Here is a 57,671-nt window from a genome sequence, read left to right as displayed (position 1 = left end):
TCCAAGCAAAACTGAAAACGGTTGGTGAATTAATCGGACTGGCCTTTCAAGTCAGAGATGATGTGCTGGATGTGACCGCTAGTTTTGAGGAAATCGGCAAGACTCCACAAAAGGACTTGCAGGCTGGAAAATCAACCTATCCAGCCTTGTTGGGCTTGGAAGAGGCGACTGCCTTTTGTAACCAAACTCTGGATCAAGCTAATGAAAAATTGGAAGAAATTTCCCAGCAAGTCAGCTTTGAAACAGCGCCGATTGTGAAAGTAGTAGAAAGTTTGAGAATCAATGGCTAAGGAAAGAGTGGATGTACTAGCTTATAAACAGGGTTTGTTTGAAACGCGTGAACAGGCCAAGCGCGGTGTCATGGCTGGTCTAGTCGTAGCAGTCCATAATGGAGAACGATTTGATAAACCAGGAGAGAAGATCCCAGATGACACTGAGCTAAAACTCAAAGGTGAAAAACTCAAGTATGTCAGTCGTGGTGGTCTAAAACTAGAGAAGGCCTTGCAGGTCTTTGATTTGTCAGTGGAGGGAGCAACCACGATTGATATTGGGGCTTCCACTGGAGGATTTACTGACGTCATGTTGCAAAATGGTGCTGAGTTGGTCTTTGCAGTCGATGTTGGCACCAATCAGTTGGCTTGGAAATTACGTCAAGACCCACGGGTTGTCAGCATGGAGCAGTTTAATTTTCGTTATGCTGAAAAGACTGATTTTGAGCAGGAACCGAGCTTTGCCAGTATTGATGTGAGTTTCATTTCCCTCAGTCTGATTTTTCCTGCCTTGCACCGTGTCTTGGCTGATCAAGGTCAGGTGGTAGCTCTGGTTAAGCCCCAGTTTGAAGCAGGTCGTGAGCAGATTGGGAAGAATGGAATCATTCGCGATGCCAAGGTTCATCAAACTGTCCTTGAATCTGTCACTGCTATGGCAGTTGAACAAGGTTTTTCAGTGCTTGGTTTGGACTTTTCTCCCATCCAAGGTGGACATGGAAACATCGAATTTTTAGCATATTTGAAAAAGGAAGAGGGAGCAAGTAACCAAGTTGCCCCTGAAATAGAAAAAGTTGTAGAGAGAGCGCATAGAGAATTTAAAGATGAATAAAAAAGAGAGACTTGAAAAAATTAGAAGATTTGTTACGGATTATCAAATCGGGACTCAGGAAGAAATCGTTGAGCATTTGAAGGAAGCAGGTATTTCTGCTACGCAAGCCACTGTCTCAAGGGACATCAAGGAACTTGGGATTGTTAAAATTCCTTTGAAGAACAACACCTATATCTATGAGTTGCCAAAATCAGTCGTCAAAAGTTTGCAGTTGGCTGAGGACAATATTGTGAGTTCTGAGTTAATGGGAAATATGATCAATCTTGCTGTCATTCCTGGAAATACTATTTTTGTGAAGAGTCAGTTGGTTGAGGCATTCTCTGAACAGATTTTTAGCTGTCTAGCTGATGATGATTCTATCTTAATTGTAGCTAGAACAGCAGAGGCAGCTGAAGAAATTGTTGAACAAGTCAAAAAATGGTAGGTCAGTATGTTACTTGAAATTTCGATAAAAAACTTTGCCATTATTGAGGCGATTTCCCTCAATTTTGAAAAGGGTATGACTGTTTTAACCGGGGAAACGGGTGCTGGAAAGTCTATCATTATCGACGCTATGAATCTCATGTTGGGGGCTCGTGCAACGACAGACGTTATTCGTCACGGTGCGCCAAAGGCAGAGATTGAGGGGCTTTTCTCAGTTGAAAATAGTCGCCTTTTACAGGAACTTTTTGATGAGCAAGGTTTGGAAATGGGTGATGAAATTATCATCCGGCGTGAAATTCTGCAAAATGGTCGTAGTGTTAGTCGCGTGAATGGCCAGATGGTCAATCTTTCTGTCTTGCGTGCTATTGGGCAACACCTTGTGGATATCCATGGTCAGCATGACCAAGAAGAGTTAATGCGTCCTCAACTGCATATCCAGATGTTGGATGAGTTTGGTGATGCTGCTTTCTTGGACTTGAAGGAGACCTATCAGACGAGCTTTGATGCCTATCGCAAAATGCGTAAGCAGGTTTTGGAAGTCAAGAAAAACCAACAGGAACACAAGGCTCGTATTGAGATGTTGGAATTTCAAATGGCAGAGATTGAGGCTGCAAACTTGCAGGCTGGTGAAGACTTAGCTCTCAACCAAGAACGTGATAAACTTCTCAACCATAAAAATATTGCAGATACCCTAACCAATGCCTATAGTATGTTGGACAATGAGGAATTCTCCAGTCTTGCTAATGTCCGTTCAGCCATGAATGACATGGAAAGTGTCGAAGAATATGACCCTGAATACCGTGAAATTTCAAGTTCTCTATCCGAAACATACTATGTTTTAGAAGATATTACCAAGCGTTTAGAAGATATTATTGAGGACTTGGATTTTGATGGCAATCGCCTCATGCAGGTTGAAAATCGCTTAGACCTTATAAATACTATTACTCGCAAGTACGGTGGGACTGTAGACGATGTTTTGCTTTATTTTGCTAAGATTACGGATGAGTACAATCTCTTGACTGGAAATAACCTTTCTTCTGAAGACATGGAAGCAGAGCTCAAGAAATTGGAAGTTAATCTTGTCGATTTGGCAGGGCAACTTGCATCAGCTCGTCATGATTTGGCCCAGCAGCTTGAGGCTGAGATTAAACAAGAACTTCAGGATCTCTATATGGAGAAGGCACAGTTCCAGGTTCGCTTTAGCAAGGGCAAATTTAGTCGTGAGGGGAATGAAACAGTCGAGTTTTATATTTCCACCAACCCAGGTGAGGACTTTAAGCCTTTGGTCAAAGTTGCGTCCGGTGGGGAATTATCCCGTCTCATGTTGGCTATCAAGTCTGCCTTTTCTCGTAAGGAAGGCAAGACCAGTATTGTCTTTGATGAGGTGGATACGGGAGTTTCAGGTCGTGTAGCCCAGGCCATTGCTCAAAAAATTCATAAGATTGGCCAGCATGGTCAGGTTCTTGCTATCTCTCACCTTCCACAAGTGATTGCCATCGCGGATTATCAATTCTTTATTGAGAAGATTAGCGATGAGCACTCAACGGTGTCGACGGTTCGCCTTTTGACTTTAGAAGAGCGAGTAGAGGAAGTAGCTAAGATGTTGGCTGGGGAAAATGTAACTGAAGCTGCCCTTACCCAAGCCAGAGAATTATTGCAAACGAGGATGAAATAAATGACAGACTATTATGTAATTGGAGATGTCCATGGAAAAGCAGTTATGCTGGAAGATCTTCTCAAAACATGGGATGGTCAAACTCAGTTGCTCTTTCTAGGGGATTTGATTGACCGTGGTGAAGACAGTCGCCGTGTTCTAGAGATGGTCAAAGACTTGGTCGACAATCAAGGAGCTATTTGTTTATCAGGTAATCATGAGTATATGTTTCTGACTTGGCTCGATGACCCAGAAGAAAGCTATGACCATTATCGTCGCAATGGTGGTGATACAACCATTAACTCAATTTTAGGTCGTCCCTTGGATGCACCAGTTGATGGCGTAGAAGATGCCAAACGGGTTGCGACAGAAGCAGCAGACTTGGTCGAATTTATTCGTCAAATGCCATTTGTAGTAGAGACAGACAAGTATATCTTTGTTCATGCGGGTATTGATTTAACTTTGGATGATTGGCATGAAACCACAGATTACAAGAAAGTCTGGCTCAGAAAACCATTCCACGAAGCCGAAAATCATACTGGGAAAACCATTGTCTTTGGGCATACACCAGTTTATGGCTTACTGAAGCAAGACCGAGGTACAGCTGAGCTTTGGATAACAGAGGATGGCAAGATTGGCATGGATGGAGGAGCTGTCTATGGTGGTGTCCTTCATGGAATCGTCTTTACAGACCAAGGAATGACAGAACACCACTTTATCGAAAATGATGGTTTTGTTGCCGAAGATTAGTACTCCTAGCAGGGTATGGTCTTGTCAAAATGTTAAAAACAATTTATAATTAATAGATACCCTGAAAGGAAGAGCATCATGAACTTAGAAGAATTGAAGAAACGACAGGAGAAGATTCGGAACTTCTCTATTATCGCCCATATTGACCATGGGAAATCAACCCTAGCAGACCGCATTTTGGAAAAGACGGAGACGGTTTCTAGTCGTGAAATGCAAGCCCAACTTCTGGATAGTATGGATCTTGAGCGTGAACGTGGGATTACCATTAAACTCAATGCCATTGAGCTTAATTACACTGCGAAAGATGGTGAGACCTATATTTTCCACTTGATTGACACGCCAGGGCACGTGGACTTTACCTATGAAGTGTCGCGTTCGCTAGCTGCCTGTGAAGGAGCAATTTTGGTGGTTGATGCGGCCCAAGGGATTGAGGCGCAAACTCTTGCTAACGTTTATTTAGCCTTGGATAATGATTTGGAAATTCTGCCAGTCATTAACAAGATTGACCTTCCAGCAGCCGATCCAGAGCGTGTGCGTACAGAGATTGAGGATGTCATCGGACTGGATGCCAGCGAAGCGGTCTTGGCTTCAGCCAAAGCTGGTATTGGTATTGAAGAAATTCTTGAGCAGATTGTTGAAAAAGTGCCAGCTCCAACTGGTGATGTTTCAGCTCCATTAAAAGCCTTAATTTTTGACTCAGTTTATGATGCTTATCGCGGGGTCATCCTCCAAGTGCGTGTTATGGACGGAGTGGTCAAACCTGGCGATAAGATTCAGCTCATGAGCAATGGCAAGACCTTTGATGTGACGGAAGTTGGTATTTTCACGCCGAAAGCAGTAGGACGCGATTTTCTTGCAACTGGTGACGTTGGTTATATTGCGGCTTCTATCAAGACGGTTCAAGATACGCGCGTGGGTGATACAGTTACTCTAGCAAGCAATCCAGCAGCAGAACCGCTAGATGGATACAAGCAGATGAATCCTATGGTCTTTGCGGGTCTTTATCCAATCGAATCAAACAAGTACAATGACCTTCGTGAAGCCCTAGAAAAATTGCAACTTAACGATGCCAGCCTGCAGTTTGAACCAGAAACATCTCAGGCCCTTGGATTTGGTTTCCGTTGTGGATTCCTTGGACTTCTCCATATGGATGTTATCCAAGAGCGTTTAGAGCGCGAGTTCAACATTGACCTCATCATGACAGCTCCGTCTGTTATTTACAAGGTTAACCAAACTGACGGTGAATCTATGGATGTGTCTAACCCCTCTGAATTTCCAGATCCAACCAAGATTGCGACTATTGAAGAGCCGTATGTCAAGGCGCAAATCATGGTACCGCAGGAGTTCGTCGGAGCAGTTATGGAACTAGCTCAGCGCAAGCGTGGGGACTTTGTAACCATGGACTATATTGATGACAATCGTGTCAATGTCATCTATCAGATTCCACTTGCTGAAATCGTCTTTGACTTCTTTGATAAACTTAAATCTTCGACGCGTGGTTATGCAAGCTTTGACTACGAATTGTCAGAGTACCGCCCATCTAAGCTAGTCAAAATGGATATCCTTCTCAATGGTGATAAGGTGGATGCCCTCAGCTTTATCGTTCACAAGGATTTTGCCTACGAACGTGGGAAACTCATTGTGGATAAGCTCAAGAAAATCATCCCTCGTCAACAATTTGAGGTGCCAATTCAAGCAGCTATTGGGCACAAGATCGTGGCCCGTACTGATATCAAGGCCCTTCGTAAGAACGTACTTGCCAAATGTTATGGTGGTGACGTTTCTCGTAAACGTAAACTCCTTGAAAAACAAAAAGCTGGTAAGAAACGCATGAAAGCTATCGGATCAGTAGAAGTCCCACAAGAAGCCTTCCTTAGCGTCTTGAGCATGGATGAAGAATAGAAATAAAAAAACTCTTGAAGATTTTTCAAGAGTTTTTGCTTTAAATGAGAGTGATAAAATCGGAAGCTAACAGAATCGATTAGGTTAGAATTTGACAGAAGTCCTTATTTTTCTTATAATGCAGATGGAAAGGTGGTAGGATGAAAAAATTATTAATTTTAGGTACTGTAGTTACTGTTAGTGCTTTTTTAGCTTCATGCTCCAATAAATCGCAAACAGCAACCGAAGAAAGTTCGACTGCGGTTGTTAGTTCTTCAAGAAGTCAGGAAACGAATAGCACTAGTTCTGCTGTTTCTGAAGCGAAAAAGGAAGAGACGCAAATCATCGGTTCGAATGAATATGGATTTGTCAAGGTACCCAAATCATGGGTTCGATTCCATGAAGTAGAAGGTGGAAATGATATACAGTATTGTGATGGAACAGATATCAACATTGTTACGCTGAATACCTTTAAGGCTGAGCAGTTCAATATCAGCGAAGAAGAATATGCTAAACTGGATGTTGTGACTGTCTCATCTAGTATTTTAACTTCCAAAGAACAAAGCTCTGATTTCAGTAAGGTTTGGGGCTCCAAATCGACCATTGGAGGCTATGAAGCCTATGTTGTCAATGCAATTGCTAAGTCAGGGAAATACCTCGTTACCTGGGTTTTCCGATCAAATGATGGTAAAATCCGCTATGTTTCACTTGAAGGGGATGGGGAAACTTTAAAAACAATCTTACCGATGATTGAAAGTAGCTGGTCAACTACTAAATCTGAATAAATGAAAAAAGAAGATCCTTGGTCTTCTTTTTATTTTTTTTACGAATAGATAGATGAGTAGAAAAAGAAATGGAGTTGTATATGAAGATCACAAACTATGAAATTTACAAATTGAGAAAAGCTGGGCTGAGCAATCAACAAATTTTAACAGTTCTTGAATACGATGAGACTGTAGATCAGGAGCTCTTGCTAGGTGATATTGCAGAAATATCTGGGTGTCGTAATCCTGCTGTCTTTATGGAACGCTATTTCCAGATAGATGATGCACAGTTGGAGAAGGAGTTTCAGAAATTTCCATCCTTTTCTATTCTTGATGACTGTTATCCTTGGGATCTGAGTGAGATTTATGATGCTCCAGTGCTCTTGTTTTATAAAGGAAATCTAGACCTGTTGAAATTTCCAAAGGTTGCTGTTGTAGGGAGTCGTTCATGTTCTAGTCAGGGAGCAAAATCGGTTCAGAAAGTCATTCAAGGTTTGGAAAACGAGTTAATCGTTGTCAGTGGTTTAGCCAAAGGGATTGATACAGCTGCCCATATGGCTGCACTCCAGAATGGAGGAAGAACGATTGCCGTCATTGGAACAGGATTGGATGTTTTTTATCCCCGAGCCAATAAACGTTTGCAGGAACACATTGGCAATCACCATTTGGTACTTAGCGAGTACGGACCTGGTGAAGAACCCTTGAAATTTCACTTTCCAGCTCGTAATCGCATCATTGCTGGCCTTTGCCGTGGCGTTATTGTAGCAGAGGCAAGGATGCGTTCTGGTAGTCTTATCACCTGTGAGCGAGCTATGGAGGAAGGGCGTGATGTTTTTGCCATTCCAGGAAACATTTTAGATGGCCATTCAGATGGCTGTCACCACCTGATCCAAGAGGGAGCAAAGCTGATTAGCAGTGGACAAGATGTGTTGGCTGAGTTTGAATTTTAAGGAGAAATTTCTTCACTCAGATAAACTTTTCTTCTATATATAGGACTTAGGTCTTGACAGCTATAGAAAAATGGTTTACACTTTATAAAGTTTATTACTTTGAAAAGGTGTGATAGTGTGGCTACGGCAACAAAGAAGAAAAAATCAACAGTTAAAAAAAATCTAGTCATCGTGGAGTCGCCTGCTAAGGCGAAAACGATTGAGAAATATCTAGGCAGAAATTACAAGGTTTTAGCCAGTGTCGGGCATATCCGTGATTTGAAGAAATCCAGTATGTCAGTCGACATTGAAAATAACTATGAACCGCAGTATATCAATATCCGAGGCAAGGGTCCCCTCATCAATGATTTGAAAAAGGAAGCTAAAAAGGCCAATAAAGTCTTTCTTGCGAGTGACCCGGACCGCGAAGGAGAAGCAATTTCCTGGCATTTGGCCCACATTCTCAACTTGGATGAGAATGATGCCAACCGTGTGGTCTTTAATGAAATCACCAAAGACGCAGTAAAAAATGCCTTTAAAGAACCTCGCAAGATTGATATGGACTTGGTCGACGCCCAACAAGCTCGTCGTGTCTTGGACCGCTTGGTAGGGTATTCGATTTCGCCTATTTTGTGGAAAAAGGTCAAGAAGGGCTTATCAGCAGGGCGGGTGCAGTCTGTTGCCCTTAAGCTCATCATTGACCGTGAAAATGAAATCAATGCCTTCCAACCAGAAGAATACTGGACAATTGATGGTGTCTTTAAGAAGGGAACCAAACAATTTCAAGCTTCTTTCTATGGTATGAATGGCAAAAAGATGAAATTGACCACCAACGAAGAAGTCAAAGAAGTCTTGTCCCATTTGACTAGCAAAGATTTCACAGTAGACCAGGTAGATAAGAAAGAGCGCAAACGCAATGCGCCCCTACCCTATACGACTTCAACCATGCAGATGGATGCGGCTAACAAAATCAATTTCCGTACTCGAAAGACCATGATGGTGGCCCAGCAGCTTTATGAAGGAATCAATATCGGATCAGGCGTGCAAGGTTTGATTACCTATATGCGTACAGACTCGACTCGTATCAGCCCTGTGGCTCAGAACGAAGCGGCAAGCTACATTAACAACCGTTTTGGTAGCAAGTATTCCAAGCATGGTAGCAAGGTCAAGAATGCCTCAGGTGCTCAGGATGCCCACGAAGCCATTCGTCCATCTAGTGTCTTTAATACACCAGAAAGCATCGCTAAGTACTTGGACAAAGACCAGCTCAAGCTCTATACCCTTATCTGGAACCGTTTTGTAGCTAGCCAGATGACGGGAGCTATTTTTGATACCATGGCTGTTAAGCTCTCTCAAAATGGGGTTCAGTTTGCGGCAAATGGTAGTCAAGTTAAGTTTGATGGTTATCTTGCTATCTACAATGACTCTGACAAGAACAAGATGTTGCCAGATATGGCTGTTGGAGATGTGGTCAAGCAGGTCAATAGCAAGCCAGAACAACATTTCACTCAACCGCCAGCTCGCTATTCGGAAGCGACTCTTATCAAGACCTTGGAGGAAAATGGGGTTGGACGTCCGTCAACCTACGCTCCGACAATTGAAACCATCCAAAAACGCTACTACGTTCGTCTGGCAGCAAAACGTTTTGAACCGACAGAACTGGGAGAAATTGTCAATAAACTCATCGTTGAATACTTCCCAGATATCGTAAACGTGACCTTCACAGCTGAGATGGAAGGAAAACTGGATGATGTCGAAGTTGGTAAAGAGCAGTGGCAACGTGTCATTGATGAATTTTATAAACCATTCTCTAAAGAGGTAGCCAAGGCTGAATCCGAAATGGAAAAAATCCAGATCAAGGATGAGCCAGCTGGATTTGACTGTGAAGTTTGTGGCAGTCCGATGGTGATTAAGCTCGGTCGTTTTGGTAAATTCTATGCTTGTAGTAATTTCCCAGACTGCCGTCATACTCAGGCAATTGTCAAAGAGATTGGAGTCGAGTGTCCAAGCTGTCATCAAGGACAAATCATTGAACGCAAAACCAAGCGTAATCGTATCTTCTATGGTTGCAATCGTTACCCAGAATGTGAATTTACTTCCTGGGACAAACCAATTGGCCGTGATTGTCCAAAATGCGGACACTTCCTTGTGGAGAAAAAAGTCCGTGGTGGTGGTAAGCAGGTTGTATGTAGTAATGGCGACTACGAAGAAGAGAAAATTAAATAAAATGCAGAGTCCTGAAAATGAATTTCAGGCTCTTTTTACTTGAAACTTGACAAATTTCCCCCTTGTGTGCGAAACTAGAGGAAGAGTAATTTATCTAGGAGAAATCATGCGTATCATTTACCTCAGTATTGGTTTTATTTCTTTAGCCTTGGCTCTTGTTGGAGTTGTCTTACCACTTTTACCAACAACCCCCTTTCTTTTGTTAGCTATTGCTTGTTTTTCTAAATCTTCTAAGCGTTTTGAAGACTGGCTTTATCATACAAAGCTTTATCAGACTTATGTAGCGGACTTTCGGGAAACCAAGTCAATAGCGCGAGAACGAAAGAAAAAAATCATCGTATCTATCTATATCTTGATGGGAATTTCTATTTATTTTGCTCCTCTTTTGCCAGTCAAAATCGGTCTGGGAGCCTTGACTATCTTTATCACCTATTATCTCTTTAAAGTCATTCCTGACAAAGAATAGATAAAAATAGTAGTTATTTGCCTTGATAAAAATGAAAGCATATTTAAAATAATATGATATAATAAATTTAAAGAAAACATCAAGGAGAATCAAATGATTTACGAATTTTGTGCTGAAAATGTGACCTTGCTAGAAAAAGCCATGCAGGCTGGAGCTCGTCGAATCGAACTTTGTGACAATCTAGCAGTGGGAGGAACAACACCTAGCTATGGAGTGACCAAGGCAGCGGTTGAACTGGCAGCTAACTACGACACCACCATCATGACTATGATTCGTCCCCGTGGTGGCGACTTTGTCTATACTGATCTTGAAATAGCGATCATGCTAGAAGACATTCGTTTGACTACTCAGGCTGGAAGTCAAGGGGTTGTATTTGGGGCATTAACTGCTGATAAGAAGTTGGATAAGCCTAATCTTGAGAAGCTGATTACCGCATCTAAAGGAATGGAAATTGTCTTTCACATGGCCTTTGATGAATTGAGTGATGAAGACCAGTTGGAAGCCATTGACTGGCTCAGCCAAGCTGGTGTTACCCGTATCCTAACTCGTGCTGGTGTATCTGGAGACTCGCTAGAGAAACGTTTCGCTCATTATCACAGAATTTTAGAACATGCTAAAGGTAAAATTGAAATTCTACCAGGTGGGGGGATTGACTTGGACAACCGTCAAACCTTTATCGACCAGCTGGGTGTGACACAATTGCATGGAACCAAGGTTGTCTTTTAAAAAATAGAAAGGAACTGCTAGCTTTGGGTAGCAGTTTTCACTTATGTTTGAAATTTTTAAATCCTATCAGTTTAATCAAGAAAAGGCTCGTGCCTATGGTTTTTTAGAAAGTAGTGGAGTTTGGACTTATAGTTGCCAGATTTTACAGGGTGACTTTTCCATGACAGTCTCTATCACTCCTGATAATGTGAGCTTTCAGGTTTTTGATCAGGAAACGGGTGACCTCTATCCTCAAGTACATATGGAAAGTATGCGGGGAAGTTTTGTCGGAAGTGTCCGTGAGGCTTGTTTGGAGATTCTTTACCAGATTCGGAAGGCTTGCTTTGATGTACAGGATTTTATCTGCCCTCAGACTAAGCGTATCATGGATAAGGTTCAGGAAAAGTATGGTAATCAGTTGGAGTATCTGTGGGAAAAGTCTCCTGATACAGCTGTATTGCGCCATGAAGGTAATCAAAAGTGGTATGCTGTTTTAATGAGAATTCCTTGGGATAAGCTGGAAAAGGGCAGAGAAGGGCTAGTCGAAGCAGTCAACCTCAAACACGACCAAGTAGCTGATTTGCTTTCAAAAAAAGGTATTTATCCAGCCTTTCATATGAACAAACGCTACTGGCTTAGTCTGGCTCTTGATGATAGTTTGCAAGATGAAGAAGCGTTAGAACTTATCGAAAGAAGTTGGAACTTGACCGTGAAAAAATAAGGAAAGTTACTTGAGTTTTCAAATACTTTCAATTAGCAAAATATTCTTTACTGAAGAAATTTTCAGAAAATAATGGATTTTTTCTTGACAAGTGTTTTTAGCTATGCTAAAATACTAAACAAGATATCAAACGAAGGAGAAAGTCAAACATGAAAACAACTAAGTTTAATCAATTTGCTTTGTTGTTGAGGTACTCGGGCTAGTGCAAAAGCATTAGTCCTGTTTGGCTTACCAAGCGGGAGTAAATCAACATCTCGCTTGGGCTTCTGAGCGAGATGTTTTTTTAAAACCACATTTGGAAAAGGGGAAATCTTATGCGTAAAGTTGAATTTTTTGATACAAGCCTTCGTGATGGGGAACAAACACCTGGTGTTAACTTCTCAATAAAGGAAAAAGTTTCCATTGCAAGACAGCTGGAGAAATGGGGAATTTCTGTAATTGAAGCTGGTTTTCCGGCTGCTAGTCCAGATTCATTTATAGCCGTTCAAGAAATTGCTAAAGCCATGAAAAAAACAGCAGTGACAGGATTAGCTCGTTCTGTAAAATCTGATATTGATGCTTGTTATGAGGCTCTTAAGGATGCCAAGTATCCACAAATTCATGTCTTTATCGCTACCAGTCCGATTCACCGCAAGTATAAGCTCAATAAGAGCAAGGAAGAGATTTTAGAAGCTATCAAGGAACATGTTTCTTATGCTCGTTCTAAGTTTGAAATCGTCGAATTCTCTCCTGAAGATGCGACTAGAACAGAGTTGGATTTCCTCTTACAAGTCGTTCAAACAGCGGTCGATGCAGGTGCATCTTATATCAATATCCCTGACACAGTTGGCTTTACGACTCCAGAAGAGTTTGCACGTATCTTTGATCACTTGACTGAAAATATTAAATCAGATCATAAAGTTGTCTTTGGTGTCCACTGTCACGATGATCTCGGTATGGCAACTGCAAATACTTTGACAGCAATTAAACACGGTGCTGGACGTGTCCAGGGAACTATTAATGGTATCGGTGAACGCGCAGGTAATGTTGCTCTTGAAGAAGTAGCTGTTGCTTTGAAGATTCGTGAGGATTTCTTCCAAGCAACTAGTGATATTGTTTTGGATGAAACAATGAATACGTCTGAAATGGTTTCTCGCTTTTCTGGTATTCCAGTTCCTAAAAACAAGGCTGTGGTTGGTGGTAATGCCTTCTCTCATGAATCGGGCATTCACCAAGATGGAGTCCTTAAAAATCCTCTCACTTATGAGATCATCACACCTGAATTGGTCGGTGTTAAGAGTAATAGTCTTCCGCTTGGAAAATTGTCTGGTCGCCATGCCTTTGTTGAAAAACTAAGAGAATTAGCCCTAGATTTTACAGAAGAGGATATCAAACCACTCTTCGCTAAGTTCAAGGCTCTAGCAGACAAGAAACAAGAAATCACAGATGCAGATATTCGAGCTCTGGTAGCTGGAACCATGGTTGAAAATCCAGAAGGGTTCCATTTTGATGATTTACAACTTCAAACTCATGCAGACAATGACATTGAAGCCCTCGTTAGCCTAGCCAATATGGATGGTGAGAAAGTCGAATTTAATGCAACAGGGCAAGGTTCCGTTGAAGCAATCTTTAACGCTATCGATAAGTTCTTTAACCAATCTGTCCGCTTGGTGTCCTATACCATTGATGCTGTGACAGATGGAATTGATGCTCAAGCTCGTGTCTTGGTTACTGTTGAAAACAGAGAGACAGAAACCATCTTTAACGCAGCAGGTCTCGATTTCGATGTATTGAAGGCTTCGGCTATTGCTTATATCAATGCTAATACCTTTGTTCAAAAAGAGAATGCAGGTGAGATGGGGCATAGCGTTTCCTACCGAGACATGCCTAGTGTGTAAAGGAGAAGGCTATGACAAAGAAAATAGTAGCTTTAGCAGGGGATGGAATCGGTCCAGAAATTATGGAAGCTGGTTTAGCGGTTCTGGAAGCTCTAGCTTCAAAAACAGGTTTTGACTATGAAATAGACAGATGCCCCTTTGGAGGTGCAGGTATTGATGCTGCGGGGCATCCCTTACCTGATGAAACCCTCAAGGCATGTAGAGAAGCAGATGCTATTCTCCTTGCGGCTATCGGTAGTCCCCAGTATGATGGTGCAGCTATTCGGCCTGAACAAGGCTTGCTGGCTCTTCGGAAGAAACTCAATCTCTATGCCAATATTCGACCTGTTAAGATTTTTGACAGTCTCAAGCATTTATCACCTCTCAAACCGGAACGAATTGCTGGTGTAGACTTTGTCGTGGTACGTGAGTTGACAGGTGGGATTTACTTTGGAGATCATATCCTTGAAGAGCGACAAGCGCGTGATATCAACGACTACAGCTACGAAGAAGTAGAGCGGATTATTCGCAAGGCATTTGAAATTGCAAGAAATCGGAGAAAACTCGTTACTAGTATCGATAAGCAAAATGTTCTAGCAACATCAAAACTCTGGCGCAGAGTAGCTGAGGAAGTCGCGCAGGATTTCCCAGATGTGACCTTGGAACACCAGTTGGTGGACTCGGCTGCCATGCTTATGATTACCAATCCTGCCAAGTTTGATGTCATCGTGACGGAAAATCTTTTTGGAGATATTCTATCTGATGAATCAAGCGTTCTATCAGGCACTCTTGGTGTTATGCCATCAGCCAGTCATTCTGAAAAGGGGCCAAGTCTTTATGAGCCTATTCATGGTTCGGCACCTGATATTGCAGGTCAAGGAATTGCCAATCCTATCTCTATGATTTTGTCAGTTGCCATGATGCTGAGAGACAGCTTTGGACGTTGTGAGGATGCGAAGCGTATCGAGCGTGCTGTTGAAGCTAGTTTAGCGGCTGGCATTTTAACAAGAGATATTGGAGGACAGGCTTTGACCAAGGAAATGACAGAAGCCATCATTGAAAGATTATGAAGATAAATGAAGGAATCACGCTTGCCCTTTTGATTTGGAATTTGCTGGTTTTCTTGATTTATGGCATTGACAAATCCAAGGCAAGAAGAGGTGCTTGGCGCGTCCCAGAGAAAATCTTACTCATTTTAGCCCTTACTTGTGGTGGTTTCGGTGCCTGGTTGGCAGGAATCACCTTTCACCACAAGACTAGAAAATGGTATTTTAAAACAGTTTGGTTTCTCGGGATGGTAATCACACTAGTAGCCTTATATTTTATTTGGAGGTAATGGATGGCAGGAAAATCGATTTTTGATAAATTATGGGACCGTCATGTCATCACAGGAGAAGAAGGGCAGCCCCAACTCATGTATGTGGACCAGCACTATATTCATGAAGTGACTAGTCCCCAAGCTTTTCAAGGATTACGAGATGCAGGCCGCAGATTGAGACGACCAGACTTGACATTTGGGACCTTTGACCACAATGTACCAACTGTCAATATCTACGATATTCGAGATGTCATTTCTAAAGCACAAATTGATAAGCTTGCTGAAAATGTTGAGGAGTTTGGAATTGAACATGCTGCCCACGGTTCTGAAAAGCAGGGAATCGTTCACATGGTAGGTCCAGAAACAGGACGGACGCAACCAGGAAAATTCATCGTCTGTGGAGATAGCCACACAGCTACTCACGGAGCTTTCGGAGCTATCGCTTTTGGGATTGGAACCAGTGAGGTCGAGCATGTCTTTGCTACCCAGACCCTCTGGCAGGTCAAACCCAAGAAAATGCTGGTAGAATTCACTGGTGTTCCTCAAAAAGGAGTTTATTCTAAGGATTACATTCTCGCCTTAATTGCCAAGTACGGCGTTGCCTGTGGTGTTGGCTATGTGGTGGAATATCGTGGACAAGCAATTGATGCACTGACCATGGAAGAGAGAATGACCATCTGCAATATGTCCATCGAGTTTGGTTCTAAGATGGGAATTATGAATCCAGATCAGACTACCTATGACTATCTCAAGGGACGGGAATGCGTTCCTGAAGCTTTTGAGGAGGCGGTTGCTGACTGGAAGACGCTTGTCAGCGATGATGATGCTGTTTATGATAAGGTTATCCGGATGGATGTCTCAGACTTGGCTCCTATGGTGACTTGGGGAACCAATCCTGCTATGGGCGTCGACTTTGACAGTAGTTTTCCAGAAATTAAGGATATGAATGATGAGCGAGCTTATCATTACATGGACTTGGAGCCTGGTCAAAAGCCAGCGGACATTGAACTAGGCTATATCTTTATCGGGTCTTGTACCAATGCTCGTCTCAGCGATTTACAACTGGCCGCGCGATTTGTCAAAGGGAAGAAAATAGCTCCTAACTTAACTGCTATCGTGGTTCCAGGCTCTCGTCCTGTCAAACGAGCTGCGGAGAAATTGGGCTTGGATAAAGTATTCTTAGACGCTGGCTTTGAGTGGCGAGACCCTGGTTGCTCAATGTGCCTAGGGATGAATCCTGACAAGGTCCCTGATGGGGTCCACTGTGCCTCAACCAGTAACCGCAACTTTGAAGATAGACAGGGATTTGGCGCTAAGACTCATCTCTGCAGTCCAGCCATGGCAGCAGCAGCAGCTATCGCAGGGCGTTTCGTAGATGTTCGACAGATGCCAGAAGCCCAGTAAGGAGAGGATATGGAGAAATTTACAGTTTATACGGGAACGACCGTTCCTCTCATGAATGATAACATCGACACCGACCAAATCCTACCCAAGCAGTTTCTCAAGTTGATTGATAAGAAAGGCTTTGGCAAGTACCTCATGTATGCTTGGCGTTATCTGGACGATAACTACACTGAGGATCCAGACTTTGTTTTTAACCGACCAGAATACCGCAAATCCACTATCCTCATCTCAGGGGATAACTTTGGGGCAGGGTCTTCGAGGGAACACGCAGCTTGGGCTCTAGCTGACTATGGTTTCAAAGTCGTGATTGCAGGATCTTTTGGGGACATTCATTACAATAATGAACTCAATAATGGCATGTTGCCTATTGTTCAGCCTAGGGAGGTTAGAGAAAAGCTAGCTCAACTCAAACCGACCGACCAGGTAACTGTAGACTTGGAACAACAAAAAATCATCTCACCAGTTGGAGAATTCACTTTCGAAATTGATAGTGAATGGAAACACAAGCTTTTAAATGGTTTGGATGATATCGGCATTACTTTGCAGTATGAAGACTTGATTGCTGCCTATGAAAAACAACGACCAGCCTACTGGCAGGATTAGAAAAATAGAAAAGGAAATAGAATTATGACAAAACACATTCAATGGAACGGAACACTTTCACAAGAAGGCTATGAAATCTTAAAAGGTGAGGGCGGATGTATCGTTTGCCCCACAAAAGTTGGTTACATTATCATGACGAGCGATAAGGCAGGTCTTGAACGCAAATTTGAAGCTAAAGAGCGTAACCGTAACAAACCAGGTGTTGTACTTTGTGGTAGCATGGACGAGCTACGCGCTTTAGCACAACTCAACTCAGAAATTGAAGCCTTCTACCAAAAACATTGGGACGAAGACATTCTTCTAGGTTGTATCCTTCCTTGGAAACCAGAAGCCTTTGAGAAACTCAAAGCATACGGTGATGGCCGTGAAGAACTTATGACTGACGTGCGTGGTACTAGCTGTTTTGTCATCAAGTTTGGTAAAGCTGGTGAACAACTGGCTGCCAAACTTTGGGAAGAAGGTAAAATGGTCTACGCCTCATCAGCTAACCCATCTGGAAAAGGAAACCGCGGTAAGGTGGAAGGTATCGGAGAACGTATAGAAGGAGCAGTGGACCTTGTCATCGAGGCAGACGACTATGTGGCATCCATCCAACCGGACAAAACAATCGAAACTCGCTACGAGCAAGGTGTGATGGTGTCTATGGTCGATAAGGACGGAAAACTCATCCCAGAACAAGGTGGAGCACGTTCAACCTCACCAGCACCAGTCGTTATCCGCAAAGGGCTTGACATTGATAAAATCATGATGCACCTGTCAGACACCTTTAACTCATGGGACTACCGTCAGGGAGAGTATTACTAAGATAAAAAAAGAAGTCTAGTGTTAAGAGTCATTGAAGCTCCTAACGCTGGGCTTTTTTTAGAAGTTCTTTTCTTTTTTATATAGATATGATATTCTATATATGAAATAGGGTTTTGAAATATTAAATACTAACTAGCCTATAATATGAAAATGGAGCTACAAAATGGAAGAAAAATTAAATTATTGGATGATAGTTGCAGGAGGAGGTGGAAAAGTTTGGTCTTTATTTAAAGAAGAGAGTATAGCTTGTATAGATTTTGATTCTAATTTATCTAATATTTTAGATTACAATAATCCTGAAGAATTGAAGCAAGGAAAGCAGAGAAATTTATTTATTTGGAAGTTTGCGCATGACATAAAAATAAATGATTATATAATAGCTACCTCAGGATTTAACAAAATTTTAGGTATTGGACAATGTGTGAAAACATATTACTTTGATGAAACAAAAACAGAGTTTAAACATTGTATTGGTGTTAATTGGTTGAAAGTAGATGGTGGATGGGAATACCAAGGTAAAAAAGGTACAAGACAAACCATCAACTGGGATAGAAATTCAGAACGTATCAATTTATATAAATCCATTCTAAATGGTACATACAGAAAAAATATAGAGAAAGTTGTTATGAATAAAAATATTAACGATTATTTAGATAAATTAAGAAAATCCAAAAACCTCATCCTCCGTGGTGCACCTGGTACAGGAAAAACTTATCTTGCTAAAGAAATTGCCAAAGAATTAACGGGTGGCAACGAAGACCAAATCGAATTTGTACAGTTTCACCCTTCCTATGATTATACGGATTTTGTAGAGGGGTTGAGACCAATCCTGGTAAATGATGGACAGATTAACTTTGGCTTGCAGGACGGCATTTTTAAGAAGTTTTGTCAGAAGGCTAAAGAAGCTCAAAAAACTGGAGGCCAAGATAATTTTGAGGAAGCGTGGGATCTTTATCTTGAATATGTAAATAGCAGAGATGAAAAAGAATATTTGACAGAATTTTCCTATCTCACAGTAAATAGTAGAAATAATTTTAATATCAATTATGAAACTAAAGCCCAAGGAACTTGCTTAACAAAATCTTATGTTTATGAACTCTATAAAGATGAAAAATATCTGAAACAGCCCTATTATCGTAATCAAGGAAAAAAAGTCCTAGAAACTTTAAAGAAAAGATTTGGTCTGAAAGATTATATTTCTCCAACAGAAATTGACACAGACAAGAAATTCGTTTTCATCATCGATGAAATCAATCGTGGAGAGATTTCAAAGATTTTTGGTGAACTCTTTTTCTCTATTGACCCTGGTTATCGTGGTGAAAAGGGAAGTGTTTCTACCCAATATGCTAATTTACATGAGACTGATGAGAAATTTTATATCCCTGAAAATGTCTATATCATCGGAACTATGAATGATATTGACCGATCAGTGGATACCTTTGATTTTGCTATGCGTCGTCGTTTCCGTTTTGTTGAAGTTACTGCCGAGAGTCAAGTTGGTATGCTTGATGAGGTGCTTGGTGATAAAGCCGAAGAAGCAAAACTTCGTCTAAGAAACTTGAATGCTGCTATCGAAAACGTTCAAGAGCTAAATAGTCATTATCATATCGGACCAAGTTATTTCCTTAAGTTGAAGGATGTGGATTTTGACTATGAGTTACTCTGGTCTGATTACCTCAAACCTCTATTGGAAGATTACTTACGTGGTTCTTATGAGGAGGCCGAAACTCTGGATACGTTGAAAAAAGCATTTGACCTGACAAATAACGAGCAAACAGTTCAGCAAGATACTGGTGATGATAATGCGGATAACTGATAATCATTATAAAATTGCTAGAGAAGATTTTGTCGCAGAATTTCCCAAACTAAGTCAAGCCCTTCTTGATAGAACACTGGATAACCTTTCTATAGAGGACAGTATCTTTATTTTCCCAAATGATTTAAAGAATTCTTCTGACTTAGAAAGGGATCAAAAAATCTTTGAAACGTTCAATCAGGAAATTAAGACTGGGAATGTGATTGGTTTTCTTGGATATGGTCAGGAAAGATTAACGATTGCCTCTCGTTTTTCTGATGAAAGTAATGACCATTTTTTGCATTATCTTTTACAAAAGGTTCTCAATATCAATCTGACTAGTTTGGATGTCGGTTTATCTCCTGAAGATAAACTCTATCAACTCTTGGTTTACCTCTTTCCCAAGTATTTACAAGCTGCTCTCAGAAAAGGTCTTTATAAGGAATACCAGAGATTTTCTTATAACGACAGTCATGTACAGGGAGTGATAGATGTAGGAAATCATCTTAAGAGAAATGTTCCTTTTATGGGAAATGTTGCCTATACAACAAGAGAGTTTACCTATGATAATCCACTCATGCAATTGATTCGGCATACGATTGAGTACATAAAGACTCAAAAAAGTTTTGGAGCACTACTCGATAGTAATCGTGAAAATATAGCTGAAATTATCCGTGCAACTCCAGCTTATAAACTAGCTGATCGTGCCAAGATTATCAGAATGAATAAAACGAAACCCATCCGACACGCCTACTTCAGAGAGTACAGAAAGTTACAGGAACTCTGCTTGATGATTCTGAGTAGAGAAAAGCATGGTCTTGGCCCTCAATCTCAAAGGGTACATGGTATTCTCTTTGATGTTGCCTGGCTTTGGGAAGAGTATGTTCACAGCTTGTTGCCAAAAGGTTTCATTCATCCACGAAATAAAGATAAGACGGATGGAATTTCAGTATTTTCTGTTGGGAAACGAAAGGTATATCCAGATTTTTATGACAGAGAACGAAAGACTGTTTTAGATGCTAAATATAAGAAACTGGAGTTTACTGAAAAAGGAATCAATCGTGAGGACTTGTTCCAGTTGATTTCCTATTCTTATATTATAAAAGCTGAGAAAGCTGGACTTGTTTTTCCGAGCAAGCACAAGGTTGTTGATAATGAGATAGGAAAGCTAGCAGGTTATGGAGCTTTGTTGAAGAAATTGTCTATCCATATTCCTCAGAATGCTTCATCTTATAATGAATTTTGTGAAATGATGGAAAGCTCCGAAGCAATTTTTAAAAGAAATATTGATAAGGAAGTGGGGAGAAACTAATCTCCTCACTTTTTATATTTGAATTATAAAAACCGAACATTATTGTTTTATAATTGAAAATATTTGACAAAAACTGTACTTTGGTTTATAATTAATTAAGGAAACGTCGGAAAAAGACGTAGAGATGCGCAAGCATAGGTAGGTCATTACAAAAGAAACGAGACATCGATATGTTAAATGAATTTCCAATTTTTGATTACGAAGATATTCAGTTGATCCCAAATAAATGTGTCATTAAAAGTCGTGCAGAAGCGGATACAAGTGTCACACTTGGAAATCACACTTTCAAACTACCTGTTGTACCAGCAAATATGCAGACGATTTTGGATGAGAACGTAGCAGAGCAACTGGCTAAAGGCGGTTACTTTTACATTATGCACCGTTTTGATGAAGAGGGGCGCATTCCTTTTATCAAGTGTATGCACGATCAAGGGCTCATTGCTTCCATTTCTGTTGGTGTCAAGGATTACGAGTATGACTTTGTTAGCCAACTCAAGGCTGATGCTCCTGAGTATATCACGATTGATATTGCTCATGGTCATGCGGATAGCGTGATTTCTATGATTCAACACATTAAGAAAGAATTACCAAATACTTTTGTCATTGCTGGCAATGTGGGGACACCAGAAGCTGTTCGTGAATTGGAAAATGCCGGTGCGGATGCTACTAAGGTTGGCATCGGTCCTGGTAAGGTTTGTATCACCAAGGTCAAGACTGGTTTTGGTACAGGTGGCTGGCAATTGGCTGCCCTTCGCTGGTGTGCTAAGGCTGCTCGCAAACCGATCATCGCTGATGGTGGCATTCGTACTCATGGTGATATTGCCAAGTCTATCCGTTTCGGTGCCAGCATGGTCATGATTGGTTCCCTATTTGCAGGACATATCGAAAGCCCAGGAAAGACGATTGAAGTCGATGGCGAACAGTTCAAAGAATACTATGGTTCAGCTTCTCAATATCAAAAAGGAGCCTATAAAAATGTGGAAGGTAAGCGCATCTTACTGCCTGCCAAAGGACACTTGCAAGATACCCTTACTGAGATGGAGCAGGACTTGCAAAGTGCCATTTCCTACGCAGGTGGACGAAAAGTTGCCGATCTCAAACACGTTGATTATGTTATCGTGAAAAACTCTATCTGGAACGGGGATGCATCCCACTAATGGATGGATAGTCTACCCATAAAAAACTTGTTATTAGAGCAAATTTCTGTTATAATAAGACAAGTTTCCACCCTTAGTGTAATGGATATCACGTAAGATTCCGGTTCTTGAGATGGGGGTTCGATTCCCTCAGGGTGGATGTAAATAGCCTATGAAAGCCTTAAATAAGGCTTTTTTCTTTATCTCGCCCCAAGTTTGCTCCTAAAATTGAAAAGTTTGTTCTAAAAAATGCTTAACCCCCCTCTACCTCTAGTCCCGTTTTAAAGTGACTCAGGGGGCTTTTTTTGATATAATAAAAGAGACTGTTATCAGTTAGAAAGAGGTTGGTATGAAAGAATTACAAACTGTACTAAAGAAGCGTTTTGCAATCGAATTTGCAGACAAAAACTTACTGGAAACGGCCTTTACTCATACGAGTTATGCCAATGAGCACCGCCTCTTAAAAATTTCACACAATGAGCGCTTGGAATTTTTAGGAGACGCTGTTCTGCAATTATTGATTTCAGAATATCTGTATAAAAAATATCCTAAGAAACCAGAGGGAGATTTGTCCAAACTCCGTGCTATGATTGTCCGTGAGGAGAGTTTGGCTGGTTTTGCGCGTGATTGCCAGTTTGATCAGTTTATCAAGCTAGGAAAAGGAGAAGAAAAGTCTGGTGGGCGCAATCGTGACACCATTCTTGGAGATGCCTTTGAAGCCTTTTTGGGAGCATTGCTTTTGGACAAGGATGTTGCTAGAGTAAAAGAGTTCATCTATCAGATCATGATTCCCAAGGTTGAAGCAGGTGACTTTGAAATGATTAAGGATTACAAGACACACCTGCAAGAGTTGCTCCAGGTTAATGGCGATGTGGATATTCGCTACCAGGTGACCTCTGAGACGGGGCCTGCCCATGATAAAGTTTTTGATGTAGAAGTTATGGTTGAGGGCAAGAGTATCGGAAAAGGTCAAGGCCGTTCTAAAAAATTGGCAGAACAAGAGGCCGCAAAAAATGCAGTTGAGAAAGGGCTGGATTCATGTATTTAAAGGAAATTGAGATTCAGGGATTCAAGTCCTTTGCTGACAAGACCAAGGTCGTCTTTGACCAAGGTGTGACAGCTGTCGTTGGGCCCAATGGTTCTGGGAAGTCGAATATCACAGAAAGTCTGCGATGGGCCTTGGGTGAGTCTAGTGTCAAGAGTCTTCGTGGTGGTAAGATGCCCGACGTTATCTTTGCTGGGACCGAAAGTCGTAAGCCACTCAATTATGCCTCTGTTATCGTGACCTTGGACAATGAAGATGGTTTTATCAAGGATGCGGGGCAAGTCATTAAGGTAGAGCGTCATATTTACCGTAGTGGAGATAGCGAGTATCGAATTGATGGCAAGAAAGTGCGCTTGCGTGATATTCATGACCTCTTCTTGGATACCGGTTTGGGACGGGATTCCTTCTCCATCATTTCCCAAGGGAAGGTTGAGGAAATTTTTAACTCCAAGCCCGAAGAACGCCGAGCTATTTTTGAAGAAGCTGCTGGAGTTCTAAAATACAAGACTCGTCGAAAAGAAACAGAAAGCAAACTGCAACAAACTCAAGACAATCTCGACCGCTTAGAAGACATTATCTACGAGTTGGACAATCAAATCAAGCCCCTTGCAAAACAAGCCGAGAATGCTCGCAAGTTTCTCGACTTGGATAGTCAACGCAAGGCAATTTACTTGGATGTACTGGTTGCCCAAATCAAGGAAAATAAGGCTGAACTAGAGCTAACAGAAGAAGAGCTAACGCAAGTTCAGGAACTCTTGACTAGCTATTACCAAAAGCGTGAAGAGTTAGAAGAGGAAAATCAAAGTCTTAAAAAGAAACGCCAGGATTTCCAAGCTCAAATGACCAAGGATCAAGGAAGCTTGATGGATTTGACCAGTTTGATCAGTGACTTAGAGCGAAAACTAGCCCTATCCAAACTGGAATCCGAGCAAGTTGCCCTTAATCAACAAGAAGCGCAAGCCCGTTTGACTGCTTTGGAAGATAAGAGAAAGGCTCTAAGTAAGGAAAAGGCTGAAAAAGAAGCGAACTTGGAACAGTTAGAGGAAAGTCTAGCTGAAAATAATAAGGAACTCAATCGCCTAGAAGCGGAGTTGTTGGCTTTTTCAGATGATCCTGACCAGATGATTGAGCTCCTGCGTGAACGTTTTGTGGCCCTTTTACAAGAAGAAGCGGATGTCTCAAACCAGTTGACCCGCATCGAGAATGAGTTGGAGAACAGCCGTCAACTATCTCAAAAACAAGCTGATCAACTTGAGAAATTGAAAGAACAACTGGCTACAGCTAAAGAGAAGGCTAGTCAGCAAAAAGACGAGCTTGAAACTGCCAAGGAGCAGGTTCAGAAATTATTGGCAGACTACCAAGCTAGTGCCAAGGAACAAGAGGAGCAGAAAGTTTCTTACCAAGCCCAGCAGAGCCAACTCTTTGACCGTCTGGACAGTCTCAAAAACAAGCAGGCTAGAGCCCAGAGTTTGGAAAACATCCTAAGAAATCATAGTAATTTTTATGCGGGCGTTAAGAGTGTTCTCCAAGAAAAAGACCGCCTTGGTGGGATCGTTGGTGCAGTCAGTGAACATTTGACCTTTGATGTTCATTATCAAACTGCATTGGAGATTGCACTTGGAGCTAGTAGTCAACATATCATTGTGGAAGATGAACATGCGGCAACCAAGGCAATTGATTTCCTAAAACGTAACAGAGCTGGTCGTGCAACATTTCTTCCACTGACGACTATCAAGGCTCGTACGATTTCTAGTCAGAATCAAGATGCTATCTCTGCAAGTCCAGGATTTCTGGGCATGGCTGATGACTTGGTGTCGTTTGACAAGAGATTAGAAGCCATTTTCAAGAACTTGCTAGCTACGACAGCAATTTTTGATACTGTAGAACATGCGCGTACGGCAGCTCGTCAAGTTCGCTATCAGGTTCGTATGGTGACGCTTGATGGTACCGAATTGCGCACAGGTGGTTCCTACGCGGGGGGGGCCAATCGTCAAAATAACAGTATCTTCATCAAGCCAGAGCTGGAGCAATTACAAAAAGAAATTGCTGAGGAAGAAGCTGACTTGCGGTCAGAAGAAGCGAGTTTGAAGATCTTGCAAGATGAGATGGCTAGATTGACAGAAAGATTAGAAGCTATCAAGTCTCAGGGTGAGCAAGCTCGTATTCAGGAGCAAGGCTTGTACCTTGCTTATCAACAAACCAATCAGCAGGTCGAAGAACTGGAAACTCTTTGGAAACTTCAAGAAGAGGAATTAAATCGCCTTACTGAAGGAGATTGGCAAGCGGATAAGGAAAAATGCCAAGAGCGCCTTGCTACTATCTCCAGTGAAAAGCAAAATCTGGAAGCTGAGATTGAAGAAATTAAGTCTAACAAAAACGCTATTCAAGAACGCTATCAAAACTTGCAGGAACAAGTAGCGCAAGCACGCTTGCTTAAGTCAGAACTGCAAGGACAAAAGCGGTACGAAGTTACTGATATTGAACGCTTAGGCAAGGAACTGGATAATCTGGATATCGAGCAAGAGGAAATTCAGCGCCTTCTCCAGGAAAAGGTTGATAATCTTGAGAAGGTTGATACGGATCTGCTAAGTCAGCAGGCGGAAGAGGCCAAAACTCAGAAAACAAACCTCCAACAAGGTTTGATTCGCAAGCAGTTTGAGTTGGATGATATCGAAGGCCAGCTGGATGATATTGCCAGCCATTTGGATCAAGCTCGTCAGCAGAATGAAGAGTGGATTCGCAAACAAACACGTGCTGAAGCTAAGAAAGAAAAGGTCAGCGAACGCTTGCGCTATCTACAAGCTCAATTAACAGACCAGTACCAGATCAGCTATAATGAGGCTCTAGAAAAAGCGCATGAACTGGAAAATCTCACTCTGGCAGAGCAAGAGGTTAAGGATTTAGAGAAGGCTATTCGCTCACTGGGTCCTGTCAACTTAGATGCTATTGACCAGTACGAAGAAGTTCACAACCGTCTGGACTTCCTCAATAGTCAACGAGATGATATTTTGTCTGCGAAAAACCTGCTCCTTGAGACCATCACAGAGATGAATGATGAGGTTAAGGAGCGCTTCAAATCAACCTTTGAGGCTATTCGTGAGTCCTTTAAAGTAACCTTTAGACAGATGTTTGGCGGTGGTCAGGCAGACTTGATATTGACTGAGGGCGATCTTTTAACAGCTGGTGTGGAGATTTCTGTTCAACCACCAGGTAAGAAAATCCAATCTCTCAACCTCATGAGTGGTGGTGAAAAAGCCCTATCTGCTCTGGCTCTGCTCTTCTCAATCATCCGAGTTAAGACTATTCCTTTCGTCATCTTGGACGAGGTAGAGGCGGCGCTGGACGAAGCCAATGTCAAACGTTTTGGGGATTACCTCAACCGCTTTGACAAGGATAGCCAGTTTATCGTCGTAACCCACCGTAAGGGGACGATGGCGGCAGCGGACTCTATCTATGGAGTTACCATGCAAGAATCAGGTGTATCTAAAATTGTTTCGGTTAAGTTAAAAGATTTAGAAGAAATAGTAGACTAGTTACCAAACGATAGCATCTCTTAGGAGGTGCTATTTTTTTAAACTAAAGTGCTAAATTTTCTCTTACGGTCAGTTCAGGTGCAAAAAACAACATTTGGGATTTCCTCTTAGCGAAAAGACTTTCTCTATGATATAATAGTTTCATGATTACAACAGTACCTATTAAGAACGAAAAAGATATTGCAGTACCAGGGAAAACAGTCCTTGTACTAGGTTATTTTGATGGCATCCACAAGGGACATCAGAAACTTTTTGAAGTGGCCAGTAAGGCTTCTATGAAGGATTATCTGCCAGTTGTCGTGATGACCTTTACAGAATCGCCAAAACTTGCCTTACAACCTTACCAACCTGAACTCATGCTCCATATCGTCAATCACGAAGAACGGGAGCACAAGATGAAATGGCATGGAGTAGAGGCTCTATTCTTACTCGACTTTAGTAGCAAATTTGCCAATCTAACAGGGCAGGAATTCTTTGATACCTATGTTCGAGCTTTAAAACCAGCGATTATCGTAGCGGGATTTGATTACACGTTTGGTTCAGATAAGAAAACCGCGGATGACCTGAAGGATTATTTTGATGGAGAGATCATCATTGTTCCTCCGGTCGAAGACGAAAAGGGCAAGATTAGTTCTACACGGATTCGTCAGGCAATTCTTGATGGAGATGTAAAGGAAGTCAATCATCTGCTCGGCACACCGCTCCCATCTCGTGGGATGGTCGTTCATGGAAATGCTCGTGGGCGTACTATTGGTTATCCAACAGCCAATCTGGTCCTAAGAGACCGAACTTACATGCCAGCAGACGGTGTTTACGTAGTCGATATCGAAGTGCAACGTCAGAGATATCGTGGAATGGCAAGTGTTGGGAAAAATGTTACCTTTGATGGTGAAGAACCACGCTTTGAAGTCAATATTTTCGACTTTTCAGACGATATTTACGGTGAGACAGTCATGGTCTACTGGCTGGACCGTGTTCGCGATATGGTCAAATTTGACTCCGTAGAGGAACTGGTAGACCAACTCCAGAAAGACGAAGGGATTGCTCGAAACTGGAAGGATGGAGAGTAAGAGTTTGCTATCAATTCGAAAGAGACGGTAGAATGAAATTTATATAATGAACAAAAAAGTAGCCTGAAAAGGCTACTTTTTATTAAAACACACGATAGACATAAGGATTTTCTGGTTTGTCTACTTTTGTGAAACTCTCAACCTCTAGTGTTGGGAGTTTTTGTTTGAGTTCTTTATGGTAGTGGAGGGTCAGGGTTCCTCTAGCGGTAATCCAGGTATTGTCAGGATACTGGCGTGAGTTTCCCTTGGTCAAGAGTCCATATACTCCAGAGTCGGCTATACAGTGGATGATTCCAAAGCGAAAGAGGAACTGGCTATCTGGATGGCTAGGATCGTTATAGACAAAGCCTGTAAACTCTATTTTCTTTCCTTCAAACTCTTGTGGATAGTCATAGAGAACTTCCATGACCTCCATATAGTTATCGTCTGTAATTTGAATGGTTGGCTGGGAGAGGTATTTGTCAGCTGTAGTCCTCATTTCCTTTTCATAAGCAGATTTGGAAAAATAGGTACTGGTATCGGGTTTGAGGTATTGACTGGATGTTCCTTCGCTTGCCTGAATAGCAGTATCGATTCCCTCAGCAAGTGGGAAATGATAACCTTTGGCAGATACAGTTCTCGAGTCCAAACTTACTGTCGGAAAGGCAACCCCAATCAACAGAGGTAGTGACAGTAAAAGGATACTGATTCGTCTAGATCGACGACTTTCCAAATGGCTGTGGGAGTTGATTTTCTTGATCCAGATGTAGAATTGGACCAGAGCCAACAGAAGAGAAAGGACCATGGAGATATAGACTAGATAGGAATAGTGGAGATTGATGTAGTGGCTAAGCTTGCCAGATAGCTGCAGATAAAGGGTCAGAGCAAAATAACCTAGTAGAATGATAAATCGGATCATAGCATCACCCCCAACATGTAAGAATAAAGCAAGACAAGCACTGTCACGATGCCCATGAATTGCCAGATGAAGCGTGCTTTTAGATAGTGTTTCATCATGAGGAGATTTTTGATATCAAGCATGGGGCCAATGACCAGAAAAGCAAGGACTGGGGCTAGGCCGAAGCTCGAGAGGAGAGAAGCACCGATAAAGGCGTCCGCCTCGCTACAAAGAGAGAGGAGAAAGGCTAGAAACATGAGCAAGAGAATCGCAAGGACTGGACTTGCGCTGATAGAGGTCAGAATCCGTGTCGGGACATAGACCTGCACGATGGCTGCAAAGAGACAGCCAAAGACAAGGTAACGCCCCATATCGAAAAACTCATCAATAGCTTGTATAAAGACCTGAAACACTTTTCTAGAGGGACTCAAGTGTGAAAAGTCATGTTCATGGCAAGCGATAGGATTCTCTTTTTGAATGGATTCCTTCCAGAAAAATCCTAGGAAAATCCCAAGCACCAAAGCAATCACAATAGCTCCTAGCGCTCGCAAGAAGGCAAATTTTAATGAATTGCCAAAAGCAGAATAAGTAGCGAAAAGAACGATGGGATTGATGATAGGAGCGGTCACCAGAAAGGGAACGGCCGTGTAGCTGGGCACTTTCTTTTCCAGAAAACGATTGATAATCGGAACGATACCACACTCGCAGGATGGAAAGAGAAAGCCAATGAAGGTACCAAAAAAGATCCTCCCCCAACGATTGCGAGGGAGAAACTCATAAACTTTATCAGGTGTGATATAGACCTCAATCAATCCCGAAATGAGACTCCCAATCAAGACAAAAGGAAGGGCTTCAATCATGATGGAGAGAAAAATAGCTCCCGCTTGTAATACACTAGGAGGAAGAGATTGGAAAATCGTCATCTATTTTTTCTTCTCAACTTTTTCTTTTTTGTCTTTGTCATCTGGGAAACTGACTTGTGTTAAGTCAGGAAGTTTGGCGAATTCTTCAAACATCTTATCCAAGTCGTCGGTTTTTGTAAATTTAACAGCCATGGGCCTACCTCTTTTCTACATTCTACCTCTATTATACTATTATTTTGTGGAAAAGGGATTATTTTTATTTTGATAATCAAAGATGTAAAAAGGGTAGGACGAAACAAGGGCAGTTCCTTATGGTATAATAGGTTTATGGATAAAAAATATGAAAAAATTTCCCAAGATTTGGGTGTAACCTTAAAGCAAATCGATACCGTTCTAAGTTTGACGGCTGAGGGGGCGACGATTCCCTTTATCGCGCGTTATCGAAAGGACATGACTGGTAGTTTGGATGAGGTGGCGATTAAGGCCATTATCGACTTGGATAAAAGTCTGACAAATCTCAACGACCGTAAGGAAGCTGTCTTGGCTAAGATTCAAGAACAAGGCAAGCTGACCAAGGAATTGGAAGAAGCTATTTTGGCAGCTGAAAAATTAGCAGACGTAGAAGAACTCTATCTTCCTTACAAGGAGAAACGTCGGACCAAGGCAACCATTGCTCGTGAAGCTGGACTCTTTCCTCTTGCACGCTTGATTTTGCAAAACGTAGATGGATTAGAGAAAGAAGCTGAGAAGTTTGTCTGTGAAGGATTTGCGACGGGCCAAGAAGCCTTGGCAGGTGCGGTTGATATCTTGGTAGAAGCCCTATCCGAAGATGTGACCTTGCGTTCACTGACCTATCAGGAAGTGTTGAGACACTCTAAAATCACTTCGCAAGTCAAGGATGAAAGTCTTGATGAAAAACAAGTTTTCCAGATTTACTATGATTTTTCAGAGACAGTTGGCAACATGCAGGGCTATCGTACCTTGGCCCTCAATCGTGGGGAAAAACTAGGCGTCTTAAAAGTCGGTTTTGAGCACGCGACGGATCGTATTCTAGCTTTCTTTGCTGCCCGTTTCAAGGTGAAAAATGCCTATATAGATGAAGTTGTTCAACAGTCAGTTAAGAAAAAGGTCTTGCCTGCTATCGAACGACGCATTCGGACAGAACTGACTGAGAAAGCAGAAGAAGGAGCTATCCAACTCTTTTCTGACAACCTGCGTAATCTCCTATTGGTTGCTCCACTGAAAGGGCGCGTGGTTTTAGGATTTGATCCTGCCTTTCGTACAGGTGCCAAGCTTGCTGTCGTGGATGCAACAGGAAAAATGCTGACGACCCAAGTCATCTATCCTGTTAAACCAGCTTCAGCTCGTCAAATCGAAGAAGCCAAGAAAGATTTGGCAGATTTGATTGGTCAGTATGGCGTGGAAATCATTGCCATCGGAAATGGAACGGCTAGTCGTGAAAGTGAAGCCTTTGTGGCGGAAGTTCTGAAAGATTTTCCTGAAGTCAGCTATGTTATCGTCAATGAAAGTGGCGCTTCTGTCTACTCTGCCAGCGAACTTGCTCGTCAGGAGTTTCCAGAATTAACTGTTGAAAAACGCTCTGCTATCTCTATCGCTCGACGTTTGCAAGATCCCCTCGCTGAATTGGTCAAAATTGATCCCAAGTCAATCGGTGTTGGTCAATACCAGCACGATGTCAGTCAGAAGAAACTGTCTGAAAGTCTGGACTTTGTCGTGGATACCGTGGTTAACCAAGTCGGTGTCAATGTCAATACAGCCAGCCCAGCTATTCTCTCCCATGTGGCTGGACTAAACAAAACTATCTCTGAAAATATTGTCAAATACCGTGAGGAAGAAGGAAAAATCACTTCACGCGCACAAATCAAAAAGGTTCCTCGTCTCGGTGCCAAAGCCTTTGAACAGGCTGCAGGTTTCCTCCGTATCCCAGAAAGTAGCAATATCCTTGATAATACAGGAGTTCACCCAGAAAACTATGCTGCGGTTAAGGAACTCTTCAAACGCTTGGATATCAAGGACTTGAATGAAGAAGCCCAAAATAAGCTTAAGTCCCTTTCAGTTAAGGAGATGGCGCAAGAACTGGATATTGGCCCAGAAACCCTTAAAGATATCATTGCCGATCTTCTCAAACCAGGTCGAGATTTCCGTGATTCTTTTGATGCACCTGTTCTCCGTCAAGATGTACTGGATATCAAGGACTTAAAAGTCGGCCAGAAGCTAGAAGGTGTGGTGCGTAATGTTGTTGATTTCGGTGCCTTCGTTGATATTGGGATTCACGAGGATGGCTTGATCCATATTTCCCACATGAGTCGCAAATTTATCAAACATCCTAGTCAAGTGGTGTCTGTTGGAGATTTGGTAACGGTTTGGGTCAAGAAAATCGATACTGAACGTGAAAAAGTTAATCTGTCGCTCTTAGCTCCAGATGAAACTGACTGACTACGTTCAGTCTGTTTCCCTCGAAGACTTTGGTAGACCTTTTATACACGAAGCCCAGTGGAATTCTCGTCTGCGAACGACAGGTGGGCGATTTTTCCCTAAAGATGGGCATTTGGATTTTAATCCCAAGGTTTATAATGAACTAGGTTTGGAGATCTTTCGGAAGATCGTGCGCCATGAACTCTGTCACTATCACCTTTATTTTCAGCAAAAGGGGTATCGCCATAGGGACCGAGATTTTAAGAAACTTTTGAAAGAAGTGGATGGACTTCGCTTTGTTCCCCCGTTGAAGAACCAAAGTAATTTTCTAGTTTATCAGTGTCAATCTTGCCAGCAAACTTATCAGCGCAAGAGGAAAATTGATACCAAACGCTACCGCTGTGGCGTCTGCCATGGCAATCTTGTCATTTTAAATCGGCCTAAGGACTGATGTTTGTGACCCCGTTTCATGCTATACTACTTGTAAGAATACCGAAAGAGGAAACAATCATGAATAACAAATTTTATAAAATGAAACGAAATAGTATGGTATCGGGAGTTTTAGCTGGTCTATCAGACAAGTGGAATTTTGATGTAACCTTAGTCCGCTTTCTCTTTGCCATTTTTACCATATCAAATTTTGGGATTGGCATGATTATTTACATCATCCTAGCCTCTATCCTGCCAACTAAGGAAGAGATTGAAGCAGAAATGTATGGAACAGGACCACGCAAACGTAAGGAAGCCCAAGCCATTGATGACAATGATGGACGGTTTTGGTGAGTTGGGTTTTGAAATAGTTTACAGACACTTTCCTTAATTCTCAAAGAAGTCAGAAAAAGAAGTGAACCCTTAACCCTTGCATCCGCAAGGGTTTTCTTCTTGCCTTTCTTTTATGGTAAAATATTGATAGCGAAATTGCTTGATATTCTTCAATCTTACAAAAATGTAAGATTAAAGTCTCTTTTGTAAGGTTAGGTTATGGCAGGCTACTTTTTTTTGCGATAAACTAGACTCATAAAGAACAAAGGAGCAAAACCATGAAAAGAATTTTACAAAAGAAAACAAGAAAACCAAGTCAAAAAGATATCGAGCGTGTTCAACTGGGATGCGCTATGATGCAAGCACAGTTTCAATTGATGGGATATTAAGAAGGAGAAAATCATGACACTTTTAGATGTAAAACACGTTCAAAAAATCTATAAAACACGTTTCCAAGGCAACCAAGTAGAAGCACTCAAAGATATTCACTTTACTGTAGAGAAGGGTGACTACGTTGCCATCATGGGTGAGTCTGGTTCAGGAAAGTCAACCCTGCTCAACATTCTAGCTATGCTGGATAAGCCAACTCGCGGGCAGGTTTACCTGAATGGAACCGACACAGCCACTATTAAAAATTCACAGGCTTCGAGTTTTCGTCGTGAGAAGTTGGGATTTGTCTTCCAAGACTTTAATCTGCTAGATACCTTGTCTGTTAAGGACAATATCTTGCTTCCGTTAGTGTTGTCACGAAAACCTATCACAGAGATGATGAAGAAATTGGTAGTAACCGCTGAAAATTTGGGCATCAACCAACTGCAAGAGAAGTACCCTTACGAGATCTCTGGAGGTCAAAAACAGCGGGTAGCAGTAGCACGCGCCATCATCACTGAACCTGAAATTCTCCTTGCAGATGAGCCAACTGGGGCACTTGACTCCAAGTCATCTGCAGCCTTACTCGACGTTTTTGATGAAATCAATGAACGCGGTCAAACCATTCTCATGGTAACCCACTCAACAGCTGCAGCTAGCAGGGCCAAGCGCGTTCTCTTTATCAAGGACGGCATTCTTTACAACCAAATCTACCGCGGAGACAAGACAGAACGTCAGATGTTCCAGGAAATCTCTGATACTTTGACTGTTATGGCAAGTGAGGTGAATTAGTATGTTCCGATTAACCAATAAGTTAGCGGTATCTAACTTGATTAAAAACCGCAAACTCTACTACCCCTTTGCCCTTGCTGTTCTCTTAGCAGTGACCATCACCTATCTTTTTTACTCATTGACACTGAATCCTAACATTGGCAAGATCCGAGGGGGAGAAACAATCTCCGTGACGCTTGGTCTCGGTATGGTGATTGTCACTATAGCCTCTGCCATCATCGTCTTCTATGCCAATAGTTTCGTCATGAAAAACCGTTCCAAAGAACTAGGGATTTATGGCATGCTAGGATTAGAAAAACGCCATTTGATCAGCATGGTCTTTAAGGAGCTTCTTATTTTTGGCTCCCTAACCTTGACAGCTGGACTTGGCCTAGGAGCTCTCTTTGATAAACTCATCTTTGCTCTGCTACTGAAGCTAATGAATATGAAGGTGGAGCTCGTTTCTACTTTCCAACCAATTGTTTTTATCCTGGTTCTCATCGTCTTTGGAGCTATCTTCCTAGGTTTGGTTTTTATCAATGCCTTTCGTATTGCACGCATGAATGCCCTTCAGCTCTCTCGTGAGAAGGCAAGTGGTGAGAAAAAAGGACGTTTCTTAGGCCTTCAAACCATTCTAGGTTTGATTAGTATGGGAGCTGGCTACTACCTAGCAGTTACCGTTGAAAATCCACTTAATGCTGTTCTAATTTTCTTTGTAGCAGTCTTACTGGTAATCTTTGGTACTTACCTCTTGTTTAATGCAGGGATTACAGTATTTCTACAAATCTTGAAGAAAAACAAGCGTTACTATTACCAACCCAACAACATGATTTCCGTATCCAATCTTATCTTTCGAATGAAGAAAAATGCAGTTGGTTTGGCAACGATTGCCATCCTTTCAACAATGGTCTTGGTAACTATGTCAGCAGCTACCAGTATCTTCTCTGCTTCTGAAACGTTCAAGAAATTCATGAATCCACATGATTTTGGAATTACAGGACGAAATGTTGAAAAAGAAGATTTAGATAAACTTTTGAGTCAATATGCTAGCGATAAGGGATTAACTGTCACTAAAAAAGAAGTCTTTCGTCATAGCAGTTTTGGCATCGAGAGCCAAGATGGAACCAAGCTCCGTATCTTTACAAAGGGGAATAACTTCGTCCAACCGAAAACCATTTTTATGGTCTTTGACCAAAAAGACTATGAAAACATGACTGGTCAAAAACTCTCCCTTTCAGGCAATGAAGTCGGCTTGTTTACCAAGAATAAGGTACTTGAAGGACAGAAAGAAATCACTCTAAATGATCAAACCTACATAGTTAAAGAAGAAATTAAAAATGATTTTATTCTGGAACATGTGCCAAATCAGTATAACATTCTGACATCTGACTACAATTATCTTGTTGTCCCTAATCTGCAAGCCTTTATTGACCAATATCCGGATTCCTCTCTCTTTGATCAACTTTATGGTGGTATGAATGTAACAGCAAGTGAGGAAGAACAGCTCAAACTCGCTGACGATTTTTCAAAATTCCTTAATAACTTTAATAGAGAATTAAACAAAGAAGGAAGTTATGTATTTGGAAGCAATTTGGCTGATAGCAGTGCGCAAATAAGTGCCCTCTATGGAGGGGTATTCTTCATTGGTATCTTCCTCTCTATCATCTTTATGGTGGGAACAGTCCTGGTTATTTATTACAAACAAATTTCTGAAGGCTATGAAGACCGTGAACGTTTCATCATTTTGCAAAAGGTCGGACTTGATCAAAAGCAAATCAAGCAAACCATTAATAAACAGGTTCTAACTGTTTTCTTCCTCCCATTGATTTTTGCCTTCCTACACCTTGCTTTTGCCTATCATATGCTTAGCCTCATCCTAAAAGTCATTGGTGTGCTAGATGCGACCATGATGTTGACTGTCACTTTATCCATCTGTGCGATCTTCCTCGTTGTCTATGTCTTAATCTTTATGATTACCTCAAGAAGCTATCGCAAGATTGTGCAAATGTAAAAAAGATACCTCGATGTTTATCGAGGTATTTCTTTATCTTAAATGCTGAAGAGTTGTCCAAGCAGGTAAGTCACTCCCATGGTGAGAAGTCCGATACAGAGGTTACGGATCATGGCAGTTTTCGTAGGTGCCTTGCCTAGTTTAGCACTGGTATAGCCAGTGACGAGAAGGGAAAGGGCAACGATAAAAACAGTAGCAGGAATGCGATAATCACTTGGAAAGACGGTGATTGAAAGCATAGGAGGAAGACTTCCCAGTACAAAGGCGATAAAGCTAGAGATGGCAGCATGCCAAGGATTGGTAAATTCTTCGTACTCGATACCGTATTTCTCCTCAACCAACGCTTTGAGTGGATTTTTTAAAAAGGCCTTGTTGGTCAAAAGTTGGGCGGACGTTTCACACTCACCATTTTGTAAGTAAGCAGCATAGAGGGATTGTTTTGCTGATTCCATATCTTTATCCAAGAGCAATTGCTCTCTAGCAACAGCGGCTTCTTCCGTATCTTTCTGAGTGGATACAGAGACATATTCGCCACCGGCCATAGAAAAAGCACCAGCGAGGATAGCAGCCAATCCTGATAAAAAGATAATCCAGATATTGCTTGTCGCACTGGCAACCCCAATAACGACTCCAGCGATGGAAATAATCCCATCATTGGCACCCAGAACACCCGCGCGTAGGATATTGAGTCGGCCTGTAAAGTTTGCATCAATTTCGTGTTTTATTTCTGTCATAGTCATCTCCTTTCTCTCCATTATAGAGAAAAGAGTAGGGGAATACAAACTTTTTAAACTATCTGAAAAAAGTTCTACGATTCTAATTTTTAGGCCCTTTGAAGATTCTCCGAAAAAGTAGTGCTATCCTACCGTACTGGACCATTTTAAACTTATCTATGGTATAATAGAAGGTAGATTTATCAATTGGAGTATGAAGGATTTTATGATTAAACTTGTAGCAACCGATATGGATGGAACCTTTCTGGACGGAGAGGGTCGGTTTGATATGGAACGCCTCAAAAACGTACTTGTTTCCTACAAGGAAAAGGGGATTTATTTTGCTGTGGCTTCAGGTCGCGGTATCTTGTCCCTGAAAAAGTTGTTTGCGGATGTGCGTGATGAAATGATTTTTATAGCTGAAAATGGGAGTTATGTTGAGTTTCATGGGGAGGATATGTACGAGGCTACGATGTCACGGGACTTTTACTTGAGTACTTTTGTAGCATTAAAGAAATCGCCCTATTTTGATGTAAGAAAAATGCTTCTGACAGGGAAAAAAGCTTGTTATGTATTGGATACGGTGGATGAGACTTATCTCATGATTAGTCGTCACTACAATGAGAGTATTCAAAAAGTAGCGAGTCTGGAAGATATCACAGATGAGATTTTTAAATTCACTACGAACTTCACAGAAGATACGATAGAAGCTGGTGAGGCCTGGGTCAACGAAAATGTTCCTGGTGTGAAAGCCATGACAACAGGTTTTGAATCCATCGATATTGTCTTGGACTACGTTGATAAGGGTGTGGCTATTGTTGAGCTGGCCAAAAAACTGGGGCTTAGCATGGATCAGGTCATGGCGTTTGGAGATAATCTCAATGACCTTCACATGATGCAGGTTGTGGGACACCCAATCGCTCCTGAAAATGCGCGACCAGAGATTTTAGAATTAGCAGAAGCGGTGATTGGCCACCATAAGGACCAGTCAGTGATGGCTTATATGGAGGGCTTGTAATGGCAGATATTAAATTGATTGCACTCGATTTGGATGGTACCTTACTGACAACGGATAAAAAGCTGACAGATCGAACTAAGGAAGTCTTAAAAGCTGCGCGTGATCGTGGCATCAAGGTCGTACTGACAACAGGCCGTCCTCTGAAAGCTATGGATTTCTTTCTCAAGGAGTTGGGAACAGATGGACAGGAGGATGAATACACCATCACCTTTAATGGAGGGCTTGTTCAGAAAAATACGGGAGAGATTCTCGATAAAACCGTCTTTTCAATCGACGATGTGGCACGATTGTACGAGGAAACTGAAAAACTAGGGTTGCCGTTAGATGCCATTTCTGAAGGAACAGTCTATCAAATCCAGTCGGACCAAGAAAGTCTCTATGCTAAGTTCAACCCAGCTCTGACTTTCGTGACAGTCGCTTTTGAAGAGTTATCTAGTCAGATAACTTATAATAAATGCGTGACTGCCTTTGCCCAAGAACCTTTGGATGCAGCGATTCAACAGATTTCTCCTGAATTGTTTGACCAATATGAAATCTTCAAATCGCGTGAACTCTTATTGGAATGGTCACCGAAAAATGTCCACAAGGCAACAGGTTTAGAGAAATTAATTAAACACCTAGGAATCGACCAAAGCCAGGTCATGGCTTGTGGGGACGAGGCTAATGACCTTTCCATGATTGAGTGGGCAGGTCTGGGAGTTGCCATGCAAAATGCAGTTCCAGCAGTTAAGGAAGTTGCCAATGTGATTACCCCAATGACCAACGATGAGGAAGCTGTTGCCTGGGCTATCGAAGAATACGTGCTAAAGGAGAACTAGAATATGGGATTGTTTGACCGTTTATTCGGGAAAAAAGAAGAGCCGAAAATCGAAGATATTGTAAAAGAAGCACTGGAAAATCTTGATTTGTCAGAAGAGGTTGAAGAAAACCAAACGGCAGTCGAAGAAACTTCTCAGGAAGAGACAACAAGAGACAAAGTGGAAGAAACACCTGCTCAAGAAGAAACCCCTCAGATCTTGACAGAAGAAGTTATTGAACCAGAAGCAGTCGAGGAAACTGCTCAGGAAGAGCTTGAGCTAGAATCTGATGAATTGGAACAATTCCAAGATCCGGAAGAAGTTTTAGAAGAAGAGAGCCAAGAAACTGAAGAAGAACTAGCGTCAGAAGTAGTAGAAGAAGAACTTCCTCAGGTTGAAGAAACCGTGCAGGAAAAATATGACCGCAGTCTAAAGAAAACCCGTACGGGATTCGGAGCTCGTTTGAATGCCTTCTTTGCCAACTTCCGTTCTGTCGATGAAGAATTCTTCGAGGAATTGGAAGAACTGCTCATCATGAGTGACGTCGGTGTTCAGGTCGCTTCAAACTTAACAGAAGAACTACGCTATGAAGCCAAACTCGAAAACGCTAAGAAGCCTGACGCACTTCGTCGTGTCATTATCGAGAAATTGGTTGAACTCTATGAGAAGGATGGCAACTACGATGAACAAATCCATTTCCAAGATGGTTTGACAGTCATGCTCTTTGTCGGAGTCAATGGTGTTGGGAAAACAACTTCTATCGGGAAATTAGCTCATCGCTACAAACAAGCTGGCAAGAAAGTCATGTTGGTTGCGGCAGATACCTTCCGTGCGGGTGCTGTGGCCCAGCTAGCAGAATGGGGCCGTCGTGTGGATGTTCCTGTTGTGACGGGACCTGAAAAGGCTGATCCAGCAAGCGTGGTCTTTGATGGGATGCAACGTGCTGTAGCTGAAGGGATTGATATCCTTATGATTGATACAGCAGGGCGTCTGCAAAACAAGGACAACCTTATGGCCGAGTTGGAAAAGATTGGTCGCATTATCAAGCGTGTCGTTCCAGAGGCACCCCATGAAACATTCTTAGCCCTTGATGCTTCAACAGGTCAAAACGCTCTTGTACAGGCCAAAGAGTTTTCAAAAATCACTCCATTGACAGGTATTGTATTGACCAAGATTGATGGAACTGCCCGAGGTGGTGTTGTACTAGCTATCCGCGAAGAACTTAATATCCCTGTAAAATTGATTGGTTTCGGTGAAAAAATCGATGATATTGGGGAATTTAACTCAGAAAACTTTATGAAGGGTCTCTTAGAAGGCTTGATTTAATACAAAATAAATATCCTGCAAGTCAATCTTGCAGGATATTTTTGCTATTCTAAACGGCCATCTTCACGATAGGCGATATCTGGTTGCCAGGTCCATTTAGCTCCATACTTCACAAGTAAGTCAAAGCTAGCTTGTGGCCCCATGCTTCCAGCTTTATAATCGTAGAGTGGAGCTCCATTTTCAGCCCAGAGCTCTTCGATACGGTCAATCAATTTCCAAGAAGCACTTACCTCATCCCAGTGGCTAAAGTTGGTAGAGTTGTTATTCAAGACATCGTAGATTAATTTCTCGTATGGGTCTGGTGAGGCTCCAGTAGCAGTAGCATCTGTACGGTAATCCAGAGAGCTTGGTGCCAGGTTAAATTCTTCACCGACTCGCTTCCCATTGAGGCTGAGAGAGAATCCTTCAGTTGGTTGGATATAGATGGTCAAGATATTTGGTGCTAATGGTTCTCCAAAGATAGAGTCCATTTGCTTAAAGACGATATTGACATGAGTTCCTTTTTCGGTCAGGCGTTTACCAGTACGGAAGAAGAAGGGAACACCACGGAAACGATCGCTGTCTACAAAGAAGGCGCCAGATGCGAAAGTTTCTGTTGTGGATTCAGGATCGACATTTGGTTCGCTTCGATAGGAAATGTATTTCATGCCATCGATTTTACCAGAGCGATATTGACCACGAATAAACTGTTCTTTCAATTCTTTCTCAGTTGGATGATAGAGGTTTTTAAAGACCTTTATCTTTTCAGCGCGAATCTCATCTTTTGTAAAGCTAGCTGGTTTGTCCATGGCTAGAAGAGAGAGAAGTTGGAGTGTATGGTTTTGCACCATATCACGAAGGGCACCAGATTGATCATAGTAGCCACCACGTTCTTCTACACCCAAACGTTCTGCAAAGGTAATCTGAACATTATCGATGTGTTCGCGATTCCAAACATTCTCAAAGATCATGTTGGCAAAACGAACAGCAAAGATACTCTGAATCATCTCTTTACCTAGGTAATGGTCGATACGGTAGATTTGCTCTTCATCAAAGGCCGCAAGGAGATCTTCATTGAGTTTGCTAGCTGTTTCGTAGTCTGTACCAAAAGGTTTTTCAACGATCAAGCGCTCAAAACCTTTGCCATCGACAATGTTTTCAGATTTGAGGTGTTTGGCAATGGTTCCGAAGAACTGTGGTGCCATAGACAAGAAGAAGAGCTTATTGTGTTCAGCTTGGTATTTTTCATTAAGCTCAGCTTGTAATTGACGCAAAGCAATGTAATGTTCCGTGTCATTCACATCATGGCTTTGATAGTAGAAGTGGCTAGCAAATTCCTGGGCTTGCTCGGTACTATCTGCCAAATCAAGGATGGACTCGACAACTACAGATTCAAAATATTCCTTACTCCAAGGTCTACGAGCTGTTCCGATAACAGCAAAATGCTCAGAGAGATTGCCTGATTTATAGAGTCTGAAAAGGGAAGGGTAGAGTTTGCGTTTAGCTAAATCTCCACTCGCACCGAAAATTGTAACAATAACCTTTGATGACATCTAGCTACCTAATTTCTATATTTTTTCCTAGTTGGACTAGGGATGAGATTTCCTCATTATCATAGTTTTTATTTTATCATAATTTTCAAAAAAAACAAAAAATCCAATACGCAATTAAAAAACTGTAAGGAGAACCTTACAGTTTTGTTTTATACATTTAAGACCTTGTCCAAGAACTCTTTTAGACGAGGGTGTTGTGGGTTATCGAAGATTTGATCTGGAGTTCCATCTTCCAGGAACTCACCATCAGCCGTAAAGATAACACGGTTGGCCACCTGACGAGCAAATCCCATCTCATGGGTTACGATAATCATGGTCATGCCTTGTTCCGCCAATTCCTTCATAACATTCAGTACATCTCCAACCATTTCAGGGTCAAGAGCGGAAGTTGGCTCATCAAAGAGCATGATATCAGGATTCATGGCAAGTCCACGAGCGATAGCTACACGCTGTTTCTGACCACCTGAAAGGCTATCTGGGTTGGCATTAGCTTTATCTGCTAGTCCTACCTTTTCAAGCAACTCCATCCCCATTTTTTCAGCTTCTTCTTTGGTCATCCGTTTGTGTTCAATAGGTGCAAAAGTGATATTTTCTAGGACGGACATGTGAGGGAAGAGGTTGAAATGTTGGAAGACCATTCCCACGTTTTCACGAACATGGTCGACATTGGTTGATTTTTCAGTCAGATCATAACCATTTACTGTGATGTGGCCACTCGTTACCTCCTCGAGAAGGTTAAGGCTACGGAGGAAAGTGGATTTACCAGAACCAGAAGGACCGATGATACAAACAACATCTCCTTCATAAAACTTAGTAGTAATACCTTTTAAAACTTCATTTTTTCCATAATACTTATGCAAATCATTTACATCAATTTTTAGTTTTGCCATTAACGAATCCTCTTTTCTAAGCGTTTCGCTAGTCTAGTCAAAAGCGTGATAATTACAAGATAGAAGATAGCAAGGATTGCATACATCTTGAAACTTTGGTAGTTACGGGCAATGATGATCTTACCAGTTTGGAAGAGTTCAACCAAACCGATAGCAGACACGATGGTTGTATCTTTAAGAGCGATAACAAATTGGTTGACGAAGTTTGGCAACATCAATTTAGTCGCTTGTGGCAAGATAATCTTACGCATGGTTTTTCCATAAGAAATACCAAGACTGCGACTGGCCTCCATTTGCCCAACTGGAACAGCTTGAATCCCACCACGAACAATTTCAGCGATATAAGCAGCTGCATTGAGTGAGAGGGCAATAGTACCAGCTACAAAGTCATTGATTGGACTTTGTTGGCCGGTAATCGACTCGATGAAGTTTGGTATTCCCCAGAAGATGAAGGCTGCAAGAATCATCAATGGAATTCCTCGAATAACGTCAACGAAAATCTCAGAAATCAGACGAAGAGATTTGTATGGGCTAACACTAAACATACCAAAGATAATCCCGATGACAATGGCAATTGCAAATGAAATAAGCGCTAAGGCAAGAGTGATTCCAAGTCCACTAAGAAGTTGTTTGTAGTTGTTTTGAAGCAAGCCCCAGATAGTTGTTTCGTCAACCGTACTTGTAGAGTCAGTTGAAGTTTCGCTAGCTAGATACTTGTCAAGAATCTTTTGGAATTCACCGTTAGCTTTGAGGTTCGCAAGTCCGTTATTGAACATCTGGATCAATTCAGGGTTTGTTCCTTTTTTAACCGCAAAGGCAGTTTCACCGATTGGAGTTCCAGCGATTGGTGTTTTCAATTTTTGACCTTGGCTGATAGAATATTTGAGAACTGGCTCATCATCCATCACAGCATCAATAGCTCCAGTATTCAGACTGTCATACATTGATGCGCCATCAGCAAAGGTTTTAATCTTATAACCGTATTTGCTTTGATTTTCAGTAAGGAACGTTTGAGAAGCAGTTCCGTTTTTAACACCGACAGTTTTATCCTTGAGGTCCTCATAAGAAGCGATCGTGCTTGATTCTTTCACACCAAGAATCGTATTTGCTGTGTAGTATGATTCTGAGAAGTCGAAGGTTTCCTTACGGGCATCTGTTACAGACACACCAGCAATGATACCATCTGCTTGTCCTGCTTGAACAGCACTGATGGCTGCGTCAAATCCTGGGTTGGTAATTTCAATTTCAAAACCTTGATCTTTGGCAATGGCCTTGATAAGATCCATATCAATACCGGTGTATTGATTGCTTGAATTTTGAAAGACGAATGGGGCGAAAGATGAGTCGCTGGCAATAATGTACTTGCTTTTCACAGGAGTAGCTTTTTGTCCAGCAGCAGTAGTTGTTGGGCTTGCAGTAGTTTTAGAAGCCGTCCATTTTTGGATGATTTGCTCCAAGCTACCATCCTTCTTCATTTGGGCTAGGGCTTCGTTAAACTCGGTAACCAAGTGTTCATACTTGCTCCCTTTCTTGACACCAAAGGCAAAGCTTCCAACAGCCTCACCATCCATATTGATGCTGAGATCTTGTCCTTGGTTAATCGCATACTCAATAACAGGTTTGTCATCCATGATGGCATTCACAGCACCAGCACTTAGACTGTTATTCATCAAATCACTTGTATCAAAGGTTTTAATAGAGAAACCGTATTTATCTTTGATACTTTCGAGGAAACGTTGAGCGGCAGTTGCGTTCTTAACTCCAACTGTTTTCCCGCTGAGTTCCTCATATTTGGTGATTTTATTTGCCTTTGTGGTAGCAATGACAACTTTTGTATCATAATAGGTATCAGACATGGTAAAGACATTTTCACGTTCTTTTGTTTTTGTCATACCTGCCATAATGGCATCTGCTTGACCTGACTGCACTGCATTTACAGCTGCATCAAAGCCAGGATAAGACATTTGGATATTCCATCCTTTGATTTCTGCGACTTTATTGATAATATCAACATCAATCCCTTTATAGGTTTGATCTGAATCTTTAAACTCAAAAGGTGCGTAAGCTGTATCAGACACAATCTTAACAGTATCAGCTTTTGCCATACCTAGTGAGAAAATGGGAAATAAAATGAGCAAACATGCTAGTATTTTTTTCTTCATTTTTAGTCTCCTTTTCCGAATATTTTCCCATTATATCAGAAAATGAATGAAAAGGCAAATTTTATGGATTTTATGTAAGAAAATGTGACATAGAATCCTTGCTCTCATCAACCTAGAGAAGAGTCTGAAAAGTAAATTTATGGTAAAATAGAAGGATAGAAAAATGCAGATGAGGCAATCATGATTAATAGAATTACAGATAATAAATTTAAACTAGTATCAAAATATGAACCTTCAGGAGATCAACCCCAAGCGATTGAGCAGTTGGTTGACAATATCGAGGGTGGAGAAAAGGCTCAGATTCTGATGGGGGCGACGGGTACAGGGAAGACCTATACCATGAGTCAGGTCATTTCCAAAGTCAATAAACCAACTTTGGTCATTGCCCATAACAAAACCCTAGCTGGTCAGCTCTATGGGGAGTTTAAGGAATTTTTCCCTGAAAATGCTGTTGAGTACTTCGTATCCTACTATGATTATTACCAACCCGAGGCCTATGTTCCTTCGAGTGATACCTATATTGAGAAGGATAGCTCAGTCAATGATGAGATTGACAAGCTCCGTCACTCAGCGACTTCAGCCCTTCTGGAGCGCAATGATGTCATCGTCGTGGCTTCTGTCTCTTGTATCTATGGTTTGGGTTCGCCAAAGGAATATGCTGATAGTGTCGTTAGTCTCCGTCCAGGTCTGGAGATTTCTCGTGACAAACTCTTGAATGACTTGGTGGATATTCAGTTTGAACGCAATGATATTGATTTCCAACGGGGAAGATTTCGCGTTCGCGGGGATGTGGTGGAGATTTTCCCAGCTTCTCGTGATGAACACGCTTTTCGAGTAGAGTTTTTCGGAGATGAGATTGACCGTATCCGTGAGGTTGAGGCTTTGACAGGTCAGGTATTGGGAGAAGTGGATCATTTGGCGATCTTCCCTGCCACTCACTTTGTGACCAATGACGACCACATGGAAGTTGCCATTGCCAAGATTCAGGCAGAGTTGGAGGAGCAGTTAGCTGTCTTTGAGAAGGAAGGCAAACTGCTAGAAGCACAACGCTTGAAACAACGGACAGAGTATGATATCGAAATGCTACGTGAGATGGGTTATACAAATGGGGTTGAGAACTACTCACGCCACATGGATGGTCGTAGTGAAGGAGAGCCTCCTTATACGCTTCTCGACTTTTTCCCAGATGATTTCTTGATCATGATTGATGAAAGTCACATGACCATGGGGCAAATCAAGGGCATGTATAATGGAGACCGTTCTCGTAAGGAAATGCTAGTTAATTATGGTTTCCGTTTACCTTCTGCCCTAGACAACCGTCCTCTTCGTCGGGAAGAGTTTGAGAGTCATGTGCATCAGATTGTTTACGTTTCAGCGACACCAGGCGACTATGAAAATGAACAGACCGAGACAGTGATTGAGCAAATTATTCGTCCGACAGGTCTTTTGGACCCTGAAGTGGAAGTCCGTCCAACTATGGGACAGATTGATGACCTCCTAGGTGAAATCAATGCCCGTGTTGAAAAGAATGAACGTACCTTTATCACAACCTTGACCAAGAAGATGGCAGAAGACTTGACTGACTACTTCAAAGAAATGGGCATCAAGGTCAAGTATATGCACTCGGATATCAAGACCTTGGAACGGACAGAGATTATCCGCGACCTACGCTTGGGTGTTTTTGATGTCTTGGTCGGAATCAATTTGCTCCGTGAAGGGATTGACGTACCTGAAGTAAGTTTGGTTGCTATTCTAGATGCTGACAAGGAAGGTTTCCTTCGTAACGAACGTGGCCTCATCCAGACCATTGGACGTGCTGCCCGTAATAGCGAAGGACATGTCATCATGTATGCGGACACGATTACTCAGTCTATGCAACGTGCCATCGATGAAACGGCCCGCCGTCGGAAAATCCAGATGGCCTATAATGAAGAACATGGTATTGTACCACAAACCATTAAGAAAGAAATCCGTGATCTTATTGCCGTGACCAAGGCAGTTGCCAAGGAAGAGGACAAGGAAGTCGATATCAATAGCCTCAACAAACAAGAACGCAAGGAACTCGTCAAAAAACTCAAAAAACAAATGCAAGAAGCCGTCGAAGTGCTTGATTTTGAACTGGCAGCTCAGATACGTGACATGATGTTGGAAGTGAAGGCGTTAAACTGAAAAAATTATAAAGAAATAGAAATATATAGAGAGACATAATATGACAGCAAAAAAAACTAAACACATAGGCATTGAATGTTGTAGAATTCTAGCTATGTTGATGATTTGCAACTTACATGTTTTGGGTATGGGAGGAATTTTGGAGAAAGTTGATAGTCAAAAAGATTTTTACTATATTTTTGCCAATTTTTTAGAAGCTTTCTCATATTCAGCTGTAAATATTTATATTTTAATCAGTGGGTATGTCGGTCTTTATTCACAATTTAGTTATAAAAAAATGTTTAGTTTTTGGATACAGATTATTTTCTATACTATTTCAATTACTTTTGTATTTGCTATTTTTTCAAAATCATCTGTTAACTTAAGTGATTGGTTTTCAGCTTTAACTCCAATAAGTCATGGACAGTATTGGTATATGAGTTGCTATTTTGGTTTAGTCTTAATAGCACCATTTTTGAATCAAGCAGTGTTGACATTGAAAAAAGAACAATTGCTTCCAATTGTTAGTGGAGCATTTATATACTTTTCTGTCATACCTACAGTATTTAAACAAGATATTCTGGGCTTGTGGGGTGGATATAGTGTATTATGGATGATTCTTTTGTACACTATAGGAGCAATAATTAGAAAATCAAATTATGAAAGTCGTTTTCAAATACGTAATGTTAGTGGATTCATTTTATTTCTAACTAGTTTAACTTTTATATTGTGCTGGTTTGGTTTTGAACAGTGGAGAAGTTATATTTCTCCTACGGTCACACTGCAAGGAATAGCAATATTTTTACTCTTCTTGAATATTAAAGATATTCCCTTAACTTTTAAGAGACTAGTTCTTTTAATATCTCCACTAACTTTGGGGGGTTATCTGTTTCATGTACATCCTCTTATTTTTAGAAGAATTATACCAACCATCCATACTTTAGTTGAAGAACAAGAATTTCCCATTTTTGTCATTATGATTCTAGTTATGACACTGGCCCTGTTCTTTTCTGGCGCTATGATTGAGTATTTTAGAAATAAATTAATGGCGTATATTCTTACTTTAATAAAGAGTGTTAAAAATCTTAAACAGACTTAAAACTTTATTGTCTTATTAAAATAGGAGCAAGACGCATTAAAATATACACTTCACTGAGAACTTAAGGTTTACTGAACTTATCCGTGATCTAATCGCCGTGACTAAGGCAGTTGCCAAGGAAGAGGACAAGGAAGTCGATATTAATAGCCTTAATAAACAGGAACGTAAAGAACTTGTTAAGAAACTAGAAAAACAAATGCAGGAAGCCGTCGAAGTGCTTGACTTTGAACTAGCAGCTCAGATCCGAGATATGATGCTGGAAGTCAAGGCGTTGGGTTAGATAGGAGAAAATGAATGAAAATTTTAGTCATCAATGGACATCCTGACAAGGGAAGTTTCTGTCAAGAAATTTTTCGAACGATTGTAGAAAATATTGACTCAAATCATCATGAGCTTGAATCTATTAATCTAAATGAGATAGATTTTGATCCCGTATTACGTTATGGTTATCGAAAACGGATGGAAGAGGACTCTTTCATACTTCGCTCTCAGGAATTAATCCAGTGGGCAGATCATTTCATTTTTGTTTATCCAATTTGGTGGAGTAGTATGCCTAGTTTATTGAAGGGTTGGATCGATCGTGTTTTCACGCCAGGAATTGCTTACTCTGCCAATAATAAAGGAAGTTTTATTTGGAACTACTTAAGAGGTCAGCAGTTTAAAAAGTTACTAAAAGGAAAAACAGCCAGTATTTACGCAACATCAATGGCACCAACATGGTGGTACAAAGTATTTTCAGGTCCTATCAATATCCCAGACAGTTATGGAATATCAGTATTAAAGAATGCTGTCCTAAATCACTGCGGTATTAAAACAAAGAAAGTTTCAATTTTGGGTGAGTTAGGGCGTGAGGTGAATACAAATTCTATAAGACAAAAATATCTGCAAAAAGTTGCTGAGGAAGTCAAGGCGTTGGATTAGGAAAAAGTATGGTTTATTTAAGAAAACTAATTGAAGAAGATTTGGTGTCTTTGTGGGAAATTGCTTATTCACAATCTAATCCAATTTGGAAACAGTATGATGCTCCCTATTATGACGATTATCAGCATTTTCCTAATTTTCAAGAATTTAAACTACAAAAATCAGAATCTACTCTAAACAACTCAAATCGCCTTGGTATTTTTGTTGATGATAAATTAGTTGGGACTGTTTCGCGCTACTGGGTATGTAAACAAACAAGATGGATGGAATTGGGGATTTGTATTTATGATAACAAATTTTGGAACTCTGGCATTGGAAAAGCTGCTATGCTACAATGGATAGATCGGACATTTAAGGATTACTTGGTGTTGGAGCATCTTGGTTTGACAACTTGGTCAGGAAATCTTGGTATGGTAAAACTTGCTGAAAAATTAAGAATGAAAAAAGAAGCTCATATTCCAAAAGTTCGTTATTACCAAGGCAAATATTTTGATAGTATTAAATATGGTATTCTGAGAGAAGAATGGAGAAAAATAAATGAACCTAACTATCAAACAAATGGTAACTCCTGAAGAGATAGAAAGCAAGTCTCTCGTTCATTGGCAAACGTGGAGAGAGGCTTATGATGACCTTTTACCTGCAGAATTTCAGGAGACGATGACATTAGAAAGATGTCGATTTTTTAGTCAAAAATATCCAGAAAATACATTGATCGCGATGGATGGCATGAAGGTAGTTGGTTTTATCAGTTATGGAAACTTTCGTGATGAGACTATCCAAGCTGGTGAGATCATTGCCTTATATGTTTTAAAAGACTATTATGGAGAAGGTATTGCTCAGAAGTTAATGAAGGAAGCTCTGACGACTCTTGAACAGTTCTCTGAAATATTTTTATGGGTATTAAAAGAGAATAAGCGAGCCATTGATTTCTATCAAAAAATGGGTTTTACTTTTGATGGGCAAGAAAAAATACTTGACCTTGGAAAACCTATCACTGAAATTAGAATGGTACGTAAGAAATCCTCAAAATCTGAGAGTTAAATACTGGTAGAATTGCGATTTTGTTTTCAGATTACGCAATGAACAAACAATCATGTTTTAGATTATATTATAAATAGAGGGAAGTTATTATGAATTTGAAAGAGACGAAGTATAAGAAGTCATCAGGCTTAGATTCTGTTCGTTTTTGGTTACAAGGGCATCGATTTGTCAAATTTATGCTTGATATGTTCTTTTATATCATATTGTTCCTAGTTATAGAATTTACAACATCACAAAACAAAAGCCTTCCAGCTGATTTTCGGTACAGAGAACTCCTATTTCCCTTGCAATTGAATCTTTTTATCTTGGGTAATAGGTTCTATGCTCTCTTTTTGTCAGTGAAAACTGAAAAAGAAAGGACCCTTAAAAGATTTTGTGAACCCTTTATTTATATCAATATCCTTAGCTTCATTTTTCAACTGATTGGCGTGAGAAAAAGAGGAAGAGTTGTTCTATCACCTTTGTTTTCACTGGAGTCATCCTATATCTGGTTTCCTATTGTCGTCTACCTTCTAGTCTTGATGTTAACTTTGGCAATCTTCTTTCTCTCTAAAGGTTCAAAAAAAGGAGTAGATGAAAATGAAGATGAGTAGACAAATGAAGTACAAGACAAAAGAAAAGCCTTCTTGGACTAAAAGGATTTTTCTTTGGATGGAAAGGCACAGAAGGATTGGTCAACTTTTGGATACGAGTGTATTATTTGGATCTATGTTTGTATCATTTCTTGCCGCCTCTTACATTAGTTACCTATTACCGAACATAAACTATCTTTCCCCCTTAAGCTTCAATCTTATCCTTCTGATCTTATCAACCTATTTCCTTGTCTTTCGTTTTAGTAGTGATAAACTTCAGAAATGGCGTTACTTTTCATGGGGATTTATTGGGTTCAATGGTCTTCTTTTTCCCTTTCATCTCTTGGTAGGTCTGAATTGGCTAGGACGTCGTAAGTCAACGAATTTCCCTCCTATAATTTCTATGGATCCAGCATATGTCTGGGTTCCTATTGTAAGTTATCTCTTTTTCTTTTTCTTGGGGCTGGGCATTCTGCTTTTGATTATACAGAAAGAAAAGAGAAGAAGGAGGCGAAAATGGAACGAAAGATTAAGAAACCAAAGAAGATCAAACAAAAGAACAGAAAAATGAGAAAAATCCATAAAAAGGATTCTTTGATAGCTCACGTCCAATTGTGGATGGGAAGGCATCCAAAGCTTGCTTCTTTTATGGATGGTGGCATAATATTATTTTCTATTTTTGGTATCATGTATGTGTTGTTCGGGACGTCACTTATCCCAAAACCATATCAGGAAATGTCCTATGTCTTGCCAATTATTATGAATTTTGTCTTTTTGGTGCACACACTCTATCAAGGTATTTTTAGAGATGGTTTTAGCAATAAGGATTCAGTACAAGAATTTTTAGAACCTTTTCTATACATAAATGGACCTATTTTTCTTCTCCACTTAATTGTTGGGGTGAAAGGGAGAAATGTTAAAAAAATTCCTTCCCTATTATCTGTTGATTATCGCTACATCTGGCTTCCAATTGCTACTTATCTAATCTTTTTCTTTATTCCAGCGATAGTGATAGTGATTTTGAAATATAATGGCAAAAAGAGGAAAAATCATGACAAAAGAAAATCTAGTTAAGTTATTTTCATTTAAAAACCTCTATCTGGTCTTGCTGACTTTTATGGTTCTTCATTTGGTGTTGTTAGTTTTTGGTCTATCCTTTACTCCAATTTTGTGGAATAGTTGGTTTTTCATTCTTTGTTTGACCTGCTTAATCCATCCCTGGAGAATCTTTTATAGAATAAGAGATTTTCAATGGTACCACCTTATTTTTCAAATATTTAGTGGATTGGTGGCACTTTATCTTTGGTTTGCAGCATTTTTTGCTTTGTCAATTATGTCGGATCCAGCCATTCCCATCAATATAGACTATCACATACAAGATAAAGAAATCACCATTGTTAGAGGTTTTTTGGCCCGTACTACTTATGAACATCACGAGTTGATTAATCCATTCATCATGAAATCTGATATCAAGTTCGAAAAAAGCATATAACAACTTAGAAAGCGAGCAAATCTATGTCCCGTGCCCAAGCAACTATTTTAACCAATATCTGTCTGATTGAAGACATTGAAACCAAGCAAGTAGTCATGCAATATCGCTCTCCTGAAAACAATCTCTGGTCTGGCTATGCCTTTCCAGGAGGACATGTTGAGAATGGCGAGGCCTTTGCCGAGTCTGTCATTCGTGAAATATACGAAGAAACTGGCCTGACCATTCAAAATCCTCAACTAGTCGGCATTAAAAATTGGCCCTTAGATACAGGTGGGCGCTACATCGTTTTTTGTTATAAGGCGACAAAGTTTACTGGGAATCTCCAATCTTCAGATGAAGGAGAAGTATCTTGGGTACCAAAAGACCAGATTCCAAATTTGGATCTGGCCTATGATATGTTGCCTCTGATGGAAATGATGGAAGCACCTGACAAGTCTGAGTTCTTCTATCGCCACCGCACAGAGGACGGCTGGGAAAAAGAAATTTTCTAGTTGTATGATTACTGGAACGGTGTTAACCTTTAATGATTGGTACTTAAATATAGGATAAGTATGTCGGTGTATGTCAACTGAATACTTCAAAATTTCCTATTCTTCTTTTCTATCTTTATCTTTAACAATCTCCACCTTCAATTTTGAAATCGGAGATATTTTATTTTATGGTATAATCTTAAGATATGAAAGGAAGTAAAAGAAAATGGCTGATAGGGTAATTGAACAATATGCAAAACAAGATAATCTTGATATTAGAGTAAAACTACATAAGAAATATTCAAAAAATAAATTAGGGTTTAATAATTGGATATTTTTCAACTACCAAATCACTGATGAAGTAAAGGTCCTAGAATTGGGATGTGGTACAGGAGAACTATGGAAAAGTAATAGTGATTCTATTGATAGAATGAAGCAGTTGGTTGTTACAGATTTTTCTAAAGATATGGTAAAAACAACGAAGTCAGTGATTGGAAATAGGAACAATGTCAACTATACAATAATGGATATTCAAAAGATTTCTTTTGAGAATGAAACGTTTGATATTGTTATTGCTAATATGCTTTTACATCATGTAAATGATATTCCTAAAGCTCTCTCCGAGGTGAATAGAATCTTAAAAACAGGAGGTATTTTTTACTGTGCCACATTTGGTGAAAATGGAGTTGTAGATTATTTAGCAAGTTTATTTAAAGATGAGATCAATCAAGATTTGGAAAATAAAACGTTTACTTTACAAAATGGCAAAAGCCAACTGAGTATGTATTTTGGCTCTGTCGAAACATTACTCTATGATGATGAGTTACAGGTAACTAGTATAGATGACCTAGTTAAATACATCCAATCCTTTAAAGGAATTTCAGAAATTGGTTCGCTAGAAGAAAAAGTCATTCGTAAAAGATTAGAAATGAATTTTCATAAGGGTATGTTAATCATTCCTAAAGAATATGGTATGTTTATTGCTCGAAAAGAAAATTAAGGGAACGATATTGTAAAAAATTTGGAGAAAATTTTCAATGTAAAATTAAACGGATAGTGTTTAGAGCATGTTACAGCTAATTCTCCATATATAAACCTCAAATTTTTAGATTTGAAGAAGTATCTTGGGTGCAAAAAGACCAGATTCCAAATTTGGAACTGGCCTATGATATATTGCCTTTGATGGAAATGATGGAAGCACCTGACAAGTCAGAGTTCTTCTATCGCCACCGTACAGAGGACGGCTGGGAGAAAGAAATTTTCTAGTCTTTTACCAAATAACCTAACTGATCCAAGGCCTCCTCGATATAGTGGAGGTCTTGTTGTGTTTCTGCTTCAACAAGGTGGTAATGGATGCCGTCTGTCAATTCAGAAAGGGGTCTAAAGTCTGAATTCTCGACTTGTTCCAGAAAGTGCTGGACATCTCGGCGGCAAGTGAGTTTGAGTAGGGTTTCAATTTCGCCATAAACGGGATGATCGATTAAGATATTTTGAACACGACCGCCATTATCTACAATGGCTAGTAGTTCCTGACCGATTTCTTCCAGTTCATGTTTCACTTTAAAGAGTTTGTGGACGTAGGGGCTGGCATCATTTTCTTTGTAGATATAGCCACGATTGGTGGATAGGATAGGAGCTCCATCTGCTCGGAGAATAGCGATGTCCTGTACAATGACCTGACGAGTAACATGGAAGTGCTCAGCCAAGGTTTGACCATTGAGAGCTTTTGGCGCCTCTTTTAACAGTTTGAGAAGAGCTTGTTTGCGATCCTTTGTCATAGTTTTTCCTTTTAGCGACGTTTTCGAAGTACTTTATAGACAGCTAGTGCTAATGTATAGTCTACCATACTATGGACGATTGTGCCAAAACCAACTAGGACAAAGAGAACATAAAACATATTTTCAACATTTGTCCCTGAAGTAGCATAGAAGATAATACAAGCTATTACTTCAGCGATAGCATGAACAACACCCAAAACAAAGTTAAAAATCCAAGATGTCTTTGGTTTATCCAAGGTTTCAGGGAATTTCTTTAAGTACAAAGCCCCCAAAGTACCAAAAACGATGTGAGAAAAGGCGCGTAGGACAATAACCATAGGGTAGCCTGCCATCAGGAAACCGAGACTAGAAGCAATAATCACAAAAGCAGCCATCAAAGGCGAAAGAAACATGGCGATAAAGATGGGGATATGACTCCCCAAGGTGTAAGAAGCCGGTGGGATAACGATTTTAAAAGGCATAATGATTGGAATCAAAATCGCTATTGCAGTGAGTAGGGCAGTCATAGTCATAAACTGCGTTTTTTTCCGTATATCCATAAGAACCTCCATTTATCTGTATATACACAAGTATAGTACAATAAATCACCAATCAAGTCAAGAAGTATTATTGATTTTTCAGGAAAATTTGGTTAAAATGTGGTAAAGAATAATAGGAAACGAGGAGAAAATGTGATGATACTTTTTGTTTACCTAATAGTGGTAATCGTGATGATGTCAAAACAGAAAAGTGAAGGGAAAGTAGTCTCAGGTTGGACTCGCTTCCTAGTTTATAGTTTATTGGTCCTTTCGCTACTCTCTCTATTAGCAAGTAGCCTGGCTGTTTCACTCTTTAGCCTTCCTTTATTAGGTTTTCTTTTGATGGCAGCAATACTCGAAATTGCTTATTTCGTCAGATTGGTGATTGCATTTGGTTTGATTTTTCTATCACTAACCCTATATTTGGATAGCCAGAAAAGTCAGCAACCTACACCTCTTTCGTATCAGCTCCTGCGCTTTGGCTTTCACATTCTATTGATGTTTCTCATGTTTTAAATGCTAAACTCCACCTTCAGAATGAAAGTGGAGTTGATTTTTTATTTCTTCAAGGTTTCGAGACGGGGGACAATTGCTACTGTTAGAACGGCAGAAATGACAAGCTCGGCAATTGAGTTTGTAGAAATAACGGTTGCAAGGAGTTTTTGAATATTGCCGTCGAAGACATTTCCAAAAAGGAAGAAGATTCCCCCAAGGACAAAGACGGTGTTGGTAAGGGAACCGAGAGCACCAGCAAAGATGAGACCTGTTCTGTTTTTTAATAATTTATAAACCAAGTAAGGTGTCAGACCAATCAAAATGCGAGGAACAATAGCGATAATCGCAGAGTAAATGTTTCCGTTCGGTACGAAAGGTGAGAAGAGGTAGCTGGTTGGAAGGATGGTAATCGTGTTTACCGTTAAGCTCAATAGTCCCATAAGAAAACCAAGTGTAACCCCAACCCGAGGACCATAGATGATACTAGCAATGATTACTGGAATATGAACGATAGTTGGTTTGATTGGGAATGGGAAAAGGTTAAATAGGAGAGAACTCAAAAAGTGGATAACGAGCATAACTGCAAAAAAGATAGCAATCGGTGCAATGTTAGAGTGTTTGTTCATCGAGGGTTTCCTTTATTCTTTCTAAAATAGTATTCAGGTCAGCTAGGGCGCCTTTGCCGTGATCGCCACAGGCTAGTAGAGATTCTTTTGGAGAGATGATCTGATAACCATAGGTCTCTAATATTTTTAGATTAGCCTGAGTTGCCGGATGGTCATACATTTTTGTATTCATGGCTGGTGCGACTAACTTTTTGACGTGGTTTGGCAGGGCAAGCGCTGTGCTTGTCACCATGTTGTCAGCAAATCCGTGTGCTAACTTTGCAATGGTATTAGCAGTAGCTGGGGCTACAATAAAAAGGTCAGTTCTTTTGCCTAGTTCGATATGATTGACTTGATCAGGAGCTGGTTCCTTCATGACATCAAGGTGGACAGGATTTTGAGAGAGGACCTGTAGTGTCAACGGTTGGATAAACTCTCTCGCTGCCTCAGTCATTAAGACAGTGATCTGATGGCCTTGTTTCTTCAAGGAACTGACTAAGTCAGCTGATTTATAGGAGGCAATGGAACCTGTCACTGCGATGAGAATATTTGCCATGGCTTTCCTTTCTATGAATCGTATGCTTGAATTTTTTCAAGAAGGAGGTTTGCGATTTCTTCTTTGGTTTGAACGGTTTGGAGTTGCTCTTTCTCAACAAAGATTGCGCGATGCTGATTTGCTGAAATTTGAGTCAGGTCATTTGCAATGATTAAGTCTGCTTGGTTCTTGATAAGACTCTTTCGTGCGATCTCAATGAGATAATCCTCAGAGACATCAACCAGCAATTTAAACCCAATCAGATGAATGGCAGGATTCCATTCTTTGACCAGAGAGATGATTTTGGGTGTTTTTTTCAGGAATAAGACCTGAACCTCATCAGTTGAAGAAATCTTAGTCTGATGATTCTGCTTGCTTAAAAATTCTTCCAAATTAGGGCTAGCCTGAACTTCCTCAAGCCCTGTCATATAAACAGGAGTGTAATCAGATACGGCCATTGAGTGGATTAAGACCTGATATTCCTTAACAAGTTCTTGCATCACAACTAGAAGGTCGTTGGTATTGTCAATTTCTCGAATGCTTAAGTTGGGATGAGCTTCTGGCTTCAAAGCTCGTTTTGTCGTTATCAAACAAACTTCATGCCCCGCAGCAAGCAAGGTTTCTGTGATGATTTTCCCCAAACGACCTGTAGAATGGTTAGTAATAGAGCGGACACTATCAATAGCTTCACTGGTACCGCCCGATGTGACTAAAATTTTCATAGGACTATTGTACACAAAAATAAACAGTAAGTAAAATGAAAGCGATAAAATTTTGCTAAAACAAAGCTACACTATAGTTTATAACTATAAAGCCATATAAAATTTTTAAAAGAGCCCTAAAAATCTTGAAAATCAGGATATTTACGAACGTTTAGAGAGTTTATGGATGTTAAAAATCTTGTTTTGTGTTATAATGAATTATCACATTAGAGGTTAGAGGAGTTTTGAATGAAAACAGATATTGAAATCGCACAGAGTATTGAATTGAAACCAATCGTTGATGTTGTTGAGAAATTGGGCATTTCTTACGATGATTTGGAATTATATGGAAAGTATAAGGCTAAACTCAGCTTTGATAAAATTCGTGCAGTTGAGAGCAATCCAGTTGGGAAATTGATCTTGGTTACTGCCATCAACCCAACACCTGCAGGTGAAGGGAAATCAACCATTACCATTGGTCTGGCGGATGCCTTGAATAAGATTGGTAAGAAAACCATGATTGCCATCCGCGAACCATCTCTTGGTCCAGTCATGGGGATTAAGGGCGGTGCAGCCGGTGGTGGTTATGCCCAAGTGTTGCCAATGGAAGACATCAACCTTCACTTTACGGGGGATATGCATGCCATTACAACTGCTAATAATGCCCTTTCTGCCTTGATTGACAACCACTTACACCAAGGAAATGAGCTGGGAATCGATCAACGTCGTATTCTTTGGAAACGTGTTGTGGACTTGAATGACCGTGCCCTTCGTCATGTGACCGTTGGACTTGGTGGTCCTCTAAACGGTATTCCTCGTGAGGATGGTTTTGATATTACAGTTGCTTCAGAAATCATGGCCATTCTTTGCTTGGCTACGGATATTGAAGACTTGAAACGTCGTTTGGCGAATATCGTTATCGGCTATCGTTACGATCGTACGCCAGTTTCTGTTGGTGATTTGCAGGTTGAGGGGGCTTTAGCATTGATTCTGAAAGATGCTATCAAACCGAACTTGGTTCAGACAATTTACGGTACACCTGCCTTTGTACATGGTGGTCCATTTGCCAATATCGCTCATGGATGTAACTCTGTTTTGGCAACGACTACAGCCCTTCACTTAGCGGACTACACAGTTACTGAAGCTGGTTTTGGTGCGGACCTTGGCGCTGAGAAATTCCTTGACATCAAGACGCCTAACTTGCCAACTTCTCCAGATGCAGTAGTCATCGTCGCAACCCTTCGTGCCCTTAAGATGAATGGTGGTGTGGCTAAAG

General features: G+C 40.8%; 56 protein-coding genes, 1 tRNA gene and 2 pseudogenes (2 of these 59 running past the window's edge). 47 read left to right on the top strand and 12 right to left on the bottom strand.

Annotation, left to right across the window (positions count from 1 at the left end):
* From BWR56_RS05310 to BWR56_RS05190, 25 genes are all read left to right on the top strand, one after another.
* On the top strand, window positions 1-290 hold the end of the coding sequence (locus tag BWR56_RS05310) for a polyprenyl synthetase family protein (protein ID WP_076984589.1). It extends 586 nt beyond the left edge of the window; the window shows 290 of its 876 coding nt (coding positions 587-876); the start codon falls outside the window, past its left edge; its stop codon occupies window positions 288-290.
* The gene (locus BWR56_RS05305; RefSeq protein ID WP_076984588.1) at window positions 283-1,098 is read left to right on the top strand and encodes a TlyA family RNA methyltransferase; all 816 of its coding nucleotides are present in this window, start codon (window positions 283-285) and stop codon (window positions 1,096-1,098) included. Before BWR56_RS05310 ends, BWR56_RS05305 begins: the two co-directional genes overlap by 8 nt.
* A complete protein-coding gene (locus BWR56_RS05300; protein ID WP_001034394.1) occupies window positions 1,091-1,522 on the top strand; it encodes an arginine repressor in 432 nt (143 codons plus the stop codon). Before BWR56_RS05305 ends, BWR56_RS05300 begins: the two co-directional genes overlap by 8 nt.
* 6 nt (window positions 1,523-1,528) lie before the next feature.
* Window positions 1,529-3,196: a DNA repair protein RecN gene (gene recN, locus BWR56_RS05295; RefSeq protein WP_049505910.1), complete on the top strand. Its 1,668-nt coding sequence runs from the start codon at window positions 1,529-1,531 to the stop codon at window positions 3,194-3,196.
* Window positions 3,197-3,925: a metallophosphoesterase family protein gene (locus BWR56_RS05290; protein WP_049505909.1), complete on the top strand. Its 729-nt coding sequence runs from the start codon at window positions 3,197-3,199 to the stop codon at window positions 3,923-3,925. It begins immediately after the preceding gene.
* A 78-nt stretch (window positions 3,926-4,003) separates the two neighbouring features.
* Window positions 4,004-5,827: a translation elongation factor 4 gene (gene lepA, locus BWR56_RS05285; protein ID WP_049505907.1), complete on the top strand. Its 1,824-nt coding sequence runs from the start codon at window positions 4,004-4,006 to the stop codon at window positions 5,825-5,827.
* Window positions 5,828-5,967: 140 nt separating this feature from the next.
* Window positions 5,968-6,591 carry a hypothetical protein gene (locus BWR56_RS05280; RefSeq protein ID WP_000734769.1) on the top strand — a complete coding sequence of 208 codons (624 nt, stop codon included), beginning with the start codon at window positions 5,968-5,970 and terminating at the stop codon, window positions 6,589-6,591.
* An 80-nt stretch (window positions 6,592-6,671) separates the two neighbouring features.
* Window positions 6,672-7,520, top strand: coding sequence for a DNA-processing protein DprA (dprA, locus tag BWR56_RS05275; protein WP_000705328.1), 849 nt, complete (start codon window positions 6,672-6,674; stop codon window positions 7,518-7,520).
* A gap of 117 nt (window positions 7,521-7,637) precedes the next feature.
* Entirely contained in the window at window positions 7,638-9,725 is a 2,088-nt protein-coding gene (gene topA / locus BWR56_RS05270; protein ID WP_000179670.1) for a type I DNA topoisomerase, read from the top strand.
* Between the two features lie 106 nt (window positions 9,726-9,831).
* The gene (locus tag BWR56_RS05265) at window positions 9,832-10,191 is read left to right on the top strand and encodes a YbaN family protein (protein WP_001220358.1); all 360 of its coding nucleotides are present in this window, start codon (window positions 9,832-9,834) and stop codon (window positions 10,189-10,191) included.
* Window positions 10,192-10,284: 93 nt separating this feature from the next.
* On the top strand, window positions 10,285-10,917 hold the full coding sequence (locus BWR56_RS05260) for a copper homeostasis protein CutC (protein ID WP_076984587.1): 633 nt from the start codon (window positions 10,285-10,287) through the stop codon (window positions 10,915-10,917).
* 43 nt (window positions 10,918-10,960) lie between these two features.
* Window positions 10,961-11,617, top strand: coding sequence for an MmcQ/YjbR family DNA-binding protein (locus BWR56_RS05255; RefSeq protein WP_076984586.1), 657 nt, complete (start codon window positions 10,961-10,963; stop codon window positions 11,615-11,617).
* Window positions 11,618-11,931: 314 nt separating this feature from the next.
* Window positions 11,932-13,494 carry a 2-isopropylmalate synthase gene (locus BWR56_RS05250; RefSeq protein WP_076984585.1) on the top strand — a complete coding sequence of 521 codons (1,563 nt, stop codon included), beginning with the start codon at window positions 11,932-11,934 and terminating at the stop codon, window positions 13,492-13,494.
* Window positions 13,495-13,505: 11 nt separating this feature from the next.
* A complete protein-coding gene (gene leuB, locus BWR56_RS05245; protein ID WP_076984584.1) occupies window positions 13,506-14,543 on the top strand; it encodes a 3-isopropylmalate dehydrogenase in 1,038 nt (345 codons plus the stop codon).
* The gene (locus BWR56_RS05240; protein ID WP_076984583.1) at window positions 14,540-14,809 is read left to right on the top strand and encodes a DUF1294 domain-containing protein; all 270 of its coding nucleotides are present in this window, start codon (window positions 14,540-14,542) and stop codon (window positions 14,807-14,809) included. Before leuB ends, BWR56_RS05240 begins: the two co-directional genes overlap by 4 nt.
* A gap of 3 nt (window positions 14,810-14,812) precedes the next feature.
* Complete coding sequence (leuC, locus tag BWR56_RS05235; RefSeq protein ID WP_000907570.1) at window positions 14,813-16,195, top strand: 3-isopropylmalate dehydratase large subunit; 1,383 nt, start codon at window positions 14,813-14,815, stop codon at window positions 16,193-16,195.
* Between the two features lie 9 nt (window positions 16,196-16,204).
* A complete protein-coding gene (leuD, locus tag BWR56_RS05230) occupies window positions 16,205-16,798 on the top strand; it encodes a 3-isopropylmalate dehydratase small subunit (protein ID WP_000410645.1) in 594 nt (197 codons plus the stop codon).
* 24 nt (window positions 16,799-16,822) lie between these two features.
* Window positions 16,823-17,602, top strand: a complete 780-nt coding sequence (locus BWR56_RS05225) for an L-threonylcarbamoyladenylate synthase (RefSeq protein ID WP_000160519.1) — start codon at window positions 16,823-16,825, stop codon at window positions 17,600-17,602.
* 163 nt (window positions 17,603-17,765) lie between these two features.
* Window positions 17,766-19,418 (top strand): AAA family ATPase, encoded by a 1,653-nt coding sequence (locus BWR56_RS05220; protein ID WP_049505890.1) that lies wholly within the window; start codon window positions 17,766-17,768, stop codon window positions 19,416-19,418.
* On the top strand, window positions 19,405-20,709 hold the full coding sequence (locus BWR56_RS05215; RefSeq protein WP_049505888.1) for an McrC family protein: 1,305 nt from the start codon (window positions 19,405-19,407) through the stop codon (window positions 20,707-20,709). The genes BWR56_RS05220 and BWR56_RS05215 overlap by 14 nt, the downstream gene beginning before the upstream one ends.
* Before the next feature lie 170 nt (window positions 20,710-20,879).
* Window positions 20,880-21,866 carry a GMP reductase gene (locus tag BWR56_RS05210; RefSeq protein ID WP_049505886.1) on the top strand — a complete coding sequence of 329 codons (987 nt, stop codon included), beginning with the start codon at window positions 20,880-20,882 and terminating at the stop codon, window positions 21,864-21,866.
* Window positions 21,867-21,933: 67 nt separating this feature from the next.
* Window positions 21,934-22,005, top strand: a tRNA-Arg gene (locus BWR56_RS05205).
* A 189-nt stretch (window positions 22,006-22,194) separates the two neighbouring features.
* Window positions 22,195-22,893: a ribonuclease III gene (rnc, locus tag BWR56_RS05200; RefSeq protein ID WP_049505884.1), complete on the top strand. Its 699-nt coding sequence runs from the start codon at window positions 22,195-22,197 to the stop codon at window positions 22,891-22,893.
* Window positions 22,884-26,423: a chromosome segregation protein SMC gene (smc, locus tag BWR56_RS05195; RefSeq protein WP_049505882.1), complete on the top strand. Its 3,540-nt coding sequence runs from the start codon at window positions 22,884-22,886 to the stop codon at window positions 26,421-26,423. Before rnc ends, smc begins: the two co-directional genes overlap by 10 nt.
* 143 nt (window positions 26,424-26,566) lie before the next feature.
* Complete coding sequence (locus BWR56_RS05190; RefSeq protein WP_049505881.1) at window positions 26,567-27,493, top strand: bifunctional riboflavin kinase/FAD synthetase; 927 nt, start codon at window positions 26,567-26,569, stop codon at window positions 27,491-27,493.
* Between the two features lie 82 nt (window positions 27,494-27,575).
* Here BWR56_RS05190 and BWR56_RS05185 read toward each other — a convergent pair whose 3' ends face one another.
* From BWR56_RS05185 to BWR56_RS10045, 3 genes are read right to left on the bottom strand one after another with little or no spacing between them, the layout of a single operon-like run.
* Window positions 27,576-28,391 (bottom strand): TIGR03943 family putative permease subunit, encoded by an 816-nt coding sequence (locus BWR56_RS05185; protein WP_049505880.1) that lies wholly within the window; start codon window positions 28,389-28,391, stop codon window positions 27,576-27,578.
* A complete protein-coding gene (locus tag BWR56_RS05180; RefSeq protein ID WP_049505879.1) occupies window positions 28,388-29,293 on the bottom strand; it encodes a permease in 906 nt (301 codons plus the stop codon). The genes BWR56_RS05185 and BWR56_RS05180 overlap by 4 nt, the downstream gene beginning before the upstream one ends.
* Window positions 29,294-29,425: an SPJ_0845 family protein gene (locus BWR56_RS10045; protein ID WP_049505878.1), complete on the bottom strand. Its 132-nt coding sequence runs from the start codon at window positions 29,423-29,425 to the stop codon at window positions 29,294-29,296.
* Window positions 29,426-29,560: 135 nt separating this feature from the next.
* On the opposite strand from BWR56_RS10045, the gene BWR56_RS05170 reads away from it, so the two are divergent.
* From BWR56_RS05170 to BWR56_RS05150, 5 genes are all read left to right on the top strand, one after another.
* Entirely contained in the window at window positions 29,561-31,690 is a 2,130-nt protein-coding gene (locus BWR56_RS05170; RefSeq protein WP_076984582.1) for a Tex family protein, read from the top strand.
* Entirely contained in the window at window positions 31,677-32,120 is a 444-nt protein-coding gene (locus tag BWR56_RS05165) for a SprT family protein (protein WP_049505876.1), read from the top strand. The genes BWR56_RS05170 and BWR56_RS05165 overlap by 14 nt, the downstream gene beginning before the upstream one ends.
* A gap of 59 nt (window positions 32,121-32,179) precedes the next feature.
* Window positions 32,180-32,452 (top strand): PspC domain-containing protein, encoded by a 273-nt coding sequence (locus BWR56_RS05160; RefSeq protein WP_049505875.1) that lies wholly within the window; start codon window positions 32,180-32,182, stop codon window positions 32,450-32,452.
* A gap of 381 nt (window positions 32,453-32,833) precedes the next feature.
* Window positions 32,834-33,592 (top strand): ABC transporter ATP-binding protein, encoded by a 759-nt coding sequence (locus BWR56_RS05155; RefSeq protein ID WP_000173369.1) that lies wholly within the window; start codon window positions 32,834-32,836, stop codon window positions 33,590-33,592.
* A 1-nt stretch (window position 33,593) separates the two neighbouring features.
* Entirely contained in the window at window positions 33,594-35,582 is a 1,989-nt protein-coding gene (locus BWR56_RS05150) for an ABC transporter permease (RefSeq protein ID WP_076984581.1), read from the top strand.
* Window positions 35,583-35,620: 38 nt separating this feature from the next.
* Here the strand turns inward: BWR56_RS05150 and BWR56_RS05145 are convergent, their stop codons facing one another.
* Window positions 35,621-36,316, bottom strand: a complete 696-nt coding sequence (locus BWR56_RS05145) for a VIT1/CCC1 transporter family protein (protein ID WP_076984580.1) — start codon at window positions 36,314-36,316, stop codon at window positions 35,621-35,623.
* A gap of 205 nt (window positions 36,317-36,521) precedes the next feature.
* Here BWR56_RS05145 and BWR56_RS05140 point away from each other — a divergent pair, with 205 nt between their 5' ends.
* The 3 genes from BWR56_RS05140 to ftsY are packed head-to-tail and all read left to right on the top strand — an operon-like array spanning window position 36,522 to window position 39,436.
* Complete coding sequence (locus tag BWR56_RS05140; protein ID WP_076984893.1) at window positions 36,522-37,313, top strand: Cof-type HAD-IIB family hydrolase; 792 nt, start codon at window positions 36,522-36,524, stop codon at window positions 37,311-37,313.
* Window positions 37,313-38,131 (top strand): Cof-type HAD-IIB family hydrolase, encoded by an 819-nt coding sequence (locus BWR56_RS05135; RefSeq protein ID WP_076984579.1) that lies wholly within the window; start codon window positions 37,313-37,315, stop codon window positions 38,129-38,131. The genes BWR56_RS05140 and BWR56_RS05135 overlap by 1 nt, the downstream gene beginning before the upstream one ends.
* Before the next feature lie 3 nt (window positions 38,132-38,134).
* Window positions 38,135-39,436, top strand: coding sequence for a signal recognition particle-docking protein FtsY (gene ftsY / locus BWR56_RS05130; protein ID WP_076984578.1), 1,302 nt, complete (start codon window positions 38,135-38,137; stop codon window positions 39,434-39,436).
* 44 nt (window positions 39,437-39,480) lie between these two features.
* Here the strand turns inward: ftsY and zwf are convergent, their stop codons facing one another.
* The 3 genes from zwf to BWR56_RS05115 all read right to left on the bottom strand — a co-directional run bounded on the left by zwf (window position 39,481) and on the right by BWR56_RS05115 (window position 44,020).
* Entirely contained in the window at window positions 39,481-40,968 is a 1,488-nt protein-coding gene (gene zwf / locus BWR56_RS05125; RefSeq protein WP_049505871.1) for a glucose-6-phosphate dehydrogenase, read from the bottom strand.
* Window positions 40,969-41,117: 149 nt separating this feature from the next.
* The gene (locus BWR56_RS05120) at window positions 41,118-41,858 is read right to left on the bottom strand and encodes an amino acid ABC transporter ATP-binding protein (RefSeq protein ID WP_049505870.1); all 741 of its coding nucleotides are present in this window, start codon (window positions 41,856-41,858) and stop codon (window positions 41,118-41,120) included.
* Window positions 41,858-44,020 carry an ABC transporter substrate-binding protein/permease gene (locus tag BWR56_RS05115; protein ID WP_076984577.1) on the bottom strand — a complete coding sequence of 721 codons (2,163 nt, stop codon included), beginning with the start codon at window positions 44,018-44,020 and terminating at the stop codon, window positions 41,858-41,860. The genes BWR56_RS05120 and BWR56_RS05115 overlap by 1 nt, the downstream gene beginning before the upstream one ends.
* 180 nt (window positions 44,021-44,200) lie before the next feature.
* On the opposite strand from BWR56_RS05115, the gene uvrB reads away from it, so the two are divergent.
* From uvrB to BWR56_RS05050, 12 genes and pseudogenes are all read left to right on the top strand, one after another.
* On the top strand, window positions 44,201-46,189 hold the full coding sequence (gene uvrB, locus BWR56_RS05110; RefSeq protein WP_076984576.1) for an excinuclease ABC subunit UvrB: 1,989 nt from the start codon (window positions 44,201-44,203) through the stop codon (window positions 46,187-46,189).
* 40 nt (window positions 46,190-46,229) lie between these two features.
* Window positions 46,230-47,267, top strand: a complete 1,038-nt coding sequence (locus BWR56_RS05105) for an acyltransferase (protein ID WP_076984575.1) — start codon at window positions 46,230-46,232, stop codon at window positions 47,265-47,267.
* 79 nt (window positions 47,268-47,346) lie between these two features.
* Window positions 47,347-47,547: pseudogene (locus tag BWR56_RS05100) on the top strand (UvrB/UvrC motif-containing protein); the annotation flags it as partial.
* A 14-nt stretch (window positions 47,548-47,561) separates the two neighbouring features.
* Window positions 47,562-48,188, top strand: coding sequence for an NAD(P)H-dependent oxidoreductase (locus BWR56_RS05095; protein WP_061420910.1), 627 nt, complete (start codon window positions 47,562-47,564; stop codon window positions 48,186-48,188).
* An 8-nt stretch (window positions 48,189-48,196) separates the two neighbouring features.
* The gene (locus BWR56_RS05090; protein WP_061420912.1) at window positions 48,197-48,760 is read left to right on the top strand and encodes a GNAT family N-acetyltransferase; all 564 of its coding nucleotides are present in this window, start codon (window positions 48,197-48,199) and stop codon (window positions 48,758-48,760) included.
* A complete protein-coding gene (locus tag BWR56_RS05085; RefSeq protein ID WP_076984574.1) occupies window positions 48,726-49,229 on the top strand; it encodes a GNAT family N-acetyltransferase in 504 nt (167 codons plus the stop codon). Before BWR56_RS05090 ends, BWR56_RS05085 begins: the two co-directional genes overlap by 35 nt.
* Window positions 49,230-49,318: 89 nt before the next feature.
* A complete protein-coding gene (locus BWR56_RS05080; RefSeq protein WP_061420916.1) occupies window positions 49,319-49,822 on the top strand; it encodes a hypothetical protein in 504 nt (167 codons plus the stop codon).
* Window positions 49,823-50,317: 495 nt separating this feature from the next.
* Window positions 50,318-50,875 (top strand): hypothetical protein, encoded by a 558-nt coding sequence (locus tag BWR56_RS05070; protein ID WP_076984572.1) that lies wholly within the window; start codon window positions 50,318-50,320, stop codon window positions 50,873-50,875.
* Window positions 50,853-51,293: a hypothetical protein gene (locus tag BWR56_RS05065; protein WP_076984571.1), complete on the top strand. Its 441-nt coding sequence runs from the start codon at window positions 50,853-50,855 to the stop codon at window positions 51,291-51,293. The genes BWR56_RS05070 and BWR56_RS05065 overlap by 23 nt, the downstream gene beginning before the upstream one ends.
* A 23-nt stretch (window positions 51,294-51,316) precedes the next feature.
* On the top strand, window positions 51,317-51,784 hold the full coding sequence (locus tag BWR56_RS05060; protein ID WP_076984570.1) for an 8-oxo-dGTP diphosphatase: 468 nt from the start codon (window positions 51,317-51,319) through the stop codon (window positions 51,782-51,784).
* A gap of 205 nt (window positions 51,785-51,989) precedes the next feature.
* Entirely contained in the window at window positions 51,990-52,763 is a 774-nt protein-coding gene (locus BWR56_RS05055) for a class I SAM-dependent methyltransferase (protein ID WP_061420927.1), read from the top strand.
* 116 nt (window positions 52,764-52,879) lie between these two features.
* Window positions 52,880-53,029, top strand: a pseudogene (locus tag BWR56_RS05050) (8-oxo-dGTP diphosphatase); the annotation flags it as partial.
* On the opposite strand, the gene BWR56_RS05045 reads toward BWR56_RS05050, so the two are convergent.
* Entirely contained in the window at window positions 53,026-53,541 is a 516-nt protein-coding gene (locus BWR56_RS05045; protein ID WP_000159158.1) for a transcription repressor NadR, read from the bottom strand. The pseudogene BWR56_RS05050 and the gene BWR56_RS05045 sit on opposite strands and share 4 nt — an antisense overlap.
* 11 nt (window positions 53,542-53,552) lie before the next feature.
* On the bottom strand, window positions 53,553-54,080 hold the full coding sequence (locus BWR56_RS05040; protein ID WP_061407120.1) for an ECF transporter S component: 528 nt from the start codon (window positions 54,078-54,080) through the stop codon (window positions 53,553-53,555).
* A gap of 135 nt (window positions 54,081-54,215) precedes the next feature.
* Here BWR56_RS05040 and BWR56_RS05035 point away from each other — a divergent pair, with 135 nt between their 5' ends.
* Window positions 54,216-54,575: a hypothetical protein gene (locus BWR56_RS05035; protein ID WP_076984569.1), complete on the top strand. Its 360-nt coding sequence runs from the start codon at window positions 54,216-54,218 to the stop codon at window positions 54,573-54,575.
* A gap of 41 nt (window positions 54,576-54,616) precedes the next feature.
* Here BWR56_RS05035 and BWR56_RS05030 read toward each other — a convergent pair whose 3' ends face one another.
* From BWR56_RS05030 to coaB, 3 genes are read right to left on the bottom strand one after another with little or no spacing between them, the layout of a single operon-like run.
* Complete coding sequence (locus BWR56_RS05030; RefSeq protein ID WP_076984568.1) at window positions 54,617-55,180, bottom strand: ECF transporter S component; 564 nt, start codon at window positions 55,178-55,180, stop codon at window positions 54,617-54,619.
* Entirely contained in the window at window positions 55,164-55,715 is a 552-nt protein-coding gene (gene coaC / locus BWR56_RS05025) for a phosphopantothenoylcysteine decarboxylase (protein WP_049505859.1), read from the bottom strand. The genes BWR56_RS05030 and coaC overlap by 17 nt, the downstream gene beginning before the upstream one ends.
* A gap of 11 nt (window positions 55,716-55,726) precedes the next feature.
* Window positions 55,727-56,416: a phosphopantothenate--cysteine ligase gene (gene coaB, locus BWR56_RS05020; protein ID WP_076984567.1), complete on the bottom strand. Its 690-nt coding sequence runs from the start codon at window positions 56,414-56,416 to the stop codon at window positions 55,727-55,729.
* Window positions 56,417-56,644: 228 nt separating this feature from the next.
* On the opposite strand from coaB, the gene BWR56_RS05015 reads away from it, so the two are divergent.
* Window positions 56,645-57,671, top strand: partial view of a formate--tetrahydrofolate ligase gene (locus tag BWR56_RS05015; RefSeq protein WP_076984566.1) — the 5' portion only. The gene runs 644 nt beyond the window's last position; the window shows 1,027 of its 1,671 coding nt (coding positions 1-1,027); its start codon is at window positions 56,645-56,647; its stop codon lies off the right edge, out of view.

The sequence above is a fragment of the Streptococcus oralis genome (assembly GCF_001983955.1).
In the GTDB taxonomy this organism is placed as follows: domain Bacteria; phylum Bacillota; class Bacilli; order Lactobacillales; family Streptococcaceae; genus Streptococcus; species Streptococcus jiangnanensis.
Note: the sequence above shows the minus strand (reverse complement) of the source record. Positions and strands in the feature narration are given on the sequence as shown.

Bases quoted from the DNA above. Each gene is read 5' to 3' on its own strand.
- BWR56_RS05305 (WP_076984588.1), top strand. From the start codon at position 283: ATGGCTAAGGAAAGAGTGGATGTACTAGCTTATAAACAGGGTTTGTTT.
- BWR56_RS05300 (WP_001034394.1), top strand. From the start codon at position 1,091: ATGAATAAAAAAGAGAGACTTGAAAAAATTAGAAGATTTGTTACGGAT.
- recN (WP_049505910.1), top strand. From the start codon at position 1,529: ATGTTACTTGAAATTTCGATAAAAAACTTTGCCATTATTGAGGCGATT.
- BWR56_RS05290 (WP_049505909.1), top strand. From the start codon at position 3,197: ATGACAGACTATTATGTAATTGGAGATGTCCATGGAAAAGCAGTTATG.
- lepA (WP_049505907.1), top strand. From the start codon at position 4,004: ATGAACTTAGAAGAATTGAAGAAACGACAGGAGAAGATTCGGAACTTC.
- BWR56_RS05280 (WP_000734769.1), top strand. From the start codon at position 5,968: ATGAAAAAATTATTAATTTTAGGTACTGTAGTTACTGTTAGTGCTTTT.
- dprA (WP_000705328.1), top strand. From the start codon at position 6,672: ATGAAGATCACAAACTATGAAATTTACAAATTGAGAAAAGCTGGGCTG.
- BWR56_RS05265 (WP_001220358.1), top strand. From the start codon at position 9,832: ATGCGTATCATTTACCTCAGTATTGGTTTTATTTCTTTAGCCTTGGCT.
- BWR56_RS05260 (WP_076984587.1), top strand. From the start codon at position 10,285: ATGATTTACGAATTTTGTGCTGAAAATGTGACCTTGCTAGAAAAAGCC.
- BWR56_RS05255 (WP_076984586.1), top strand. From the start codon at position 10,961: ATGTTTGAAATTTTTAAATCCTATCAGTTTAATCAAGAAAAGGCTCGT.
- BWR56_RS05250 (WP_076984585.1), top strand. From the start codon at position 11,932: ATGCGTAAAGTTGAATTTTTTGATACAAGCCTTCGTGATGGGGAACAA.
- leuB (WP_076984584.1), top strand. From the start codon at position 13,506: ATGACAAAGAAAATAGTAGCTTTAGCAGGGGATGGAATCGGTCCAGAA.
- BWR56_RS05240 (WP_076984583.1), top strand. From the start codon at position 14,540: ATGAAGATAAATGAAGGAATCACGCTTGCCCTTTTGATTTGGAATTTG.
- leuC (WP_000907570.1), top strand. From the start codon at position 14,813: ATGGCAGGAAAATCGATTTTTGATAAATTATGGGACCGTCATGTCATC.
- leuD (WP_000410645.1), top strand. From the start codon at position 16,205: ATGGAGAAATTTACAGTTTATACGGGAACGACCGTTCCTCTCATGAAT.
- BWR56_RS05225 (WP_000160519.1), top strand. From the start codon at position 16,823: ATGACAAAACACATTCAATGGAACGGAACACTTTCACAAGAAGGCTAT.
- BWR56_RS05220 (WP_049505890.1), top strand. From the start codon at position 17,766: ATGGAAGAAAAATTAAATTATTGGATGATAGTTGCAGGAGGAGGTGGA.
- BWR56_RS05215 (WP_049505888.1), top strand. From the start codon at position 19,405: ATGCGGATAACTGATAATCATTATAAAATTGCTAGAGAAGATTTTGTC.
- BWR56_RS05210 (WP_049505886.1), top strand. From the start codon at position 20,880: ATGTTAAATGAATTTCCAATTTTTGATTACGAAGATATTCAGTTGATC.
- rnc (WP_049505884.1), top strand. From the start codon at position 22,195: ATGAAAGAATTACAAACTGTACTAAAGAAGCGTTTTGCAATCGAATTT.
- smc (WP_049505882.1), top strand. From the start codon at position 22,884: ATGTATTTAAAGGAAATTGAGATTCAGGGATTCAAGTCCTTTGCTGAC.
- BWR56_RS05190 (WP_049505881.1), top strand. From the start codon at position 26,567: ATGATTACAACAGTACCTATTAAGAACGAAAAAGATATTGCAGTACCA.
- BWR56_RS05185 (WP_049505880.1), bottom strand. From the start codon at position 28,391: ATGATCCGATTTATCATTCTACTAGGTTATTTTGCTCTGACCCTTTAT.
- BWR56_RS05180 (WP_049505879.1), bottom strand. From the start codon at position 29,293: ATGACGATTTTCCAATCTCTTCCTCCTAGTGTATTACAAGCGGGAGCT.
- BWR56_RS10045 (WP_049505878.1), bottom strand. From the start codon at position 29,425: ATGGCTGTTAAATTTACAAAAACCGACGACTTGGATAAGATGTTTGAA.
- BWR56_RS05170 (WP_076984582.1), top strand. From the start codon at position 29,561: ATGGATAAAAAATATGAAAAAATTTCCCAAGATTTGGGTGTAACCTTA.
- BWR56_RS05165 (WP_049505876.1), top strand. From the start codon at position 31,677: ATGAAACTGACTGACTACGTTCAGTCTGTTTCCCTCGAAGACTTTGGT.
- BWR56_RS05160 (WP_049505875.1), top strand. From the start codon at position 32,180: ATGAATAACAAATTTTATAAAATGAAACGAAATAGTATGGTATCGGGA.
- BWR56_RS05155 (WP_000173369.1), top strand. From the start codon at position 32,834: ATGACACTTTTAGATGTAAAACACGTTCAAAAAATCTATAAAACACGT.
- BWR56_RS05150 (WP_076984581.1), top strand. From the start codon at position 33,594: ATGTTCCGATTAACCAATAAGTTAGCGGTATCTAACTTGATTAAAAAC.
- BWR56_RS05145 (WP_076984580.1), bottom strand. From the start codon at position 36,316: ATGACAGAAATAAAACACGAAATTGATGCAAACTTTACAGGCCGACTC.
- BWR56_RS05140 (WP_076984893.1), top strand. From the start codon at position 36,522: ATGATTAAACTTGTAGCAACCGATATGGATGGAACCTTTCTGGACGGA.
- BWR56_RS05135 (WP_076984579.1), top strand. From the start codon at position 37,313: ATGGCAGATATTAAATTGATTGCACTCGATTTGGATGGTACCTTACTG.
- ftsY (WP_076984578.1), top strand. From the start codon at position 38,135: ATGGGATTGTTTGACCGTTTATTCGGGAAAAAAGAAGAGCCGAAAATC.
- zwf (WP_049505871.1), bottom strand. From the start codon at position 40,968: ATGTCATCAAAGGTTATTGTTACAATTTTCGGTGCGAGTGGAGATTTA.
- BWR56_RS05120 (WP_049505870.1), bottom strand. From the start codon at position 41,858: ATGGCAAAACTAAAAATTGATGTAAATGATTTGCATAAGTATTATGGA.
- BWR56_RS05115 (WP_076984577.1), bottom strand. From the start codon at position 44,020: ATGAAGAAAAAAATACTAGCATGTTTGCTCATTTTATTTCCCATTTTC.
- uvrB (WP_076984576.1), top strand. From the start codon at position 44,201: ATGATTAATAGAATTACAGATAATAAATTTAAACTAGTATCAAAATAT.
- BWR56_RS05105 (WP_076984575.1), top strand. From the start codon at position 46,230: ATGACAGCAAAAAAAACTAAACACATAGGCATTGAATGTTGTAGAATT.
- BWR56_RS05095 (WP_061420910.1), top strand. From the start codon at position 47,562: ATGAAAATTTTAGTCATCAATGGACATCCTGACAAGGGAAGTTTCTGT.
- BWR56_RS05090 (WP_061420912.1), top strand. From the start codon at position 48,197: ATGGTTTATTTAAGAAAACTAATTGAAGAAGATTTGGTGTCTTTGTGG.
- BWR56_RS05085 (WP_076984574.1), top strand. From the start codon at position 48,726: ATGAACCTAACTATCAAACAAATGGTAACTCCTGAAGAGATAGAAAGC.
- BWR56_RS05080 (WP_061420916.1), top strand. From the start codon at position 49,319: ATGAATTTGAAAGAGACGAAGTATAAGAAGTCATCAGGCTTAGATTCT.
- BWR56_RS05070 (WP_076984572.1), top strand. From the start codon at position 50,318: ATGGAACGAAAGATTAAGAAACCAAAGAAGATCAAACAAAAGAACAGA.
- BWR56_RS05065 (WP_076984571.1), top strand. From the start codon at position 50,853: ATGACAAAAGAAAATCTAGTTAAGTTATTTTCATTTAAAAACCTCTAT.
- BWR56_RS05060 (WP_076984570.1), top strand. From the start codon at position 51,317: ATGTCCCGTGCCCAAGCAACTATTTTAACCAATATCTGTCTGATTGAA.
- BWR56_RS05055 (WP_061420927.1), top strand. From the start codon at position 51,990: ATGGCTGATAGGGTAATTGAACAATATGCAAAACAAGATAATCTTGAT.
- BWR56_RS05045 (WP_000159158.1), bottom strand. From the start codon at position 53,541: ATGACAAAGGATCGCAAACAAGCTCTTCTCAAACTGTTAAAAGAGGCG.
- BWR56_RS05040 (WP_061407120.1), bottom strand. From the start codon at position 54,080: ATGGATATACGGAAAAAAACGCAGTTTATGACTATGACTGCCCTACTC.
- BWR56_RS05035 (WP_076984569.1), top strand. From the start codon at position 54,216: ATGATACTTTTTGTTTACCTAATAGTGGTAATCGTGATGATGTCAAAA.
- BWR56_RS05030 (WP_076984568.1), bottom strand. From the start codon at position 55,180: ATGAACAAACACTCTAACATTGCACCGATTGCTATCTTTTTTGCAGTT.
- coaC (WP_049505859.1), bottom strand. From the start codon at position 55,715: ATGGCAAATATTCTCATCGCAGTGACAGGTTCCATTGCCTCCTATAAA.
- coaB (WP_076984567.1), bottom strand. From the start codon at position 56,416: ATGAAAATTTTAGTCACATCGGGCGGTACCAGTGAAGCTATTGATAGT.